The sequence below is a fragment of the Kitasatospora albolonga genome (assembly GCA_002082585.1).
GTDB classification, from domain to species: domain Bacteria; phylum Actinomycetota; class Actinomycetes; order Streptomycetales; family Streptomycetaceae; genus Streptomyces; species Streptomyces stephensoniae.
On the sequence record CP020563.1, the window covers coordinates 7117863 to 7175214 of the forward strand.

A 57352-nucleotide genomic window follows, 5' to 3' on the forward strand; every position below is an offset into this window, starting at 1 on the left:
TCGACCAGTTCGCCGTCTACAACATGCACGACGCCAAGGAGGCGACGATCGACGCGTACGGCTCCGAGATCATCCCCGCCCTGACCGGCTGAGGCCGCCCGGGATTCACACCGGTTTGACGCTGCGCCCCAGCAGAGCCGTCACATCCACTGTCTCGTCCGCCGACGGAGTCGTGTCCGGCACCGGCCGGTCGAAGCCGGAGAAGTCCACCGTCCCCTTCTCGTCCGGCCCGTCCGCCGTGATCCGCACCGGGTACGGCTCGCCCTCGGTGGCCACGTACACCGTCAGCCGCTCGTCGCCCTGCGCGCGGGTCACCGGGACGACCGGGGCGCCGTTCACCTCGGTCTCCGCGCCCTTCGTCAGCGTGCCCCGGTCGGCCGCGTCGGGGTTGTCCGCGAGCAGCTCGCGGAAGGTGTCGAGATCGCAGACCTCGGTCACCGTCAGCAGCCGGGGGTCGTCCGCCTTCGCCTTCATGTACCGGCCGTCGAGGATCGCGTCGAACGTGGAGCCGCCGATGGGGACATGGGTCTCCCAGAACGCCTTGTCCGGCTTCAGCCAGACGTCGTCGGCGCGCTTCACGATCTCCACGGACCCGTCCTCGCCCGTGTCGACCCCGCCCGCGCAGTTGCCCTCCCGGTCGAGCGTGAGATCGATGCTCATCCGCTCGCCGCTCCCGCCGACGCTTCCCCGCGCGCTCAGATGCAGAGAGGAGACCCCGAGCAGGGCCTCGCGCGAGCGGTCCGCGATCTGTTCGGCGCCGAGCGAGGCGATGTCGTCGTCGGCCTGCGCGACCGCGCCGCCCGTCACGGTGAGGGCGACGGCCGCCGCCCCCGCGGCGGCCCGTGCGGCCCAACGGTGTCCGCTCACGTCGTCGCCTCCTTGGCCAGGGCCGCTGTGCGGGCCCGCTCCGGGCATGCGATCCGGACCGTCCGTCCGTTCCTTTGAGCGTACGCCGGGGAGGCGGGCGGCGCCCGGTACGCCTACGCAGGGTCACGTACGGGCCGGGCTTCCGGTCACGGAGAGCCGCCGGACCCACAGCCGGACCCACCGCCGACCCCCGCCACCGGACGCGCCATCGGCTCCCGCCTCCGGTCACTCGCCGCACCGGAACGCTTGAGCGACCTCCCACTCCTCGTTACCCTCCAGTAAGTACCTGTGGGCGGCGGCCGGGACGACCGGGCGGCCCCACGGCCACGAGGGAGGCGGCACGCCCATGTCCTCAGCGGAGCCCACCGAGCAGACCGGTCCGGCCGTACGACCCCACTCCGAGCGCCCTTCGCCCTCCAGGCCCACCCCGGAGCCGATGCCCGGGCTGGCGGAGAGCGCGCGCCTGCTCGCCGCATCCGCCACCACCTCCACCGCGCTCGTCGCCGACGCCCTCGCCCGGATCGAGGCGAGCCGGACCACCCTCAACGCCTTCCGTCATCTGCGGGCCGAGGCCGCCCTCGCGGAGGCCGCGGAGGCCGACCGCAGGCTGGCGGCGGGGGAGCGGCTGCCGCTGCTGGGCGTCCCGGTCGCGGTCAAGGACGACACCGATGTGGCGGGCCTGCCCACGCACTTCGGCTGCGACGGCGAGCGGCCCCCGGCCACCGCCGACAGCGAGGCGGTCCGCAGGCTGCGCGCCGCCGGGGCCGTCGTCGTCGGCAAGACCAACTCCTGCGAACTGGGCCAGTGGCCGTTCACCGAGGGCCCCGCCTTCGGCGCCACCCGCAACCCCTGGAACACCGCCCACACCCCCGGCGGCTCCTCCGGCGGATCGGCCGCCGCCGTCGCCGCGGGCCTGGTCCCCGCCGCCCTCGGCTCGGACGGCGCCGGGTCCGTCCGCATCCCCGCAGCCTGGACGCACCTCGTCGGCATCAAGCCCCAGCGCGGCCGGGTCTCCGTCCACCCGCACCACGACGCCTTCCAGGGCCTCACCGTCAACGGCCCGCTCGCCCGTACGGTGGCCGACGCCGCGCTCCTGCTGGACGCGGCCTCCGGCGCGCACCCCGGCGACCTCCACCGCCCGCCCGCCGTCCGCGCCTCGGACGCCGCCCGCCGGGACCCCGGCCGCCTCCGCATCGCCCTCGCCTGGCGCCCCCCGCTCACCCTGACCGGCGCCGGACCGGACCCCGAGGTGCGCCGGGCCGTCGCCGCGCTGGCCGAGACCCTGGCCCGGCTCGGCCACCACGTCGAGGAGGCCCGCCCCCGCTACGGGCTGATCGGCCTCGCCTTCGTCCCCCGCGCCACCACCGGCATCGCCGAGTTCGCCGCCCGCCACCCCGAACCGGCCCTCCTCGACCCGCGCACCCGCAGCGCCCTGCGGACCGGGACGCGGCTCGGCGGCCGGGTGGTCCGGGCCGCCCGCGCCCGCGAGGTGCGCCAGCACCGCCGGATCGGTGCCCTCTTCGACACGTACGACGTCCTCCTCACCCCGACGACCGCCGCACCCCCGCCCCGTATCGGCACCTTCGACCGCCTCAGCGCCTGGCGCACCGACGTCACCATGGCCGCCGCCTGCCCCTACGCCTGGCCGTGGAACGTCCTCGGCTGGCCCGGCATCAGCGTCCCCGCCGGTTTCACCCGCTCCGGCCTCCCCGTCGGCGCCCAGCTGCTCGGCCCCTCCCGCGGCGAGGAGCGGCTGATCGCCCTGGCGGCCCAGCTTGAGGACGACCTGCGCTGGTACGAGCACCGGCCCCCGGCCCCGTAACCCGGAGGTACACCGAGCACACCGGAGCCCGTACGGACAGTAAAGCCGTGCGGGGGCCTTGTGGAGCCATGGGCGGCGACGAGATATCTTGATGTCAAGCAATGTTGCAGACGTGGAGCGGAGCACCCGGTGACTGACTCGACCATCATCTATACGCACACCGACGAGGCCCCTGCCCTGGCGACCTATTCCCTCCTGCCCGTGATCGAGGCGTACGCCTCGACCGCAGGCGTCACGGTGGAGCGCCGTGACATCTCCCTCGCGGGACGGATCATCGCCAGTTTCCCGGAGCACCTCAAGGCCGAGCAGCGTATCGATGACGCACTCGCCGAGCTCGGCGAGCTGGCCAGGACGCCCGGCGCGAACATCATCAAGCTGCCGAACATCTCGGCGTCGATCCCGCAGCTCAAGGCCGCGATCGCGGAGCTCCAGGGGCAGGGCTACGCGCTTCCGGACTACCCGGACGACCCGCGGACGGACGCGGACAAGGACGTGCGCGCCCGGTACGACAAGGTCAAGGGCAGCGCCGTGAACCCGGTGCTGCGCGAGGGCAACTCCGACCGCCGCGCCCCCGCCTCCGTCAAGAACTACGCCAAGGCCCACCCGCACCGCATGGGCGCCTGGACGGCCGACTCGAAGACGAACGTCGCCACCATGGGCGCCGACGACTTCCGCTCCACCGAGAAGTCCGCGGTCATCGCCGAGGACGGCTCGCTCCGGATCGAGCTGCACGGCGACGACGGCACCACCACCGTGCTCCGCGAGTCCGTACCCGTCCTCAAGGGCGAGGTCGTGGACGCGGCCGTCCTGCGCGTCGCCGCGCTGCGCGAGTTCTTCACCGCGCAGGTCGCCCGCGCCAAGGCCGAGGGCGTGCTCTTCTCCGTGCACCTCAAGGCCACCATGATGAAGGTCTCCGACCCGATCATCTTCGGCCACGCGGTCCGCGCCTTCTTCCCGAACACCTTCGCCAAGTACGGCGACCAGCTCGCCGCCGCCGGCCTCACCCCCAACGACGGCCTGGGCGGCATCCTCAAGGGCCTGGACTCCCTGCCGGGCGTCGGCGCCGAGATCCAGGCGTCCTTCGAGGCCGAGCTCGCCGAGGGCCCCGCCCTCGCGATGGTCGACTCCGACAAGGGCATCACCAACCTGCACGTCCCCAGCGACGTCATCGTGGACGCCTCCATGCCCGCCATGATCCGCACTTCGGGCCACATGTGGGGCCCGGACGGCAACGAGGCCGACACCATCGCCGTCCTCCCGGACAGCAGCTACGCCGGTGTCTACCAGGTCGTCATCGACGACTGCCGCGCCAACGGCGCCTTCGACCCCGCCACCATGGGCTCGGTGCCCAACGTCGGTCTGATGGCGCAGAAGGCCGAGGAGTACGGCAGCCACGACAAGACCTTCGAGATCGCCGCCACCGGCACCGTCCGCGTTGTCGACACGGACGGCAACGTCGTGCTGGAGCAGGCCGTCGGCGCCGGTGACATCTTCCGGATGTGCCAGACCAAGGACGCCCCGATCCAGGACTGGGTCAAGCTCGCCGTCACCCGCGCCCGCGCCACCGGCACCCCGGCCGTCTTCTGGCTGGACGAGGGCCGCGCGCACGACGCCAACCTGATCGCCAAGGTCACCACGTACCTCGCCGACCACGACACCGACGGCCTGGACATCTCGATCAAGACCCCGGAAGAGGCCACCGCCTTCTCCCTGGAGCGCATCCGCCGCGGCGAGGACACCATCTCCGTCACCGGCAACGTGCTCCGTGACTACCTGACGGACCTCTTCCCGATCCTGGAGCTGGGCACCAGCGCCAAGATGCTCTCCGTCGTCCCGCTGATGAACGGCGGCGGCCTCTTCGAGACCGGCGCGGGCGGCTCGGCCCCCAAGCACGTCCAGCAGCTCGTCAAGGAGAACTACCTCCGCTGGGACAGCCTGGGTGAGTTCCTGGCCCTCGCGGTCAGCTTCGAGCACCTGGCCACCACCACGGACAACGCGCGGGCCCAGGTCCTCGCCGACACCCTGGACCGCGCCACGGGCACCTTCCTCAACGAGGACAAGTCCCCGAGCCGCCGCCTCGGTGGCATCGACAACCGCGGCAGCCACTTCTACCTGGCCCTCTACTGGGCCCAGGAGCTGGCGCAGCAGACCGACGACACCAAGCTCGCCGAGGCGTTCGCGCCGCTCGCCAAGACCCTGGCCGAGCAGGAGGAGACCATCGTCGCCGAGCTGATCGCGGTGCAGGGCTCCCCGGCCGAGATCGGCGGCTACTACCAGCCCGACCCGGCCAAGGCCGAGGCGATCATGCGCCCGTCCGCCACGTTCAACAAGGCGATCGCGAGCCTCGCCTGAGGTGAGGGGCGGGGGAGACCCCGTCGCGCGACTCCGTTCCGCCCCGGCAGGCCCCGCGCCCGTCGGGGCGGTTCGCGTGTCGGCGCCCATGCCGTTCGGGTGAAGGGGCAATCCGCCCGCCCCACGGCTCCGAATGACGACCGTGAGGATCACACGCACAGCCCTGACCCGCGGCGCGCTCGCCGCCCTGAGCGGCCTGCTCGCCGGATTCGCCGCCCTGGCCACCGCCGAACTCGTCTCGGCGGCCGTCAGACCCGAGGCGAGCCCCGTGACGGCGGTCGGCGGGGCGGCCATCGACCGGACGCCTGCCGGGGTGAAGGACTGGGCGATCCGGACCTTCGGCGAGAACGACAAGTTCGTCCTCCAGCTCGGCATCGTCATCACGCTCGCCCTCCTCGCCCTCGCCGTCGGTGTGCTGGCGCTGCGCCACCGCCGTACGGGCTCCGCCGCCGTCCTGGCCTTCGGCGTGGTCGGCGCTGCCGCCGCCGTCAGCCGCCCCGACTCCACCGGCCTCGCCGACGGGCTCCCGTCGCTGGCCGGCGCGGTGGCCGGGGCGGTCCTGCTGTACGTCCTCGTCGGCAGGCTCACCGTCCCGCGCGCGTACTCACGGGACGAGGAGGGCGGCTGGGACCGGCGGGGCTTCCTGATCGCCGCCACCGCCGCTGCCGTCGCCTCCACGGCGGCGGGGGCGGTCGGCCGGACCCTCAACGGCCAAAGCGCCCAGGACGCCGTCGCCTCCCGCAACGCCGTGACGCTCCCCGCCCCGGCCTCGCCCGCCAAGCCGGTCCCGGCCGGGGCACGGCTGCGCGTCCCCGGCATCAGCCCCTTCACCACCCCCGCCGGTACGTTCTACCGCGTGGACACCGCCCTGGTGATCCCCAAGGTCGACGCGAACACCTGGCGGCTGCGCATCCACGGCAGGGGCGTACGCCGGGACCTGGAGCTCACCTACCGGGACCTGCTGAACCGCCCCCTGATCGAACGCGAGATCACCCTCTGCTGTGTCTCCAACGAGGTCGGTGGCCCCTACATCGGCCACGCCCGGTGGATCGGCGTCCGCCTGGCCGACCTGCTCAAGGAGGCGGGCGTCAGACCGCCTTCCCGGGGCGGGAAGGCGGACCAGATCATCGCCCGCTCGGTGGACGGCATGACCCTCGGCACCCCCGTCGAGGACGTCATGGACGGCCGGGACGCCATGCTCGCCGTCGGCATGAACGGCGAACCGCTCCCCTTCGTCCACGGCTTCCCCGTGCGCATGCTGGTGCCCGGACTGTACGGGTACGTCTCGGCCTGCAAGTGGATCGAGGAAATCGAGCTCACCACCTTCGCGGACCACGACGCGTACTGGGTGAAGCGCAAGTGGGCCCGCCGGGCCCCGGTCAAGACCCAGTCCCGGATCGACACCCCCAAGCCCTTCGGCCGCCCCGGGGCCGGGACGGTCATGGTCGCCGGGGTGGCCTGGGCCCAGCACCGGGGGATCGACAAGGTCGAGATCCGCGTCGACGACGGCCCGTGGCGCCCGGCCCAGCTCGCCGAGCGGACCAGCATTGACACCTGGCGCCAGTGGTCCTACCCCTGGAAGGCCACCCCCGGCGGCCACACCCTCACCGTCCGCGCCACCGACGGCACGGGCGAGGTCCAGACCGAGAAGCGCACCAAGACCGTCCCGGACGGGGCGAGCGGCTGGCACTCGGTCGTGGTCACGGTGGAATGACCGCGACGGCAGCCTTCACGGAGCGAAGACCTTTCCCAGCGCCTCCTTCAACGCCCCTACGGTGGGCGGCTGGAGACGGGCCGTCAGGCAGCCGTCCGGGCGTACGGCGAACGCCGCGCCCTCGTCCGCCCCGTACTGCTGCGCGAACTCGCCCCGGCTGTCGTGGTGATGGGGGATGCCCATCGGCTCGTGCGAGGCACCGGCGGGCAGGATGCGGTACGTCTCCATCCGGCCCCCGGTCACCTCCCGTGCCGCCGCGGCGAGATCGGCGGGCGTATCACCGGCCGGGTGGTCCCCGTACACCAGCAGGACGTGCCCGCGCCCGCGCAGCAGGTCGAACAGCCGCACCGGATACGCGGCGATGTCCCCGGTGAGACCGCCGCAGTCCGGGGCCCGGTCGCCGGGCCGGAGCGCGGCCCCGTCGGCCTCGGGCAGCGGAGTCACGACCGGGCTCTCCCGGTGGCCGACCAGGAGCTGGGCCTCGCGGAGCAGCAGCGTCCGCGGCTCCGTGGGGTCGGCCTGGACGCCCTCGGCGGCATGCCGGACCGTCCGGCCCACCACTTCCTCGCCCACCGGGTGCCGTTCCGCGTCGTAACTGGCCAACAGACGCGGGTGCGCCGCGCCGTCGAGGGCCAGGGCCAGCTTCCACGCCAGGTTTCCGGCGTCCTGGACCCCGGTGTTCATGCCCTGCGCGCCGGTCGGCGGATGGATGTGCGCCGCGTCCCCGGCGACGAACACCCGGCCCTCCCCGTACCGGTCCACCAGCCGGTGGCTGATCCGGAACACCGACGACCAGCGCAGCGCCGACGCGGTGACCGGCTCCGGGGCCAGCCGGTCCAGCACCTTCTGGATGTCGGAGAGGGCGGGGGCCGTGCCGCCTTCGAGGCCGTGCGCCACCCCGTCGCCGTCACCGGAAGACTCCCGGGCGGCTGACAGCTCCGGCGGCACCAGCATCGACATCCGGTAGCGGCCCTTCCCCGGCAGCGGGATGCAGACCAGCAGGTCGTCGACCGCGCCGTCCTCGCCCCGGTGCATCGACCGCACCCCGTACCCGGGCTCCAGCCCCCAGCCCACCTCCACATCGGCGAGCATGTACTCCTCGGGGAACGCACCGCCCTCGAAGGTGAGCCCGAGCCCCTTGCGGACCAGGCTGTGCGCCCCGTCGCACCCCACCAGGAACCGGGACCTGACCTCCTCCTCGGCCCCGGACGCCGTCCTCACCCGGCTCGTCACCCCGGCCGGGTCCTGGGCGAACGCCACCAGCTCGGTCGAGCGCTCGACGCCGGTGCCGTACCGCCCGAGGTGCTCCTCCAGGAGGCGTTCCGTCTCGTACTGCGGCAGCGCGGCGAAGCCGTACGGCACCTCGGGCGGCAGGACCAGGTCGACGCGGCCCAGCGCCACCCCGTTCTCGTACGTCAGCTGTCCGCGCATCGGGACCGCCGCGTCCAGCACGTCCCGCACCAGCCCCATCCGGTCGAAGAGCTCCAGGGTGCGCGGCTGGACACCCACCGCTCTGGCGTACGGCAGCCGGGCCGGGAGGCGGTCCACGATCCGGCAGGAGACACCGGAGCTCCGCAGCCCGGCGGCGAGCGTCAGGCCGACCGGACCGGCGCCCACCACGAGTACGCCGGTCGATGCGCTGCGTGCCATGGGGGTCTCCCGCCGTGAGCCCCCCTGCGTACGGTCCCTTCCATCGTCCTGCCATCGGCGGCCCCCGCCACCCGGGCGGTGCTCATACCTCCGCGGGCGGGGTCATCGCCCACCGGACGGTCCTGGTCAGGGCCTTCCCGGCGGGCCGTACGCAGACCTCCTCGACGCCCGGCACCCGGGGCAGCCGCAGCGGCTCCCGGGCCCATGGCGGCAGCGCGGACACGGCGTTGGCGGCGAGTACGGCGTACGGGGGACGGGCGGGCCAGGGCAGCGGTGGACGCAGCAGGATGAAGCGGGCCGCGTCCAGGGCCGCCTCGGTGGCGCGCAGCTCCGGGCGGTAGGCGGCGATGCGGGCGGCCAGCTCTCCCCGGTCGTGCGGCGGGTCGGGGACTCCGAGCGCGCGGGCCACGGTCGCCATGTCGTGGATGTAGCCGTCGCACCCGGCCCCGTCCAACGGCCGTGCCCCGTACCGCTGGTGGGCGCGGAGGAAGCTGTCCACCTCCGCGATGTGCACCCAGCACAGCAGATGCGGATCGGCCGCGTGGTACGGCTCCCCGGAGGGCGCGAGGCCCCGCACCCGCTCGTGCACGGCCCGTACGCGGTCCACCGCCTCCTGGGCGTGTTCGGCCGTCCCGAACGTGGTCACCGCCAGGAAGGTGCTGGTCCGCTGGAGCCGCCCCCACGGATCGCCCCGGAACCCCGAGTGGTCCGCGACGGCGGCCATCGCGAGGGGGTGCAGCGACTGGAGGAGCAGGGCGCGCAGCCCGCCGATGAACATGGACGCGTCCCCGTGCACCCGCCGCACCGGCCGGTCCGGGCCGAACCAGCGGGGGCCGGGCGTGCCGTGGATACGGGCCCGGTTCTCCGGCCCCGAAGGACCCGCCACCCGGGAGAACAGCGCCCTGCCGAGCCGTTCCCGCCCCCCGGAGCCCGACGCCGACCTGTCCATGCGTCCCAGTATGCGGGCCCGCGGGGAAGGACCTACGGCACCCGGGCCGTCCACTCCGGCGTCGCGAACTTCGTCCGTACGAGCTCCTCGGCGCGGGCCAGCTCGGCGGCCGTCACCCTCCCGGCGGACAGCCCGTGGCGCCTGCGGAACGAATCGATCATCCGCTCGATCACGGTCTCGCGGGGCAGCCCGGTCTGCCGCCGCAGCGGGTCGACGCGCTTCTTCGCCGACCGGGTGCCCTTGTCCGACAGCTTCTCCTTGCCGATGCGCAGGACCTCCAGCATCTTGTCCGCGTCGATGTCGTACGCCATCGTCACGTGGTGCAGCACGGCCCCCGGCCCGCCGTCGGGCCCCACCACCCGCTTCTGCGCCGCCCCGGCGATCTTGCCGACCTCGGTGGCGATGTCGTTGAGCGGCTGGTACCAGGCCCTGATGCCCATGTCCGCGAGGGCTTCGAGGACCCAGTCGTCCAGATAGGCGTAGCTGTCGGCGAAGGAGAGCCCGGAGACCAGCGCCTGCGGGACGGCCAGCGAGTACGTGATGGTCGAGCTGGGCTCCGCGAACATCGCGCCGCCGCCGGAGATCCGGCGTACGACGTCCACGCCGTGCCGCTCCGCACCCGCCGGGTCGACCTCGTTGCGCAGCGACTGGAAGCTGCCGATGATCACGGCGGGGGAGTCCCACTCCCAGACCCGCAGCGTCGGCGGCCGCACCCCCGCCGCCACCTCGGCCGTGATCACCTCGTCCAGCGCCATGTGCAGCGCGGGCGACTGGGGCGCGTCGTGGATCAGCTGCCAGTCGTAGTCGCTCCACTCCGTGGCCTGCGCCAGCGCCCGGCGTACGGCGGTGGCGACCCCCTCCGCGCTCAGCCCGAGCATCACCGTGGAGTCGGGCAGCGCCGCCTCGATCCGGGCCGCGAGCCCGGCGGTGTCCGTGTTGGCCGGGGCGCCCTCCAGCGCCGCGTCGATCGCGAGGATCGCCTCGTCCGGTTCGAGGAAGAAGTCCCCGGCGACGCGGACGTTCCGCAGCGCCCCGCCCTCCACCTCCAGGTCCACCACGACCAGCTTGCCGCCGGGAACCTTGTACTCACCGTGCACAGTGCCGCCTCCAGCCTTCTCCGCGGGGTCCGGCTCGATGGATGAGCCGGACACCACCGGATACAACGCGCATCACGGAGTGGATCATCCCTTTCGGCCGGGTTCAGCTCTCCGCGACCAGCCGGTCCAGCGCGCCCAGCGTCTCCGCCAGCCGGTCCGCCGGTGTGCCGCCGCCCTGGGCCACCTCGGCGGAGCCGCCGCCCCGGCCGTCCAGCAGCCGCTTCACCAGCTTCGCCGCGTGCAGCCCGCGCTGCCGGGCGGCGTCGTTGGTCGCCACGACGACCGCCGCGCCGCTGCCGGTCGCCGCGCCCACCGCCACGGTGCCGGGCCGTCCGGCCGGGAGCCGGTCCCGTACCGCCAGGGCCAGAGTGCGGGCCGCGTCCGCCCCGCCCTCGGCGGTCGCCGTCACCACGAGCACGCCGTCCGCGTCCACCGCTCCGGCGGCCAGCTCCGCCGCCCGGGCCGTTGTGGCGTGCTGCCGGAGCTGCTTGTTCTCGCGCTCGGCGGCCTTGAGCCGCTGGAGGAGACCGCCGATCCGCTCGGGCAGCTCGGTGCGCGGAGCCTGGACCTGCTCGGCGATCCGGGCCACCAGGTCCCGTTCCCGGGCGAGATAGCCGAACCCCTCGACGCCCACGGCGGCCTCCAGACGGCGGGTGCCCGCGCCCACCGAGGACTCCGCCGTCAGCGCGATCACCCCGACCTGCGAGGCGTGCTCCACATGGGTGCCGCCGCACAGCTCCCGCGACCAGGCCCCGCCGATCTCGACGACCCGGACCTTCTCCCCGTACGTCTCGTCGAACAGCGCCAGCGCCCCCAGCTCCTTCGCCTCCGGCAGGGTCATCCACCGCACCCCCACCGGCAGGTCCCGGCGCAGCGCCCGGTTGGCGGCCTCCTCCACCTCGCTGCGGGTCTCGGGGGAGAGCGCCCCGCGCCACGGGAAGTCCAGGCGGAGGTGGCCGGGACGGTTGTAGGAGCCGGACTGCAACGCGTTCGGGCCCAGCACCTCGCGGAGCGCCGCGTGCAGGACGTGTGTGCCGGAGTGCGCCTGGCGCGCGCCGAGCCGCCACTCCGGGTCCACGGCCGCCCGTACGGAGTCCCCGGCGGCCAGCTCGCCCGCCGTGACCCGCACCTGGTGGGCGATGAGGCCGGGCAGCGGGCGCTGGACGTCCAGGACCTCGGCGGAGAGGGAGGCGCCGGTCAGCTGCCCGGCGTCGCTCTCCTGGCCGCCGGACTCGGCGTAGAACGGTGAGCGGTCCAGGACGACGGTGACGATCTCCCCGGCCGACGCCACCGGCACCGGCCCCCGCGGACCGAGCACCGCCAGCACCCGGGAATCGGTGGTCAGCGTCTCCCAGGCCCGCCAGTCGGTCGGGCCCTCCGCGTCCAGGACCGTGCGCAGGGCGGCGGTGTCCGCGCCGCCGCCCGCCTTGTGGGCCCGGGCATCGGCGCGGGCCCGCTCGCGCTGGGCGGTCATCAGCGCGGTGAACCCCTCCCGGTCCACCTCCACGCCCTGCTCGGCGGCCATCTCCAGGGTGAGGTCGATGGGGAAGCCGTAGGTGTCGTGGAGCAGGAACGCCTGCGCCCCGGGCAGCGAACGGCTCCCGCTCCGCTTCACCTCGGCCACCGCCGTGTCCAGGACCGTCGTCCCCTGGCGCAGCGTGGCCCGGAACGCCTCCTCCTCACCACCCGCCCGATCCAGGATGCGGGGATACGACTCGGCCACCTCCGGATAGCTCGCCGCCATGCAGTCCCGGGCGACCGGCAGCAGTTCGGGCAGCGCCGGGTCGTGGAAGCCGAGCTGCCGCATCGAGCGGACCGCCCGGCGCAGGACGCGCCGCAGCACATAGCCGCCGCCCTCGTTGCCGGGGACCGTACCGTCGGCCAGCAGCATCAGAGCCGTACGCACATGGTCCGCGACGACCCGCAGCCGTACGTCGGACTCGGCGTCCGCCCCGTACCGCACCCCGGCCAGCTCGGCCGCCCGGTCCAGTACGGGGCGGGTCTCGTCGATCTCGTACAGGTTGTCGACCCCCTGGAGCAGGGTCGCCATCCGCTCCAGGCCCATGCCGGTGTCGATGTTGCGGCGGGGCAGCTCACCGAGGATCGGATAGCCGGTCTTCCCGGTGCCCTCGCCCCGCTCGTACTGCATGAAGACGAGGTTCCAGAACTCCATGTACCGGTCCTCGTCGACCTCGGGGCCGCCCTCGCGCCCCAGCGCCGGACCCCGGTCGTAGTACAGCTCCGAACACGGGCCGCACGGCCCCGGCACCCCCATCGACCAGAAGTTGTCCTCGTCGCCCCGGTCCACGATCCGGCGTTCCGGCAGCCCGGACACCTGCCGCCAGATGGCCCGCGCCTCGGCGTCGGTGTGGTGGACGGTCACCCAGATCCGGCCGGGGTCGAGCCCGAAGCCGCCGCCGGAGAGCGGGGTGGTCGACAGCTCCCAGGCGTGCTCGATCGCTTCCCGCTTGAAGTAGTCGCCGAACGAGAAGTTGCCGTTCATCTGGAAGAACGAACCGTGCCGGGTGGTGCGGCCGACCTCCTCGATGTCCAGCGTCCGCACACACTTCTGCACACTGGCCGCCCGGGGCCAGGGTGCGGCCAGCTCACCGGTCAGATAGGGCTTGAACGGCACCATGCCCGCGTTGACGAACAGCAGCGTCGGGTCGGGCGTGGGCAGCGGTGCGCTGGGCACGACGGTGTGGCCGCGCGCGGCGAAGTGGTCCAGGAACCGGCTGCGGATGTCGGCGGTGCGCACAGGGCTGCTCCGAGGGGTGAGAGGCCGACGGGCGGGGCGCTCTCAGTGAGCAGACCTGCCCTCCTTATGCAACTGCACATTATATGCAATAAGGAGGGCGGGCGGGATGTGCGCCGGGGAGGTCAGCCGGGTGTGTGCGCCGGGACCGGCCGCTGCTCGGGCCCGTTGTAGACGCCGAGCGGGCGGATCAGCGCGTTGTGTTCGAGCTGCTCGCTGATGTGCGCGGTCCACCCGGTGATCCGGCTCATCACGAAGATCGGCGTGAAGGCCGCGATGTCGAACCCCATCAGGTGGTACGCGAGCCCGGCGGGGTAGTCCAGATTGGGGTGGATGCCCTTGCGGCTGATCATGGCGTGGCGGAGCGCGGCGTGCAGGGTTGCCAGCCGGGTCACGTCCGGGTCGCCCGCCCGCGCCACCAGCCGGTCGGTGGCCTCCTGCATGATCGGTACGCGGGAGTCGCCGTGCCGGTAGACCCGGTGGCCGAACCCCATGATCTTCCGCTTGGCCGCCAGCGCCTCGTCGAGCCACGCCTCGGCCCGGTCCGGGTCGCCGATCTCGTTCAGCATGTGCATCACGGCCTCGTTGGCGCCGCCGTGCAGCGGGCCCTTCAGTGCGCCGATCGCCGCCGTCACCGCGCTGTAGAGGTCGGAGAGGGTGGAGGTGACGACCCGGGCGGTGAACGTCGAGGCGTTGAAGCTGTGTTCGGCGTAGAGGATCAGCGAGACCTCGAAGCAGTGCACCACCTCGGGGTCCGGCACGCTCCCGAAGCACATGTGGAAGAAGTTCTCCGCGTACCCGAGCGACGGGTCCGGCGGGATCGGGGCGAGCCCGTGCCGCCTGCGGTGATCGGCCGCGACGACGACCGGCAACCTGGCCAGCAGAGCGAGGGACTTGGCGTGGTGGGCGGCGACGCTGTCGTCCTCCTCGGTGGGGTCCTCGGAGCCGAAGAAGCTCACCGCCGTGCGCAGCACGTCCATCGGGTGGCAGGTCTCCGGCAGCCGGGCCAGCAACTCCGCCGTCGTACGGTCCAGCGGCCGGAGCGCGCGCTCACGGGCCTCGAAGGCGCGCAGCTCGGTGGCGTCGGGCAGCTCCCCGTACCAAAGCAGGTACGCGACCTCCTCGAAGGAGCGGCGGGCGGCCAGGTCCTGGACCGGATAGCCCCTATAGGTAAGGGAGTTGGTCTCCTGGATGACGGTGGAGATGGCGGTGGTGTCGACGGCCACCCCGGCGAGACCCCGGTGGATCTCGGGGGTGGCCGTGGCGGGTGCGGGTGCGGACATGGTGGACCTCCGGGCATGCGGAAGGGAGGGGTGGTGTGCGGGGTGGGCGCCCGGCCGGAGCGATGGCCGGCCGGGCGGATCAGGGTCCTGCGGGCGCGTCCCGGGCGCCGGGCTGTCCGGGCGGGTGTCTCAGGCGCCGGGCGGCAGCGTGAAGTCGAAGACCGCCGAGTCGAACGCGCCGTACTCCTCGTAACCGAGCACGTCGTAGAGCCGTGAGCGGGTCTGCATCCGGGGAAGCAGGGCCTGCTGGGTGCCGTCGGCCGCCAGCGTGCGCAGACCGTCCTCCACCGCGCCCATGGCGAGACGGAAGAGGGTGACGGGGTAGAGCGCGATGTTGTAGCCGAGGTTCTCCAGGGCCGCCGCGTCCAGCAGGGGGCCCTTGCCGAACTCGGTCATGTTGGCCAGCAGCGGTACGTCCACCGCCGCCCGGAACGCCTCGAACTCGCCCTCGTCCGCGAGCGCTTCGGGGAATACGGCATCGGCGCCCGCGTCCACGTACGCCTTCGCACGGTCGATCGCCTCCTTCAGCCCCTCGGGCCCCCGGGCGTCCGTACGGGCCATCAGCAGGAAGTCCGGATCGCGGCGGGCGTCCACGGCGGCCCGCACCTTGCGGACCATCTCCGCACGCCCCACGAGCGTCTTCCCGTCCAGATGGCCGCACCGCTTCGGGTTGACCTGGTCCTCCAGATGGAGCCCCGCGAGCCCCGCGTCCTCCATCAACTGCACGGTGCGCGCCGCGTTCATGGGCTCACCGAAACCGGTGTCCGCGTCGATCAGGGCGGGCAGATCCGTCACCCGCGCGATCTGCTGGGCCCGCGCGGCGATCTCGGTCGACGACGTCAACCCGATGTCGGGGAGGGCGAGTTCGGCGGCGAGGACCGCACCCGAGAGATACACCGCCTCGAACCCGGCCTCCTGGATCAGCCGTGCCGAGTACGGGTTGACCGCGCCCGGCATCCGCACCAGCCGCCCGGAGGCCAGCTGTTCGCGGAACGCGCGGCGCCGGGCGGCGGGCGTGGTCCGGGTGTGCAGCATCAGACGTGTGTGCGGCATCAGAACAGTCCCTTCGGGAGCCCCGCGTCGAAGGCCGCGACCGCCTCCGTGTCCACGGCCGGGAACAGCGCGTCGAGCCCCTCCGGCGGCAGCTCCGCGAGCCCCTCGGCCGCCGCCAGGAACCGGTCCTGGTCCCCGGCCGCCACGATGCCCTCCGCCAGCGTCCGGAACTTCGCCACATACCCCGGACGGTCGAACGGCCGGGCCCCCGCCGGATGCGCGTCGGCCACCGCGAGCTCGTCCTCGATCACCGTGCCGTCCACCAGCGTCACCACCGCCCGCCCGCCGAACGCCCGCCGCTCCGGGTCCGGGTCGTGGTAGCGGCGGGTCCACTCCGGGTCCTCCACCGTGGAGATTCGCTGCCACAGCTCCACCGTCCCCGGCCGCTGCGCCCGCTCGGGGGCGTAGGACCGCTCGTGGTGCCAGACCCCGTCCTCCAGCGCCACCGCGAAGATGTACGGCACCGAGTGGTCCAGCGTCTCGCGGCTCGCCGTCGGGTCGTACTTCTGCGGGTCGCCCGAACCCGAACCGATCACCTGGTGCGTGTGGTGGCTGGTGTGCAGCACGATCGAGCGGATCTTCTCCGTCGGACCCGTCCGCTCCCGCAGCCGCCGCGCCAGGTCGATGACCGCCTGCGCCTGGTACTCGGCGGAGTGCTCCTTCGTGTACGTGTCCAGGATCGCGCGCCGCGCCTCGCCCGGCTCCGGCAGCCCCACCGTGTACGCCGCGTCCGGCCCGTCCAGCATCCGCGCGAGGAACCCGTCCTCCCCCTCGTAGACGGGCGACGGCGACCCCTCGCCGCGCATCGCCCGGTCCACCGCCTCGATCGCCGCCTTGCCCGCGAACGCCGGGGCGAACGCCTTCCAGCTGGAGATCTCGCCCTTACGGGACTGCCGGGTCGCCGTCGTCGTGTGCACCGCCTGCTGGACCGCCTGGTACGTCGTCGCCGTGTCCAGCCCCAGCAGCGCGCCGAGCCCGCACGCGGTGGCGGCGCTCAGGTGGGCCACATGGTCGATGCGGTGCTCGTGCAGGCAGATGGCCCGCACCAGCGCCACATGGATCTCGTACGCGGCGACGATCCCGCGCAGCAGCTCCGCGCCGGTCCGCCCGGTGTGCTGGGCCACGGCGAGCAACGGCGGGATGTTGTCCCCGGGGTGCGAATAATCCGCCGCCAGGAACGTGTCGTGGAAGTCCAGCTCCCGTACGGCCGTGCCGTTCGCCCAAGCCGCCCACTCGGGGGAGACCCGCACCCCGGGGGCCGCGCCGAAGACGGCGGCGCCCGGGGTGGCGCGGTGGGCCAGGGCCTGGCCGCGGGCGACCGCGACCGGGCGGCGCAGCAGGGAGGCCACGGCGACGGAGGCGTTGTCGACGACCCGGTTGACGGCCATCGCGGCCGCCTGCGGGTCGAGTCCTGCGGCGTCCTGGGTGCCGGTGGCGACGGCCGCCAGCTTCCAGGCGAGCTGCTCCTCACGGGGCAGCCGGTCGGCGCTGGGGTGGACGCGGACGTGGTGGTCGATCACGGGGCTCCTCGCGGCGGTGGTGGTGCGGATCTGCGGTACGGGAAGAGCTTTCCCCGCCGATGCCCCCCGATGCGACCGGTCCACTGTGCACAATCCGTACATCGCTGAGCTGCGAATCTGCGAATCCTGCGAAAGATGCGGATGCTACTTTCGCAGAAAGCCTCGGAGCGGAGGCCGGGTGGGGGAGAGGAGGATCGACCGCATGGGACGGCCTGCCGGACGCAAGATCTACGCCCACGCCAAGCTGCGGCGGCTGCGCCGCGAGCGCGGGATGAACCAGGTGGAGCTGGCCCGCTCGCTCGGCCTCTCCACCAGCTACCTCAACCAGATCGAGCACAGCCGCCGCCCGCTGACCGCGCCCGTGCTGCTGCGGATCGCGGAGGTCTTCGGCGTCGACCCGGAGTTCTTCTCCGAGGCCGACGAGGAGCGCCTCGCCACCGATCTGCGCGCCGCCCTCGGCGACGAGGCGTGCGGGACCCGGGTCCCGCTGGAGGAGGCTGCCGACGTGGCCCGCGACCACCCGGAGGTGGCCCGCGCCCTGGTCGCCCTGCACCACCGCTACCGGGACGCCGCCGAACGCGTCGTCGCCCTCGCCCCGCCGCAGGACGGCGAGTCCCTCCTCACCGCCGAACCCCACGACGAGGTACGGGACTTCTTCTACGCCCACCACAACCACTTCGGCGCCCTCGACGCCGTCGCCGAACGCACCGCCACCGGCCTCGGCACCGGCTCGGCGGGCCGTACCGCCGACGCCCTGAAGGAACGCCTCGCCGCCCGCCACGGCATCACCGTCGTCACCACCGACCCCGAACGGGCCGCCGACGCCCGCCGGTTCGACCCCGGCAGCGGACTCCTCCTGCTCTCGCCCTGGCTCAGCGAGGCCCAGCGCGCCTTCCAGCTCGCCACCCAACTCGCCCTGCTGGAACACGGATCGCTGCTCGACACCCTGGTGGCGGGCGGCGAACTCGCCTCCGAACAGGCGGCGGGGCTGGCCCGGATCGGCCTCGCCAACTACTTCGCCGGTGCCCTGCTCATGCCGTACACCGCCTTCCACCGGGCCGCCGAGGAGCTGCGGTACGACATCGAGCTGCTCCAGGCCCGCTTCGGCGTCGGCTTCGAGACCGTCTGCCACCGCCTCAGCACCCTCCAGCGGACCGGCGACCGGGGCGTGCCGTTCTCGTTCCTGCGGGTCGACCGGGCGGGCAACATCTCCAAGCGGCAGTCCGCCAGCGACTTCCACTTCTCCCGGCTCGGCGGCACCTGCCCGCTCTGGACGGTGTACGAGGCGTTCTCCGCGCCCGGCCGCATCCTCACCCAGGTCGCCGAAATGCCGGACGGAAAACGGTACTTCTGGGTGGCCCGGACCGTGACGCGCGGCGGATTCGGGCACCGCGCGCCCCGGGCCGACTTCGCCGTGGCCCTCGGCTGCGAACTCCGCCACGCCCACCGCCTGGTCTACGCCGAGGGCCTGGCCCTGGACGATCCGCGCTCGGCGACCCCCATCGGGCTCGGCTGCCGGATCTGCGAACGGCAGGACTGCGCCCAGCGGGCCCGGCCCCCGGCCGGGGGCCGACTGGCCGTCGACCCCGACCGGCGCACGCATGTGCCGTACCCGGTGGAGGCCGACGGCCCGGGGGCCGACCTCGGCGGTGGGTGAACTCAGCGGTGGGTGAACTCCGCCGGCCGCTTCTCGGTGAACGCCTTCATGCCCTCCTTCTGGTCGGCCGTCGCGAACACCGCGTGGAACAGGCGGCGTTCGAAGCGGACGCCCTCGGCGAGGGTGGTCTCGAAGGCGCGGTTCACCGCCTCCTTCGCCATCATCGCGACGGGCGCCGACATACCGGCGACCGTGTCCGCGGCCTTGAGCGCCTCCGTCAGGAGATCCGCGTCCGGGACGATCCGGGACACCAGCCCGGCCCGTTCCGCCTCCTGGACGTCCATGTTCCGGCCGGTGAGACAGAGGTCCATCGCCTTGGCCTTGCCGACCGCCCGGGTCAGCCGCTGCGAGCCGCCGATGCCCGGGATCACCCCGAGCCGGATCTCCGGCTGCCCGAAGACGGCCGACTCCGAGGCGATCACCAGATCACAGAGCATCGCCAGCTCGCAGCCCCCGCCCAGGGCGTAGCCCCGTACGGCGGCGATCGTCGGCGTCCGCAGCTGGCCGAGCCGGTCCCAGGCGGTGAACCAGTCGCTGAGATACATGTCCATATAGCTCTGCGGCTGCATCTCCTTGATGTCCGCACCCGCCGCGAACGCCTTCTCGCCGCTGCCGGTGATGACGATGCAGCCGACGCCCGGGTCCCGGTCCAGCGCCTCGGTGGCCTCGACCGTCTCCCGCATGACCTCCAGGCTCAGCGCGTTGAGCGCCTTGGGGCGGTTCAGGGTGACCAGGGCGGTACGGCCCCGGCGCTCGACCAGGATCGTGCTGTACGGGCCGGGGGTGGACGCGGTGCCGTCGTGCTCGCTCATGCGGTGGTGCCTTCCTGCGTTGCGGTGGTGTTCGACGCCGCCCGGATGGCCCGGACGATCCCGGAGAAGTCCTGCTCCGCCCCCGCCCCTTCGGCGAACCGTGCGTACAACTCGGCGGCTCGCAAGCCCAGTTCGGCGTCGATACCGCCCGCGCGCAGGGCGTTGGCGGCCAGGCCCAGGTCCTTCGCCATCAGGGGCGCGGCGAACCCGGGGCGGTAGTCGCGGTTGGCCGGGCTCGTCGGGACCGGGCCGGGGACCGGGCAGTTGACGGTGAGCGCCCAGCACTGGCCGGAGGCCGCCGACGCCACGTCGTACAGCGCCTGGTCGGAGAGGCCGAGGCTCTCCGCGAGGACGAACGCCTCGCTGACGGCGATCATCGAGACGCCGAGGATCATGTTGTTGCAGATCTTCGCCGCCTGCCCGGCGCCGCCCGCACCGCAGTGCACCGCCTTCTTGCCCATCACGGAGAGCAGCGGCTCGGCCTCCGCGAACGCGGCCTCCTCGCCCCCGGCCATGAAGGTGAGGGTGCCCGCCTCGGCGCCCACCACCCCGCCGGAGACCGGGGCGTCCAGCGAGCGGTGCCCGGTCGCCGCCGCTGCCGCGTGGGCGGCCCGGGAGTCAGCCACGTCGATGGTCGAGCAGTCGACGAACAGCGTGCCGGGGCGGGCCGCTTCGAGCAGCCCCTCCGGCCCGTACAGCGAGAGGACATGGCGTCCGGCGGGCAGCATGGTGATCACCACATCGGCCACCGAGGCCGCCTCCGTGGCGGACTTCGCCCGCTCGACCCCGCTCTCCACGGCGGCGGCGAGACAGCTCTCCACCAGGTCGTGGCCGAGCACCCGGTACCCGGCCCGGACGAGGTTGGCGGCCATCGGGCCGCCCATGTGGCCGAGGCCGATGAACGCGACGGTCGTGGTGGTGGTCACCAGGGCACCTCCTGCGGTGAGTCGGCTGCGGCGAGGACGAGTTCCCCGTCGCCGGTCGGTGCGAAGTACCGGGCCACGTCCGCCTCCGTGACCTCCACGAGCGTCCCCGGGGTCCAGCGGGGGGAGCGGTCCTTGTCGATCACCTGGGCCCGGATGCCCTCCACCAGATCGGCGGAGGCGAGGGCCGCGTACGAGACGCGGTACTCCTGCTCCAGCACCCTTTCCAGCGGGCCGAGTTCACGCGCCCGCCGCAGCGAGGCGAGGGTGACCTTGAGGGCGACGGGCGAGCGGCCCAGGATCGTCTTCGCCGCCTCACCGGCCGCCGGGGCGTCCGAGGCGAGCAGCCGCTCCACGATCTCCTCGACCGTGTCGGCGGCGTAACAGTGGTCGATCCAGGGCCGGTCCGCCTCCAGGGTGCCGCCAGGCGCGTCCCGGACATGGCGGCGCAGCACCTCGGTGGGCGCCTCCGTCCGCAGCCCGGCGAGGAACGCGGGCAGCTCGGCCGCCGGTACGAAGTGGTCGGCCAGCCCGCACAGCAGCGCGTCCCGGGCCCCCACCACCGCACCGGTCAGGGCGAGATGGGTACCCAGCTCGCCGGGGGCCAGCGCTAGCAGATACGTACCGCCGACGTCCGGCACGAAGCCGATCCCGGTCTCCGGCATGGCCACCTTGGACCGCTCGGTGACGATCCGGACGCTGCCGTGCGCCGAGACGCCGACCCCGCCGCCCATCACGATGCCGTCCATGACCGCCACGTACGGCTTCGGATAGCGGGCGATCCGCGCGTTCAGCCGGTACTCGTCGCGCCAGAACGCGGCCGACGCCTTCCCGCCCGCCCGGGCGTCCTCGTAGATGGACCGGATGTCGCCGCCCGCGCACAGGCCGCGCTCCCCGGCCCCGGTGATCACGACGGTGGTCACCTCGGGGTCGTGCTCCCACCGGTCCAGGGCCGCCGCGATCGTCTCCACCATGCCGTGGGTGAGGGCGTTGAGCGCCTTGGGCCGGTTCAGGGTCACCACCCCCGTACGCCCCTCGGTGTGGACGAGCACGAGATCCTCGCTCATCGCAGGGCTCCCGTCAGGCTCCGGGCCACAATGACACGCATGATCTCGTTGGTCCCTTCCAGGATCTGGTGGACCCGCAGGTCCCGCACGATCTTCTCGATGCCGTACTCGGCCAGATAGCCGTAACCGCCGTGGAGTTGGAGCGCCCGGTCCGCGACCGCGTAGCCGGTGTCGGTGGCGAAGCGCTTGGCCATCGCGCACAACTCCGGTGCCCCGCCCGCCTTCCGGTCCAGCGCCTCGGCGGCCTGCCGCACCAGGGCCCGGGCGGCGGCCAGTTCGGTCGCCATGTCGGCCAGCCGGAACTGGAGCGCCTGCGCGTCCAGCAGCGGCTTGCCGAACGCCTCCCGGTCCGCGAGATGGGCCAGCGACCGGTCCAGCGCGCTCTGCGCACCGCCCAGCGAGCAGGCGGCGATCCCGAGCCGGCCGCCGTTCAGGCCGTTCATCGCGATCCGGAACCCCTCGCCCTCGGCGCCGAGCAGCCGGTCCGCCGGGATACGCACCCCGTCGAGCACGACCTGCCGGGTGGGCTGCGCGTTCCACCCCATCTTCTTCTCGTTGGCCCCGAACGAGAGCCCCTCGTCGTCCCGTTCGGCAAGGAACGCGGAGATCCCACCGGGCCCGTCGTCGCCGGTACGGGCCAGCACGATGTAGAGGTGCGAGGCGCCCGCCCCGGAAATGAACTGCTTGGTCCCCGTGAGGACGTAGTGGTCGCCGTCGCGCACCGCACGGGTGCGCAGCGCCGCCGCGTCGGAGCCCGCGCCCGGCTCGGTCAGGCAGTAACTGCCCAGCTGCTCCATGGTGCAGAGCGCCGGCAGATACCGGCCGCGCTGGGCCTCGGTGCCGTACTGGTCGACCATCCAGGCGACCATGTTGTGGATGGAGAGGTAGCCCGCGACCGACGGGCAGCCGGTGGCGAGGGCCTCGAAGACGAGAACCCCGTCGGAGCGGGACAGCCCGGAACCGCCGAGCTCCTCCCGTACGTACACACCTCCCAGGCCGAGCCCCGCCGCCTTCCGCAGGACGTCGACGGGGAAGTGCTTGTCCTGGTCCCAGGCCACGGCGTGCGGGGCCAGGTGCTCCTGGGCGAAGTCGAGTGTCGTCTCGACGACCGCGAGCTGGTCGTCGGTGAGCAGGGTGGTCACGGCGCTCATCCCATGGTCGGAATCGTGAAGCTCGCGCCGTCCCGGATACCGGAGGCGGGCCAGCGCGAAGTGACGGTCTTGGTACGGGTGTAGAAGCGGATGGCGTCCGGCCCGTGCTGGTTCAGGTCCCCGAAGCCGGACCGCTTCCAGCCGCCGAACGTGTGGTACGCCACCGGCACCGGGATCGGCACGTTCACGCCGACCATGCCCGTGTCGACCCGCCGGGTGAAGTCACGCGCGATGTCTCCGTCCCGGGTGAAGAGGGCGACGCCGTTGCCGTACACGTGCTCCGAGGGCAGCCGCAGCGCCTCCTCGTAGTCCGCCGCACGGACCACACACACCACCGGGCCGAAGATCTCCTCCTGGTAGATCCGCATCTCCGGGGTGACCCGGTCGAAGAGCGAGGCGCCCGCGAAGAACCCCTCCTCATGGCCTTCCAGGGTGAAGTCCCGCCCATCGACGACCAGTTCGGCGCCCTCCTCCACACCGAGGTCGACATAGCCGCGCACCCGGTCCACCGCGTCCCGGCCCACCAGCGGCCCGAAGTCGGCGTCCGGGTCGTCCGAGCGGCCGATCCGCAGCTCCGCGATCCGCTCGGTCAGCTTGGCGACCAGCGCGTCGGCGGTCTCCTCACCGACCGGCACGGCCACCGAGATCGCCATGCACCGCTCGCCCGCCGATCCGTACCCGGCGCCGATCAGCGCGTCCACCGCCTGGTCCAGATCGGCGTCCGGCATCACGATCATGTGGTTCTTCGCCCCGCCGAAGCACTGCGCCCGCTTCCCGTGGGCGGCGGCGGTGGCGTAGATGTGCGCGGCGATCGGCGTCGAGCCGACGAACCCGAGCGCCTTGACGCGCGGGTCCTCCAGCAGGGTGTCCACGGCCTCCTTGCCACCGTTGACGACGTTCAGGACCCCCGGCGGCAGCCCCGCCTCCAGGAAGAGTTCGGCGAGCCGCAGCGGCACCGACGGGTCCCGCTCCGACGGCTTGAGGATGAAGGCGTTGCCGCAGGCCAGAGCGGGTGCGGCCTTCCAGAGTGGGATCATCGCCGGGAAGTTGAACGGGGTGATGCCCGCGACCACGCCGAGCGGCCGGCGCAGCGAGTGGACATCGATCCCGGCGCCCGCGTTGTCGCTGAACTCGCCCTTCAGCAGATGCGGGACACCGGCCGCGAACTCCACCACGTCCAGACCGCGCGCGATGTCACCGTGCGCGTCGGCCACGGTCTTGCCGTGTTCGGAGGAGAGCAGCCGGGCCAGCGCGTCCTTCTCCTTCTCGACCAGCTGGAGGAAGCGCAGCAGGACCCGGGCGCGGCGCTGCGGGTTCCACTCGCCCCACTCGAGCTGCGCCTCGGCCGCGTCGGCGATGGCCGCCTCGGTCTCGGACCGGCCGGCCAGCGGCACCCGGGCCTGGACCTGTCCGGTGTTGGGGTCGTAGACATCGCCGTACGTGCCCGAGGTGCCGGGCGTGTGCTTGCCGCCGATGAAATGGGTGAGTTCGCGGACCATGGAAGCCTGCTCTCGTCGGTGAGATCGTCAGGAGAGATCCGGGGATGGCGCACGGCTGCCACCGGCCCGCGCACCGGTCGGGTGCGCGAGGACGCGGAAGGGCTGCCGCCGGGAGGGACGCGGAGGGCGGGGGCCGTCAGGGGGCGGGGAGAACCGCTCGCCGGGACGGGCCTGCGGGGCCGTGGGTGCGGACCGGTGCCATGCGTGTCTGCTCCATCCTCGTGGAAACACGGAACATCCCGGGGCCGGTATCCTGACTCCCGGATCAGCGCCCGCCCTCATGCCTTCCCGACGGCTGGTTCGCCGTCAGTGGCGTGTCCTGCGAGGACGAAACTCCCCGGTCACAGTGGCGGGACCGCGCCGGAATCGCACCGGCTTCCCTGACACCACGGGCCTTCGAGGCGACCGGCTCCGGGCCGGTCACCTCTCTGCTCACGAACATATAGTTGGACGTCCTAGTAAGTCCACCCCGCCTCGCTCCCGGCATGTTCGACGGCCCCGCCCCCGGCGAGCCCTTGGTGTCCCCGTCCGCCCCGCCCCCTGCGAGCTCCCGGTGTGACCCGTCCGTCCCGCCCCCCGCCAGGATCGCCCGCCCCCGCCCTGGCATGATCGGCCGATATGAGCGACGCACCGCCACGCCACATCCTCGTCATCGGCATGGGAGCCGGTGACCCCGACCATCTGACCCTCGCCGCGATCAAGGCCATGCGCAGGGCCCAGGTCTTCTTCGTGCTCGGCAAGGGCCGGGAGAAGGACTCCCTGACCCGGCTGCGGCGGGACATCCTGGCCGAGCACCTCACCGGCCCCTACCGGGTCGTGGAGGCCGAGGACCCCTGGCGGGACCGCACCCAGGACGACCGGGGGCGCTACACGACGGCGGTGCACGACTGGCGCCACCGCCGCGCCGACATCTGCGAACGCCTGATCATCGAGGAGCTGGCACCGGGGGAGTGCGGAGCGTTCCTGGTGTGGGGCGATCCGTCCCTGTACGACAGCACCCTGGCGATCCTGGAGGACATCCGGGGACGGGGCACCGTGGCCTTCGGTCATGAGGTGGTCCCCGGCATCAGCAGCGTTTCCGCGCTCGCCGCCCGCCACCGCACCACCCTGAACCAGGTCGGCCGCCCGATCCACATCACCCCCGGCCGACGGCTGGCGGAGGGGTTCCCGGACGACGACGGCGACATCGTCGTGATGCTCGACGGCCACGAGAGCTTCACCCATCTGACGGGCCGGGGCCTGTGGATCTACTGGGGCGCCTATATCGGCACCCCGGACGAACTCCTCGTCTCCGGACCGCTCGACGAGGTCGCCGAGCGGATCAGCCGCGTACGCGCCGAGGCCCGGGAACGGCATGGCTGGATCATGGACACGTACCTGCTGCGGCAGGGACAGGGCCCGGGGACGCCGGGCGGCGCGGGGGCCTGAGGGCGCGGGCGCCTCGGGCGGCACGGGACCCGACGCGGCGCTGACGCCTGAGGCGGCACGGGCGGGGCTTGCGGCCTGAGGCGGCGCGGGCGCTGAGAACGGGCCGGCGCCTCGGGCGCCTCAGGTGGGCCGGGCGCTGCGGGTGCCTCGGGCCCCCGGAGGCGTGGGCGGCACCGGCCGCTGATGGGCCCCGGCCCGTGAGCGGGGGCCCGGACAAGGGGTGGCGGGCCGGGCGAGGCGCGGGCGGCCGCCGCACCTCGTCGTCGGACCCGGCCGGAGGTCAGCTCCGGGACTCGTGCGCCCGGATCACTCCGAGCCCGTGCCCGAGGCTCGGGCACTCGGCGCTCAGGTCGTTGCCCCGCACCAGATAGTTGTCCACGCGCCCGTCGGTGGCGCGCTCCACAGCCCGGTACTGCGTGCCGTTCACGGTGATCGTCCAGCCGTCGCCGTCCTGGGCCCAGCCGACTGTCTTCTTCATACAGCGCTCCCCTTCTCTCCTCGCCGCCGCCGGTCGGCGGCCGTGTATTGGCAAGAAGAACGGCCTGTGACGCTCTGTGGTTCCGGCTCGCCTACGCCATTCGGTTACATCTGGGTCACCGTGCCCGCACGAACTGACCAGGAGTCAGCGAACGGGCGAAGAGGAGCGGAACCCGCGCCACCCGTTCGGGGGCCGTGTCTCATATCACCGTCCGAAGTGTGAACAACGGTGTGCGCCCGGCGGCCGTCCCCTTAGGGTGGCCGGTGCAGCTGGTTCGCCCTGTCCGCCAGACGGGGTGTCGTAAGAGGGAACCCGGTGGGAATCCGGGACTGCCCCGCAGCGGTGAGTGGGAACGACCGCCGTCATACGCACTGGGTCCACGCAGGACCTGGGAAGCGACGGCCAGTAGGTGTCTGCCCCGGCAGACGTGCCCACGAGTCCGAAGACCTGCCCGTTGCCCGCACGCGACCGTTCGCGTGCGGAGTTCCCGGTGACCTCGTGGGCGGGTCGGCGTAACCGTCGGGTGGACGGACACGGTCAACGTGTCGCGTATCCGCCCGATTCGTCACCCCTTCGCGTCCGCGTCCCGTCCCCGGGATCAGCTGGAGACACGCTCGCGAAGGAGAGTCACGTGACAGCGAAGCCCGCAGCCGCGGCAGCACGGGCCACCGTGTACGGCTACCCCCGCCAGGGTCAGAACCGTGAACTGAAGAAGGCCATCGAGGGCTACTGGAAGGGCCGCGTCGACGCGGACACCCTCCGGCAGACCGCCGCCGAACTGCGCCGGGGCACCTGGCAGCAGCTCGCCGAGGCCGGCGTCCACGAAGTGCCGACCGGTGATTTCTCGTACTACGACCACGTCCTGGACACCAGTGTCATGGTCGGCGCTGTCCCCGAGCGGCACCGCGACGCGGTCGCCGCCGACGCCCTCGACGGCTACTTCGCCATGGCCCGTGGCACGCAGGACGTGGCGCCCCTCGAAATGACCAAGTGGTTCGACACCAACTACCACTACCTGGTGCCCGAGTTGGGCCCGGACACGGTGTTCACCGCCGACTCCGCCAAGCAGGTCGCCGAGCTGAAGGAGGCCCTCGCGCTGGGGCACACCCCGCGCCCGGTCCTCGTCGGCCCGGTCACCTACCTCCTGCTCGCCAAGGCGGCGCCCGGGGTGGCCGCCGACTTCGAGCCGCTGACCCTGCTGGACCGGCTCCTCCCCGTATACGCCGAGGTCCTCGCCGACCTCCGCGCGGCGGGCGCCGAATGGGTGCAGCTGGACGAGCCCGCCCTTGTCCAGGACCGCACCCCGGCCGAGCTGAACGCCGCCGCCCGCGCCTACCGCGAGCTGGGCGGTCTGGCCGACCGCTCCAAGCTGCTGGTCGCCTCCTACTTCGGACGGCTCGGCGAGGCCCTGCCGGTGCTCGCCAAGTCCCCGGTCGAGGGGCTCGCGCTGGACTTCACCGAGTCGGGCGCCGGGAACCTCGCGGACCTCGCGGCGGCCGGCGGACTGCCCGGCAAGCGGCTGGTCGCGGGCGTCGTCAACGGCCGCAACATCTGGATCAACGACTACGAGAAGTCGCTCGCCACCCTCGGCACGCTCCTCGGCCTCGCCGACCACGTCGACGTCTCCGCCTCCTGCTCCCTGCTGCACGTCCCGCTGGACGCCGGGGCCGAGCGGGACATCGACCCGCAGATCGCCCGCTGGCTCGCCTTCGCCAAGCAGAAGACCGAGGAGATCACCGTCCTGGCGCGCGGTCTGTCCGCCGGTACCGAGGCCATCACCGCCGAACTCGCCGCCAACCGGGCCGACCTGGCCTCCCGCGCCGGGGCCGCCCTCACCCACGACCCGGCCGTCCGGGCCCGTACGGCGGCCATCACCGACGCCGACGGCCGCCGCTCCCAGCCCTACGCCGAGCGGACCGTCGCCCAGCGGGCGCACCTCGGTCTGCCGCTGCTGCCGACCACCACCATCGGCTCGTTCCCGCAGACCACCGAACTGCGCACCGCCCGCGCCGACCTGCGGGCGGGCCGGATCGACGAGGCCGGGTACGAGGAGCGCATCAAGGACGAGATCCGCGAGGTCCTCTCCTTCCAGGAGAAGGCCGGGATCGACGTCCTGGTCCACGGCGAGCCCGAACGCAACGACATGGTGCAGTACTTCGCCGAGCAGCTCACCGGCTACCTCGCCACCCAGCACGGCTGGGTCCAGTCGTACGGCACCCGCTACGTCCGCCCGCCGGTCCTCGCCGGGGACATCTCGCGCCCCGAGCCGATGACGGTGCGCTGGACGGCGTACGCGCAGTCGCTCACCGAGCGCCCCGTCAAGGGCATGCTCACCGGGCCGGTCACCATGCTCGCCTGGTCCTTCGTCCGCGACGACCAGCCGCTCGGCGAGACCGCCCGCCAGGTCGCCCTCGCCCTGCGCGACGAGGTCAACGACCTTGAGGCGAACGGCACTTCGGTGATCCAGGTGGACGAGCCCGCCCTGCGCGAGACGCTTCCGCTGCGGGCCGCCGAGCACGCCGCGTACCTGGAGTGGGCGACGGAGTCCTTCCGCCTGGCGACCGCCGGGGTGCGGCCGGACACCCAGATCCACACCCACATGTGCTACGCGGAGTTCGGCGACATCGTCCAGGCCATCGACGACCTCGACGCCGACGTCATCAGCCTGGAGGCCGCCCGCTCCCACATGCAGGTCGCCCGCGAACTCGCCGCCCACGGCTACCCCCGTGAGGCCGGACCCGGCGTCTACGACATCCACTCCCCGCGCATCCCGAGCACCGAGGAAGCAGCGGCCCTGCTGCGCAAGGGACTTGAGGCCATCCCGGCCGAGCGCCTGTGGGTGAACCCCGACTGCGGCCTGAAGACCCGGGGGTGGCCCGAGACCCGGACCTCCCTGGAGAACCTGGTCGCCGCCGCGCGGGAGATCCGCGCGGAGCTGCCCACCGAAGCGGCGTGATCCGGCCCGGTACGGGAGCGGCCACCGCCGCTCCCGTACCGGGCACGCCTCCTGAGATCCTGCTGCCCCCGACTCCGGTCGGGGGCAGACCGGTTCGATGGGCGGGCCGAACACCCGGGCGACCGGAGCGCGTTCTTCCCAACGGTGGAGTTAGGTTAGCCTAACCAGCGAATCCCGGTTGTGGATCTTGCACTCCGATCGAAGGGCTTCGCCATGGAGCGTGCTCAGGGCCTGCTGTCCGCCGAACTCCCCCTGGAGCGTGCGGTGTGAGCGCCGGTACGGAGGGCCTCCTCGCGGGCGGCGTCCATGGCCCCGGCCATCTGCGTGCTCTGACCGCCACCGTCCTGGACACGTTGGAGACCGCCGCCCGCGCCCGGGGCGGACCGCTGCCCGCCGGGGGACCGGAAGCCGTGGCCCGGCGGACCCGCGCCCTGTGCGGCCCGGTACTGCCCGAGGAGGGCGTCGGCGCCGAGGCGGCCCTCACGGACCTCGTACGGGCGGTCGCCGAAGGGGCCGCCGACCCGGCCGACCCCGCGTGCGTCGCCCATCTGCACTGCCCGCCGCTCGCCGTGGCGGTCGCGGCGGAGCTGGCGGGAGCGGCACTCAACCCGTCGATGGACTCCTGGGACCAGGCGCCCGCCGCCGGAGTCATCGAGGAGCTGACCACGGCCGCACTGGCCCGCCTCATCCACCCGGCAGCCCTCGCACCGGACGCCCTCATCACCAGCGGCGGCACCGAGTCCAACTGCGTCGCCCTCCTCCTCGCCCGGGAACGGGCGGCCGCGGGACCGCACGACGGCCCCCTGCGGGTGGTGACCGGCGCCAACGCCCACCACAGCGTGCACCGCGCCGCCTGGATGCTCGGCCTGCCCGCCCCCGCCACCGTCCCCTGCCACGACGGCCGCATCGACCCCGCCGCCCTCGACCGCACCCTGGCCGGACTCGGCGGCGGGCCGGTCCTGGTCGTCGCCACCGCCGGGACCACCGACGAGGGCCGCATCGACCCGCTCCCCGAGATCGCCCGGATCGTCGGACGGTACGGAGCCGAGCTCCACGTCGACGCGGCGTACGGCGGGCCCCTGCTGTTCAGCGAGCGCCTGGCGCCCCGGCTCGCGGGGCTGGAGCACGCCGTCTCCGTAACGTTCGACCTGCACAAGCTCGGCTGGCAGCCGGTCGCCGCCGGGGTGCTGGCCGTCGCGGACACCGCCCTGCTCGCCCCGCTGTCCCTGCGCACCGACTACCTCAACGCCGACGACGACACCGAGGCCGGGCTCCCCGACCTGCTCGGCCGCTCGATCCGCACCACCCGGCGCCCCGACGCCCTGAAGATCGCGGCCACTTTCCGCGCGCTGGGCCGCCGGGGACTGAGCGAACTGGTCGAGCACTGCGTCAGTACGGCAGAGGAGTTCGGCCGGGCCGTCGACGCGCGACCCGCCCTGCGCCGCAGGCCCGGCGAGATCGGGATCAGCACCGTGCTGTTCCGGCCGGTCGTGGCCGACGCGCTGGAACCGGAAGCCGGAGACGCCGTCGTCGCCGAGGTCCGCCGCGCGCTGCTCATGGACGGCCGGGCCGTCCTCGGACGAGCGGTGGCGGAGGACGGCGACGGGCGGCACCGGCTCTGGCTCAAGGCCACCCTGCTGCACCCCGTCGCCGCGAGCGCCGACCTGCTGCCCCTGCTCGACCTCGTCACGGAGACGGCGGAACGGGCGGCGGCCGAAGAGGGCCGTGGCGGCGATGGAAGCGGCCGAGGTGGTGGGGGCGGCGGGGATACCGGCGCCCCGGTGACGGAAAGGCTGTCGCCATGACGTTGCCGACGCGCACGAACCCTGTTGGAGGAACCCGATGACGCCCGCACCGCGAACCCCGCCGCTCGATCTGCTGGGGGTGGGCGCAGGGCCCTTCAACCTCTCGCTCGCCGCACTCGCCGACGGCGTGCCCGGCCTGCGCAGCGCCTTCCACGAACAGCGGACCTCCTTCCACTGGCACCCCGGACTGCTCATCGAGGGAGCCACCCTCCAAGTCCCCTTCCTGGCCGACCTGGTGAGCCTGGTCGAGCCCACCAGCCCCTGGTGCTACCTCAATTACCTCAAGATCCGCCGCCGCCTCTTCCCGTTCTACTTCGCCGAGCGCTTCCACATCCACCGCTCCGAGTTCGACAACTACCTCCGCTGGGTGAGCACCGAACTGCCCTCCACCCACTTCGGCCACCGCGTCGACGCCCTCGCCTGGGACGCGGGGGAGGCCGCGTTCGCCGTGGAGTTCACCCGGCTCGGCCCGGACGGCGAGACCCTGGGGACCGGGCTCACCCATGCCCGTAACCTCGCCCTCGGTGTCGGCACCGCACCGTACGTCCCCGAGCCGCTGCGGGCCCTGGCCGCCGACCCGGCGACCCCGGTCCTGCACTCCGCCGACTACCTCGCCCAGCGGGACCGGCTGCTCGCCGCCCGGCACATCACCGTCGTCGGCTCGGGGCAGTCCGGCGCCGAAGTCCTGCTGGACCTGCTGCGCTCGCGGCCCGAGGGAGCGGAGGGGCTGACGTGGCTCGCCCGTACCCCGGCCTTCGCCCCCATGGAGTACAGCAAGATCGGCCTGGAGCAGTTCACCCCGGACTACACGCGCTACTTCCACGGCCTGCCGCAGGCCACCCGGGACCGGCTGCTGCCCAGTCAGTGGCAGCTCTACAAGGGGGTCAGCGGGGACACGCTCGGGGACATCCACGACGAGCTGTACCGGCGCAGCCTCGGCGGCGATTGGCCCGATGTCACCCTCACCCCCGGCATCGAGGTCACCGGAGCCGCCACCACGGACGGCGGTCGCATCGAACTGGCCGTCGAGCACGGCCAGCAGGAGGTCCGGGGCCGGCTCACCACGGACGCGGTGGTCCTCGCCACCGGATACCGGGAGCGCCCGGTCGACACGCTGCTCGCCGCCCTGGACCCGTACATCGTCCGCGACGACGTTGGACGGCCGCAGGTCGACGAGGCCCAACGGCTGGTCCTCGCCCCGGGGATCGACGGTTCGGTCTTCGTGCAGAACGCGGAACGGCACACGCACGGGGTCGGCGCCCCGGACCTGGGCCTGGCCGCCTGGCGCTCCGCCGTCATCATCAACGCGCTGACGGGCAAGGAGACTTACCCGCTGCCGGACCGTACCGCCTTCACCACGTTCGGACTCGGCGCGGAGGTGCGGGGCGCGGTGCCGGACCGCATAGCCGAAGAGCGGCGGTAACACGGCGCTGGGCCGCGCGGTGTGGTCACCGTGCGGCCCAGCGTTGTGGAAGGAGCAGGGGGTTCAGCCCTTGCGGTTGTTGATCTCTTCGGTGAGCTGGGGGACGACGGTGAAGAGGTCGCCGACGACGCCGTAGTCGACGAGGTCGAAGATCGGGGCTTCGGGGTCCTTGTTGACCGCGACGATGGTCTTGGAGGTCTGCATCCCGGCCCGGTGCTGGATCGCGCCGGAGATCCCGGAGGCGATGTAGAGCTGGGGGGAGACGGACTTGCCGGTCTGGCCGACCTGGGAGGTGTGCGGGTACCAGCCCGCGTCCACCGCCGCCCGCGACGCACCCACCGCAGCACCCAGGGAGTCGGCGAGGGCCTCGATCAGGGGGAAGTTCTCCGCCCCGTTCACCCCGCGCCCGCCCGAGACCACGATCGCGGCCTCGGTCAGCTCCGGGCGCCCCGTCGACTCACGCGGCGTACGCGCCGTCACCTTCGTCCCCGTGGCCGCCTCACTGAACGACACGCTCAGGGCCTCCACCGCACCCGCCGCAGGAGCCGCCTCGACGGGGGCGGAGTTCGGCTTGACCGTGATGACCGGAACACCCCGGGACACACGGGAGCGGGTGGTGTAGGAGGCGGCGAACACGGCCTGCGTGGCGACGGGTCCCTGGTCACCGGCCTCCAGATCGGTGGCATCGGTGATGATCCCCGACCCGATACGCAGGGCGAGGCGGGCGGCGATCTCCTTGCCCTCGGCCGAGGACACCACCAGCACCGCCACCGGCGACACCGCGTCATAGGCGGCCTGCAACGCGTCCACCTTGGGGACGACGAGGTAGTCCGCGAACTCGGGGGCATCAGCGGTCAGGACCCGTACCGCACCGTGCTCACCCAGCACACCCGCGGTCGCCTCCGCACCGGCACCCAGCGCGACGGCGACCGGGTCACCGATCCGGCGGGCCAGCGTCAGCAGCTCCAGGGTGGGCTTGCGGACCGCACCGTCCACGTGATCGACCAGAACAAGAACTTCAGCCATGACAACGCACTCCAGACGAGAGAAAGAAGGGGAGGGGCATACGGGCGTGCAGGGAAGGGGCCTAGATGAACTTCTGGCCCGCGAGGAACTCGGCGAGCTGCCTGCCGCCCTCGCCCTCGTCCTTCACGACCGTGCCCGCCGTCCGCGCCGGACGCTCGGTCGCCGAGTCGACGGCCGTCCACGCACCCGCCAGACCCACCTGGTCCGCGTCCAGGTCCAGATCGTCCAGATCCAGCGACTGCACCGGCTTCTTCTTCGCCGCCATGATCCCCTTGAACGAGGGGTAACGCGCCTCACCGGACTGGTCGGTCACCGACACCACCGCAGGCAGCGAGGCTTCCAGCTGCTCGGATGCGGTGTCGCCGTCACGGCGCCCGGTCACCACACCGTCCGCGACCGTCACCTCCGACAGCAGCGTCACCTGCGGCACACCCAGCCGCTCCGCCAGCAGCGCCGGGAGGACACCCATGACACCGTCGGTCGAGGCCATCCCGCAGATCACCAGGTCAAAGCCGGTCTTCTCGACCGCCTTCGCCAAAACCAGCGAGGTCCCGATCACGTCCGTGCCGTGCAGATCGTCGTCCTCGACATGGACCGCCTTGTCCGCACCCATCGACAGAGCCTTGCGCAACGCGTCCTTCGCGTCCTCCGGACCCACCGTCACCACCGTGATCTCCGCACCGTCCGCCGCATCCGCGATCTGCAACGCCTGCTCGACCGCGTACTCGTCCAGCTCCGACAACAGACCATCGACATCCTCACGGTCCACCGTCAGATCATCGGCGAACCCCCGGTCACCGGTCGCGTCGGGCACGTACTTCACACAGACAACGATCCTCAAGCTCACGCCGGCTCTCCTGCCTACCTCGGTGTGGCCCCTGCCGATCAGGCCCGGTTCCACCTGGGTGTGGTTTCGTAAGGGTGACCTTATGGCACTCAGTACCCTCTGTAAAGGTACCCAGTGCCAAAACCCTCCCTCCGATGCTACGTTTCGCCGCATGAGCGAGGCACGCGGACCCGAGAAGAAGGCGCCCATGCGGGAGGTGCTCGCGCAGGCGGCGTTCCAGCTCTTCCTGGAGCGGGGCTTCGAGCGGACGACGGTCGACGACATCGTGGCGCGGGCCGGGGTGGGGCGGCGGTCCTTCTTTCGGTACTTCCCCTCCAAGGAGGACGTGGTCTTCCCGGACCATGACCGCTGCCTCGCCGAGATGACCGAGTTCCTGGCCGCCGTGGACGACGGCGATCCGGTGGGCGCGGTCTGCGACGCGGCGAGGATCGTGCTGCGGATGTACGCGGCCGACCCCGAGTTCTCCGTACAGCGCTACCGGCTCACCCGTGAGGTGCCCGGACTGCGGACGTACGAGCTGTCGGTGGTGCGCCGCTACGAGCAGACGCTCGCCGGTCATCTGCGGGGCCGGTTCGGTGCGGACGGCGACGGGGCGCTGCGGGCCGAGGTGATCGCCGCCTCCGTGGTCGCCGCGCACAACAACGGGCTGCGGCTGTGGCTGCGTTCGGGCGGCGCGGGGGACCCCGAGGCGGCCGTGGACCATGCGCTCGACCTGGTGCGGGAGGTGTGGGAGCGGCCCGCCGAACCTTCGCCCGCGCTGGAGAAACCGGGGCCGGCCGGTGTCACCACCACCGGGTCCGGCGACAACGAGGTCATCGTCATGGTGGCCGCCAAAGGCACCCCCATGTGGCGCGTCGTGCAGCAGATCGAGGCGGCCGTCGGCGAGAGCTGAGCCGGGGCCGACGCATGGGCGAGGCGTGGCCGATACATGGCCGAGGCGTGGCCGATCCGAGGGGCCGGGCCCGGCCCGATCCGTACCGGCGGAGAAAACTCGGTAATAATCGGCACTCAGTGCCTTTACTCTCCGACACTCAGTGCCATATGGTGCGGACGCGCCGAACAGCCAGGTGCGGCGCGTCCGAGTCGAGCGCAGGGGGTCGATCCGTGTCTCAGGCAGGAATGGGCACCGTCCAGAAGGCGCACGAGGAGTGCGGCCTCTCCTACAACCGCTGCCGCTGGTGCGGTACCGCGTCCTTCCGGCGGCTGCTGTGCCCGGTGTGCGCGTCGAGCGAGCTGGAGCCGGAACGCACCACCGGCCACGGGGTGGTCGTACGGACCGCCGTGGTCCACCGCTACACCGAGGCGGCGCGCAACGAGTCCCTGGTCCGCTTCCCCGAGGGGTTCGTCTTCCGCTGTCAGGTCGTCGGCGCCGCACCGCAGATGGTGACGGTCGGCGCCCGGGTGAAGCCCCTCGCGGGCGATGAGCCGGAGTCGGGTGCGGTGGTCCTGGAACTCTGCGAGCCGCCCGTCCAGCGGGACTGGTGACGCCCGCGACCGGGTCACGGACCGGGGCGCGGGCGCCACGGACGCGTACCGGTCAGCCGATCCGCTTGAGCAGCTCCTCGGCCAACGGCTGTGCGGACGCCGGGTTCTGACCGGTCACCAGATTCCGGTCGGTGATCACGAACGGTGCCCAGGGCTCGCCCTCCTGGAAGTCCGCGCCGACCTCCACCAGCCGGTCCTGGAGCAGCCAGCGGGCCTTCTCCGCGAAGCCCGCCTGGGCCTCCTCGGCGTTGGTGAAGCCGGTCAGCCGGTATCCGGCGAACACGTTGGCGCCGTCGGGGCCCGTGGCGGCGAGCAGGGCCGCCGGGGCGTGGCAGACGACGCCCAGCGGCTTGCCCGACGCCAGGGCCCCGGCGAGCAGCCGCCCGGAGGCGGGGTCCACCGCGAGGTCCTCCATCGGGCCGTGGCCGCCGGGGTAGAAGACGGCGTCGTACGCGTCCAGGTCCACGTCCTCCAGCGTGACCGGCCGCCGCAGCTCCTCGAACGCCTCCAGCCCGGCCGCCACCCGGTCGGCGCCCTCCTGGCCCCCGTTGAACTCGGGCGCCAGGCTGCCCCGGTCCACGGTGGGGACGACCCCGCCCGGAGTGGCGACGACCACCTCGTGACCGGCCCCGGTGAACACCTGGTACGGGGCCACGGCCTCCTCGGCCCAGAAGCCCGTCGGGTGGGCCGTGCCGTCCGCCAGGGTCCAGTGGTCCGCACCGGTCACCACGAAAAGGATCTTTGCCATACGCGTACATCTCCGTCGGTCGGGGTGGGCTGACCAGGCCGACCGTAGGCCCGGTCCGGCCGGGATCGGCGTCCGGCCGACGTGTGCCGGAAGAGAGGGTTCCGACGGGTCGGCACCGATCGGCCGGACGGCGGATCGCCTGCCCGCCCCAGCCGGTCCGAATCATCCGCTCGAACCGTCCGCTAGAACCGTCCGGCCGAAACCCTCCGGCCGAACCGTCCGGAGGGCCCGTTCCCGATTCCGTACGGATACGGGGGCACACGCTCAGGAGGCGCCGCGCCGGGCCTCCCAGGCGGCCACCAGCGACTCGGTCTGCTCCACGAACCCGTTGAACAGGTCGGCGAGCGAGGCCAGCCGCTCCCGGGCCTCGCCGTGCGCCACGGGGATGCCGGAGGTCAGCGTCTCGGTGAACTTGCGCATATGGGCGTTGTTCACCAGCAGCAGATGCTGGAGGTCGCCCACCGCCTCGTAATCGATCCGCCTGCTGCCGGGCCGGGTGGAGCGCCGCACCAGGGTCCAGGCTTCCAACTGGCGTGCGGCCACGCTGAGTCCGCTCTTGGCCTGGCCGAGCTCACGGGTCATGGTGTCGAGGTCCACCGGCTTGTTGCGCAGCAGGAGGTAGCCGAAGAGGCGTCCGGTGGCCTGCGGAAGACCCCAGCGCTCCATCAGCGAACCCATCTCGCTGATGAAGGAGGCTTCCGCTTCGCTGAACCCGTCGGGGCCGGGGGCGGGGGAGAAGCCGTCGTCGGCGGTGCTTTCGTGATCAGTCATGGTCTCGCTGGGTTCTCGGGCCTTCAGGAAGGCAGCGGTCCTGGGTTCTCCGCCTTCGGGAAGGCGACGGTCGGCCGGTCGACCCCGTTCATCCGACCCCGGTCATCGGAATCAGATCAGAATAGTCTCCCCGCCGCGCCCGGGAACGGGGGACAGGGGACACGGGGACGGCCCGGCACCCCCGCCGGGGAGGTGCCGGGCCGTCCCGAGCCCGTGCGGGCGCCGGTTCAGGCGTTCTTGATGTCGCGCCGGTCCACGGCGTACGTACCGGCGGCGACGGCGGCCGCGGAGACGGCCGCCAGCAGCGCCACCCCGCCCCAGGGGATACCGCTGACGAGCGGGTCGCCGCCCAGCGCCCACTCCCAGGGGGAGAGGTTCGCCAGCGGTTCCAGGGCGTCGGACAGCGGCGCGATGGCGTGCAGCAGATACCCGACGACGAGCACGCCCGCCGCCACGCCCAGCGCGGGGCCCCGCCCGAGGCCGAACCCGACGACGGCGTACGCGATCCCCGCGTGCAGCACGGCCAGCAGGGCGACGGTCAGCGTCACCGCGGCCACCCCGCCCGTGGAGACGTCCATGTCGTACGCGAGGACCGAGCCGTACACCGACAGCCAGACCAGCACGCTGGTGAGGGCCAGGCCGAAGGCCACGCAGAGGAAGCGCACCAGGAAGACCCGGCGGCGGGCGACCGGCAGCGCCAGCAGCAGTTCGAGCCGCCCGGCCTCCTCGTCGCCGCCGGTCAGGGCGGTGGTGGCGGTCACGGCCATCAGGCCGAGGAGCAGCGGCAGCAGGACCGCGTACAGGTTCCCCTTGAGGTAGCCGCTCGCGCTGCTGATCTGGTCGATCCCGAGCGCCGAGGACACCTCGGGCGAGACGCCGGAGGCAAAGTCCTCCAGGGCGCCGGAGCTCTCCATGGAGGGCCAGGCGCCGACGACGGAGAGGGCGAGCACGACCAGCGCGGCCGACCAGGCCATCAGGGTGCGCCGCTGGATCTGTACCCCGCGCCGGAAGATCTCCGAGGTGGGCGATGACATGTGTTTCCCTTCCGGCCCGGGGGCGGCCTTGATCACTGGGACCCGTCACGGGTGGGGGAGAGGGGGCGGGGGCTCCGGCCGGCCGGGGCGTCCTGCTGGTAGTACTCGAGGAACGCCTCCTCCAGGTCCGGTTCCGGCGCGGTGAGCGTCGCGATCCGGTGGCCCGCCAGGAACCGCAGCAGAGCGTCCGGCGAACCGGTCCACGCCAGGGAGACCTCCTGGCTCTCCGGCCGCCGCCGCTCCACCGCCGACGCGCCCTCCAGGGCGGTCAGCGCGGCCAGCGGTACGTTCTCGCCCTCCGCGAACGTGATGTGGAAGCGCTGCGCGGCCTCCCGGCGCAGCTCGCGCGTCGGGCCGGAGGCGGCGAGCCTGCCGCCCTGGAGCACCGCGACCAGGTCGGCGACGCGCTCGACCTCGGAGAGGATGTGCGAGGAGAGCAGCACGCTCTGCCCGTCCGCCCGGGCCTCCTCGACGGTGGCGAGGAACACCTGCTGCATCAACGGGTCGAGCCCGTTGGTCGGTTCGTCCAGGATCAGCAGCTCCGGCCGGGCCATGAAGGCGCCCACCAGGCCGACCTTGCGGCGGTTGCCGGTCGAGAGCCCGCGCACCTGCCGGTCCGGGTCGACGCCGAACCGCCGGACCAGCTCGTCCCGGTAGGCGGTGTCGGTGAGCCCCCGCAGCCGCCCCCAGGAGGTCAGCGTCTGCCCGATGGTCAGCCGCTCGTCCAGCCGCAGTTCGCCGGGCAGATAGCCGATCCGCCGCCGCACCCCGGGGTCGGTCGGGTCCTGGCCCAGCACCCGGACCCGGCCCGAGGTCGGCCGGGAGAGGCCCATGAGCATCCGGATCGTGGTGCTCTTGCCCGCCCCGTTGGGGCCGAGGTAGCCGTAGACCACGCCCGGCGGGACGGTCAGGTTCAGTCGGCTCAGCGCGGTGAAGTCACCGAACTTCTTGCTGACGTCCGTACATTCGATGAGAGGGGTCACGTCTCTTCTGCTCTCTCCTCTTGCGTCCACTGCCCGTTCGCACGCCCCATCATTCACTGATTACTGAATCTAATCAACATGGTGGCCGGTGCGGGCTGCCGACGCCCACCCGAGGGGGCTGCGGCGGGCCGTGCTTAGCTGGAGCCATGATCGATGACTTCCTGTACGGGACCGCCGGGGACACCGGACCGCTGGCCGAGGTCGAAGAGGCGGTACGCGCCGCCGCGGCGGCCGAGATCCTGCCCCGCCACCGGAAGCTCGCCGCCCACGAGATCATCGAGAAGAACGGCCCGCACGACCTGGTCACCGCGGCGGACCGGCTGGCCGAGGAGCACCTCACCGCCGCCCTCACCAAGCTGCTGCCCGGCTCGGTCGTCGTCGGCGAGGAGGCCGTGCACGCCGATCCGGCGGTCTACGACGCCCTCGGCGGCGACGCCCCCGTCTGGATCGTCGACCCGGTCGACGGCACCCGCCAGTTCGTCCGGGGCGAGGCCGGGTTCTGCACCCTGGTCGCCCTCGCCCAGCACGGCGAGGTCCACGCCTCCTGGACGTACGCACCGGTCCTGGGCGAGATGGCCGTCGCCGTACGCGGCCGGGGCGCCACGCTCAACGGCGTGCCGATACGCGCCGGCGCACCCGCCCCCGGGGCCGTACTGACCGTGGCCACCTCGCACCCCGACTACACCACCGACGCCCAGAAGCGGGCCCTGCTCGGCCTGCTCACCGAGGGCATCGACCCCCGCCCCTGCGGCTCCGCCGGGCTGGAGTACCTCGCGGTCGCCCGGGGTGCCCTGGACGCCATTGCCTTCAACTGGGAGTACGCCTGGGACCACGCGGCGGGCCTGCTCCTGGTCGCCGAGGCGGGCGGCGCCCACGCCACCCTGTCCGGTGCCCCGTTCCGGATCGCGGGCGGCAACGACCTCCCGTTCACGGCGGCCCGCGACACGGCCACCGTCCAGCGCATCCTGGCCGCCCTGAGGACGGGCGGCTGACACGTCCGCCCTGGTCCCGTGTCCGCCCCGGTCTCGGGACCGGCGCCGCCCCGCCACCCGCCCCCGGTCCCCGCGTCCGTGCTGTCAGTACGCCCGAATATCCTGGGGCTCCGCCTGCCCGCCGACGAAGGAGTCCAAGGTGCCGATGCTCGACGCGGTCGTCGTGGGGGCCGGGCCCAACGGGCTGACCGCCGCGGCCGAACTGGCCCGCAGGGGCTTCGCCGTGGAGGTCCACGAGGCGCACGGCACCATCGGCGGGGGCGCCCGCACGGAGGAGCTGACGCTGCCGGGGTTCCGGCACGACCCCTGTTCCGCCGTGCACCCGCTCGGCATCGGCTCGCCCGCCTTCCGGGCGATGCCGCTGGCCCGGCACGGCCTGGAGTGGCTGCACCCCGAGGTCGACCTCGCCCACCCCTTCCCGGACGGCACCGCCGCCGCGCTCACCCGGTCCGTCGGCGAGAGCGCCATGACGCTCGGGCCCGCCGACGCCGGGGCCTACCGCCGCCTCCTCGCCCCCTTCGTCGGCCGCTGGGACACCCTGGCCGCCGACTTCCTGCGCACCCCCTGGGACGGGCTGCCCCGCGACCCGTACCGACTGGCCCGCTTCGGGCTCCTCGGCCTCCAGCCCGCCACCTGGGTCGCCCGGCGCTTCCAGGGTGAGAAGGCGCGCGGCCTGTTCGCCGGGCTCGCCGCCCACGCCATAGCTCCCACCAGCGGCTTCGCCACCTCGGCCATCGCCCTCGTCTTCGCGCTCGCCGCCCACGAGAACGGCTGGCCGGTCCCGCGCGGCGGCTCCCAGGCCATCGCGGACGCCCTCGCCTCCTACCTCCGCGAACAGGGCGGCACCCTCCGCACCGGCAGCGAGGTCAAGCGGCTGGACGAGCTCCCGCCCGCCCGCGCCTACGTCTTCGACACCTCGCCCTCCGCGCTCGCCCGGATCGCGGGCCTCGGCTCCGCCTACAGCCACTACCGCTACGGCGCCTCCGCCTTCAAGATCGACTACGCGCTCTCCGGCCCCGTCCCCTGGACCGCCGAGGCCGCCCGCCGCGCCGGTACCGTCCACATCGGCCCCACCGCCACCGCCATCGACGCGGCGCTGACCGCCGCCGTGGAGGGCCGCGACCCCAGCGTCCCCTTCCTCATCACCGCCCAGCCGAGCCTCACCGACCCCTCCCGGGCCCCCGAGGGGCGCCATGTCTTCTGGGTGTACGGGCATGTCCCGGCAGGCTGGGAGGGCGACGCCACCGACGTCATCGAACGCCAACTGGAGCGCTTCGCCCCCGGCTTCCGCGACCTGGTGCTCGCCCGCGCGGTCTCCGGGCCGCCCCAGCTCGCCGCCCGCAACGCCAATTACATCGGCGGCGACATCGCGTGCGGAGCCTTCTCCGGCCTCCAGACCCTCATCCGCCCCAAGCTCGCCCGCGTCCCGTACGCGACCGCGCACCCGGCGGTCTTCCTCTGCTCCTCGGCCACCCCGCCCGGACCCGGCGTGCACGGCATGTCCGGCCACCACGCCGCCAAGGCCGTATGGCGGCAGCTGCGCGCGTCCTGAATCAGCCGCTGAGGGAGGTGCGGGAGGCCGGGGCCCAACGCCGCTGCGCCGCGCCGCCGATGTGGTTCCCCAGGACGGTGCCCACGCCGATCGCGGCCGTGGTGACGAACGCCAGCACCGCGTAACCGGCCGCCCCCGGGACGTGCAGCCCGTACTGGAGCAGGCTCCGGTACACGTCCGGGCCGGGCAGCAGGGCCCCCGCGATACCGGGCACCACCAGCGACCGCGACGGGATGCGCAGGACCGGCGCCACCGCCCCGGCCGCCGCGCCCAGCACCGCCGCCGCCCCCAGGACCGCCAGCGGGGTGGGCTGCCCCAGCTCCTGGTGCAGCACCCCGTTGACCAGGCCCGCCAGCACGCCCGCCCCCATCGCCCACGGCAGCAGGCGGGGCGGCCCGCCCATGAAGACGGCGTTGCCGAGCGCCCCGACCGCCGAGGTCAGCAGGGAGAGCAGCAACGGCAGGGCGCGGAAAGCCGTGTTGCGGGCGTCCACATCGGCGTCCCGCAGCAGGAACCCCACCAGGGAGACCCCGCCGACCATCGCCGCCAGGAACATCCCCACGCTGATCAGCCGCCCGGCCGCCATCGCCCGGAACCCCGAGATGGCGTCCTCCGCGAGGCTCACCACCGACAGGATCGGCAGGAGCAGCACCATGTTGGCCGCCGCGACGCTCGCCGCCTCACCCCCGGTCAGGGCCTGCGCGTCGGCCAGGAGCATGGTCAGCCCGATGACGGCGGCGGTCTGGAGCCCGGTGACGTAGAACGAGGGCAGACCGCCGGTGGACAGCGCCCAGCCGAACCGGTTGCCCACCAGGAACACCACCGGCGCGACGACCGCCGCCTTCGGTGTCCCCGACGCGAGCACACAGAGCATGGCGGCCAGCAGCGCCCCGCCCAGCACCTTGGTCCACCACGGCCAGAAGCCCTTCAGCGAGATGATGCGGGTCAGTTCGCGCTCGGCGGCCAGCGGCGGCAGGCCCTCGTCCAGCACCCGGTGGGTCAGCGCGCCCAGATCGTCCAGCTGCCGCAGGTCGCGGCTGTCCTCCGAACCCGTCTCCGTCATCATCGTCAGCGGCCGGGCGCCCGGCGGCGCGTACTGGGCCTGGATCGTCCGCGAGGTCACGTCGACCGTCATATGGTCCATGCCCCAGCGTGCGGTGACCGCGACGATCGCCGACTCGATGGCCCGGGTCTCCGCCCCGGCGAGGAACAGCTCCCGCCCGTGGCGCAGCGCGAACCGCATACAGGCGACGGCGGTGAGCTCGTCCACGTCCCTCGGCTCGGGGAACGCGTACCCCTCGAACTCCGTTCCGTACAACCGGTCCAGCAGCGTCGACTCGTTGTCCCGCAACCGGGCGAGCTGCTCCCGCCGTGCCCGGCGCCTGGAGAGGAACGAGCCGCCGGACGTCCGGCCGGCCGTGGACGCATCGTCTGAGGACACGGACGAGCCCCTCCCCTGAGTAGCCACCGCCGACAGCGCGGAGAATGCCGAGAATGCCGAGAATGCCGATGTACCGGGACATTCTGCCCTTCGGGCGGGCGGTCGAGCGGCAACGGGGCACCGCGCGTCACCGCCCGGCGAACCGCCCGGCACCGCCCCGGCAACGTCTCGGCGGCGCCCCGGCGGGTTCCGCCGGACCGGTCCGCGCGACCGGGCGGCGCGGGTGCGCGGCGCGCGGCATGATGTGCGCATGAGCACCTCCGTTTCCCCCGCGGTCCGCCTGGTCCGCGGTGACATCACCGACCAGTCCGTCGACGTCATCGTCAACGCGGCGAACTCCTCGCTCCTCGGCGGCGGCGGGGTCGACGGCGCCATCCACCGGCGCGGCGGACCCGAGATCCTCGCCGCCTGCCGGGAGCTGCGCGCCTCGCAGTACGGGAAGGGCCTCGCCACCGGCCGGGCCGTCGCCACCACCGCCGGCCGGCTGGCCGCCCGCTGGGTGATCCACACGGTCGGCCCGGTCTTCTCCGGAGCCCAGGACCGCTCCGCGCTGCTCGCCTCCTGCTACCGCGAATCGCTGCACCTGGCAGCGGAGTTGGGCGCCAGGAGCATCGCGTTCCCGGCGATCTCGACGGGCATCTACGGCTGGCCGATGGACGACGGAGCGCGGATCGCCGTCCGCACGGTCCTCGCGGAGACCGTGGCCCCCGTGGAGGAGGTGCGGTTCGTGCTCTTCGACGCGCACGCGTACGTGGAGTTCGAGGAAGTCCTCGCGATGCGCGGCTGAACCCCCGGCGGCGAAGGGCCGGGTGGCAGAGGAAACCTGCGGCAGAGGGCCGGAGGCTGCGGGAGCCCGAGGTGCGTGCGGGAGCCCGAGGTGCTTGCGGGGCCCGGAGGTGCGTGTCGGATTTCCGCCAGCCAGGGCCCTGACCGGTGACCCATCCTGGAACCATGCACACCGACACCGAGGCTTGCGTGCGGGCCGTCCAGTCCAAGGACGCCCGCTTCGACGGCTGGTTCTTCACCGCGGTCCTCACCACCCGGATCTACTGCCGCCCCAGCTGCCCCGTCGTGCCGCCCAAGGTCCGCAACATGACCTTCTACCCGAGCGCCGCCGCCTGCCAGCAGGCCGGATTCCGCGCCTGCAAACGGTGCCGCCCCGACACCAGCCCCGGTTCCCCCGAGTGGAACGCCCGCGCCGACTCGGTGGCCCGCGCCATGCGGCTCATCCGGGACGGCGTCGTCGACCGCGAGGGCGTCCCCGGCCTCGCCGCCCGGCTCGGCTACTCCGCCCGCCAGATCGAACGCCAGCTCCTCGCCGAACTGGGCGCGGGCCCGCTGGCGCTGGCCCGCGCCCAACGCGCCCAGACCGCCCGCCTGCTCATCGAGACCACCGCCCTGCCCCTGGCGGAGGTGGCCTTCGCCGCCGGGTTCTCCTCCGTCCGCACCTTCAACGAGACCGTCCGCGAGGTCTTCGCCCTCACCCCCGGCGAACTCCGCACCCGCGCCGCCCGGCGCCCCCTGGCCCCCGCCGCCCCCGGCGTGATCGCGCTCCGCCTCCCGTACCGCACCCCGCTCAACCCCAGCAACCTCTTCGGCCACCTCGCCGCGACCGCCGTCCCCGGTGTCGAGGAGTGGCGGGACGGCGCCTACCGCCGCACGCTGACCCTCCCGTACGGCCACGGCACCGTCGCCCTCACCCCGCGGCCCGGCCACATCGCCGCCCGGCTCTCCCTCACCGACCCCCGCGACCTCACCCGGGCGATCAGCCGGTGCCGCTGGCTCCTGGACCTGGACGCGGACCCGGTCGCCGTCGACGACCGGCTGCGCACCGACCCGCTGCTCGCCCCGCTGGTGGACGCGGGGCCCGGCCGCCGGGTGCCGCGTACGGTGGACGGCGCCGAGTTCGCCGTACGCGCGGTCCTCGGCCAGCAGGTCTCCACCGCCGCCGCCCGCACCCATGCGGCCCGCCTGGTCACCGCGCACGGCGAACCCGTCGACGACCCCGAGGGCGGGCTCACCCACCTCTTCCCGACGCCCGAGGCCCTGGCCGGGCTCGACCCGGAGACCCTGGCCCTGCCCCGGACCCGCCGCACCACGCTCACCACCCTGGTCGCCGCCCTCGCCGACGGGATGCTCCGCCTGGGCCCCGACACCGACTGGGCCCGGGCCCGCGCCGAACTCTCCGCGCTGCCCGGTTTCGGCCCCTGGACCGTCGAATCCATCGCCATGCGGGCCCTGGGCGACCCCGACGCCTTCCTCCCCACCGACCTCGGCATCCGCCGGGCCGCCGAACGCCTCGGCCTGCCCGCCACCCCCGCCGCCCTCACCGCACGGGCCGCCGACTGGCGCCCGTGGCGCGCGTACGCCGTCCAGTACCTCTGGACCGTGGACGACCACCCCATCAACCACCTGCCCGCCTGACGGAGGAACCCCCTATGTCTGCCCAGCAGCACACGGTCGTCGACAGCCCCTACGGCCCGCTGACGCTCGTCGCCACCGACGGCGTCCTCTCCGCCCTGTACATGACCGACCAGCGCCACCGTCCGCCCGAGGAGACCTTCGGCGTCCCCGACCCGGAACCCTTCCCCGAGGTGATCCGCCAGCTCACGGCGTACTTCGCGGGCGAACTGACCGCCTTCGACGTGCCGCTCGCCCTGCACGGCACCCCGTTCCAGCGGAGCGTCTGGGCGGAGCTGCTGAAGATCCCGTACGGCGAGACGCGCACGTACGGCGAACTCGCCGAGGAGCTCGGCAAGCCGGGCGCCTCCCGGGCGGTCGGCCTGGCCAACGGCAAGAACCCGGTCTCCATCATCGTGCCGTGCCACCGGGTGATCGGCGCCTCCGGCAGCCTCACCGGTTACGGCGGCGGCCTGGACCGCAAGCAGCGGTTGCTGGCGTTCGAGAGCGGGGGCGCAGGGGAGGAACCGCAGGCGCTGTTCTGAACGGGAGAAGGGGAGAAGGGGCGTACCAGGCAGGTACGCCCCTTCGCCGTGACCAAGCCTGCCTCAGCCGGTGAAGATCTCCACCGCCGTCCAGATCGCCAGCCCCAGCATGCAGATCCCGCCGATGCGCTGCACGGTCTTCAGCGGTACGCGGCTGGCGATGAACTTCCCCGCGAGCAGCGCCAGGGCGGAGACGGACATCAGGGCGGCGGCCGAGCCGATCGCGGTGGACCAGGTGCCGTTGGAGGCGGCCAGGTTGGCGGTGGTGATCTGGGTCAGGTCGCCCCACTCGCTGATGAAGACCGCCATGAACGCGGTCGAGTAGACCGGCCAGAAGCCGGTCACGGTCTTCACCTCGGTCTCGTCATCGTCGTCCCCGCCGCTGCCGCGCAGCAGGATGAACGCGCCGAACGCGAAGAGCGAGGCCGAGACGAGCTTGACGGTCCAGTCGGGCAGCAGCCCGATCAGGCTGCCCGCGCCCACGGCGATGGCGACATGCACGATGAACGCGGACGACGTGCCGAACCACACGTAGAGCGGGCGCATCCGCGTGCCCATGGCCAGCGAAGCGAACATCGTCTTGTCGGGGAGCTCCGCGAGGAAGATCAGCCCGAAGGCGGTGATGATCGCCAGGGGGTCGAGGTGCATTCCGGGTGGCTTTCTGTGCGAGCCGGGCCCCGGATCTTCGCGAAGCGCCGCTCGGGCTGTTCGGAGGACCACTCGGCCCGGCATGACGGCAGCGCCCACAGGGCGTGGACGTGTCATACAGGACCGAAGGTCTCGCCCGCCCGCGAGAAACCCTGTCCAGGTCTCACGAGCCCGGCCACCGGGAACCCGAGGGCTCCAGTGTGTCGACGACCGGTTTGCGGGGCTACTCCCCTTCGCAGTCATCCACATTACCCCACCGGGAGGGAAAGGGGCGCGGGTGTTCGAGGCCGGGGCCCCTCGGTAGAGTCGCGGTGATCACCGGAACCCGTGGTGAACACCGCGACCTGTGGTGATCACCGGGAGACCCGTGGTGGTCACCCCCGACCCTCCGCCGACCGGAAGTGCCCGTATGAGCCGCCGCCCCCGCAAGGACGTGCCCGCCCAGGGCGTTCCCCGGCCCACCGTGAGCGTCTGCCGGGGCTGCTGCTGCGGTACGGAGAAGATCCCGGGCGTCGACCACGCCGCCCAGCTCACCCGGCTCCGCACCGGGCTGGAGGGCGCCGCCACCGTACGGGCCGTCGAGTGCCTGGACGCCTGTGAGCAGGGCAACGTGATCGTCGTCCAGCCGTCCGCCGAGGGTCGCCGTGCCGGGGGCCGCCCGGTCTGGCTCGGCCTGGTCAACGACGAACACGCGGAGCGGGACATCATCACCTGGGCGTCGGCCGGCGGCCCGGGGCTCGCGGACGCCCCGGACATCCTCGACCTGTACGTCTTCCAGCCCTCGCGCCGGGTCCGGGCGGGGCTGGAGACCCCGTAGCCGACGGGACCCGCTCAGGCCCGGGCGCCGCCCAGGGAGCGCAGCAGCCTCGGCAGCGCCGTACCGATCGGCTCCCGGACGACCTCCTCGGCGAGTGCGTCGTACGGGGTCGGCTCCGCGTTCACCACGATCAGCCGCGCCCCGTGCTCGGCCGCGATCCCGGCGAGCGAGGCGGCGGGCTGCACCTGGAGCGTCGAGCCGACCGCCACGAAGACCTCGCACGCCTTGGCGATCGTCATCGCGTCCGCCAGCACCCCCGGGTCCAGCGGCTCGCCGAACATCACGGTCGCCGCCTTGAGGATTCCGCCGCAGAGCCCGCACGCCGGGTCCGCCTCGCCCGCGTCGACGCGCTCCAGGGCCTCGGCCATCGAGGAGCGGGCACGGCAGCGGGTGCAGATCACCTCACGTGCCGTGCCGTGGAGTTCGAGGACCTTGCGGGCGGGCAGCCCGGCCAGCTGGTGGAGCCCGTCGATGTTCTGCGTGAGCACCCGGACCGGGGTGCCGGACCGCTCCAGCTCCGCCACCGCCCGGTGGGCCGCGTTCGGTTCGGGGTTCCGGGCGGCCATGGTGCGGCGCAGCAGCCAGGAGCGGCGGCGGATCTCCGGATCGGCCATGTAGAACGCGTACGTGACGAGCTTCTCGGCCTCCGGGTCCTTGCGCCACACCCCGCTCGGCCCCCGGTAGTCGGGGATGCCGGAGTCCGTGGAGATACCGGCACCGCTGAGGATCGCGACAAGGGTCATGCGCCGAGCGTAAGGATCTGCGAACACGGCCCGCGACCGTATTTCGCCGGGGTAGGGTCCGGCCATGGCCAAGGTGAGCGTCAGTCTGGACGCCGAACTCGTCGTCGAAGTCATGGTGCTCGCGGGCGTCGGCAACCCGCAGGACGCGGTGGAGCTGGTGGTGCGCGACTACATCGCGCGCGGCCACCGCACCGAGGCGCTGGTCGCCGAGCGCGAGGAGTCGGTGCGGGACGTCGATCCCAAGCCCCAGGCCCAGCAGGGCTGACGCCCGCCGCCGCGCTGCTTCTACGCCACCGGGTTCCCGTCCTCCAGCTCCACCGTGGAACCGCCGGACCCCAGCACGTCCAGCGCCGCCCGCACCCGCCTCTCCAGCGGCGCCAGCAGATAGCCGCCGAGATCGGCGGGGGCGACCGGCTTCCAGGAGAGCAGCTCCTCCTCCTGGAGCCGGATCGCCGCGAACTGCTCGGGGGTGAGCACCCCGCCGTCGTACAGGTACGCCACGATCGGCGGCCGCCCGTCGCCCCGCGCCCAGTCGATGGCGAGCAGCCGGCCGGGCGCCAGATCGAGCCCGATCTCCTCCACCGTCTCGCGCCGGGCCGCCTGCCGGGGCCCCTCGCCCGTCTCCGACTCGACCGTCCCGCCGGGCAGCGCCCAGCCCTTGCGGTAGTTCGGCTCGACGAGCAGGACCCGCCCCTCCGCGTCGCGGAAGAGGCACGCGGCGGCGGCGAGGACCCGGGGGAGCCCGGCGATGTACGTGGCGTAATCGGCGTTGTTCGTGGTCACGGCCGCCAGCGTAGTGGCGGGCCGTTCCGGACGGCCATGGGCAGATCAGGGGGCGTACGGATAGGGTCGGGGCGGCGCGACTCTGTTCGAAGGCAAGGGATGCAAGGTGACGGACGGAGCAGATGTGGAGACCGCCCGCGTGCTCGTCGCGGCGGACAAGTTCAAGGGCTCGCTCACGGCCGTACAGGTCGCGGAGCGGGTGACGGCCGGGCTGCGGCGCGTCGTCCCCGGCCTGGAGGTGGAGACCCTGCCGGTCGCGGACGGCGGCGACGGCACGGTCGCGGCGGCGGTGGCCGCCGGGTTCGAGCGCCGCGAGGCGCGGGTGACCGGGCCCCTCGGGGACCCGGTGACGGCGGCGTACGCGCTGCGCGGCACCACCGCCGTGGTGGAGATGGCCGAGGCTTCGGGCCTCCAGCACCTGCCGGACGGGGTGTTCGCCCCGCTCACGGCCACCACGTACGGCTCGGGCGAGCTGCTGGCCGCCGCCCTGGACGCCGGGGCGAGGTCCATCGTGTTCGGGGTCGGCGGCAGCGCCACCACGGACGGCGGCGCGGGGATGCTCGCCGCGCTCGGGGCCCGCTTCCTGGATGCGGACGGCAAGCCCGTCGGCCCCGGCGGCGGGGGACTGGCCGAGCTGGCCGAGGCCGACCTCTCCGGGCTCGACCCGCGCCTGAAGGACGTCGACCTGGTGCTGGCCAGCGATGTGGACAACCCGCTGACCGGGCCCAAGGGCGCCCCTGAGGTGTACGGGCGGCAGAAGGGCGCGAGCGAGGAGGACATCGCGGTCCTCGACGCGGCCCTGGCGCACTACGCCTCGGTCCTCGGCCCGGAGACGGCGGCCCTGCCGGGCGCCGGAGCGGCCGGAGGCATCGGGTACGGGGCGCTCGTCGCCCTCGGAGCCCGCTTCCGGCCGGGCATCGAGGTCATGCTCGACGTGCTGGGCTTCGCCCCCGCGCTCGCCCGCGCCACGCTGGTCATCACCGGCGAGGGCTCGCTCGACGAGCAGACCCTGCACGGCAAGGCCCCGGCGGGGGTCGCGGCGGCGGCCCGGGAGGCCGGGATCGAGGTCGTCGCGGTCTGCGGGCGGCTCGCCCTCTCCCCGGAGGCCCTGAGCGGGGCGGGCATCGCGCGCGCCTACGCCCTGGCCGAGCTGGAACCGGACCCGGCCGTCTCGATGGCCCAGGCCGGACCGCTGCTGGAACGGGCGGCCGAGTCGATCGCCCGGGACTTCCTGAGCTGAGCGCCGGGGGCTGAGCTGCCTGAGCTGATCTGCCTGAGCTGAGCTGGCGGAGCGGAGTGGGGCCGGGCGTACGGGGACGTACGCCCGGCCCTTTTTCCTGCCGCTGCCGGTACGGGGGTGGGCCGATGCCTCACATGCGCGCTCCGGCGGTGTACGGGTGCGGGCCGAACCCGTACGAGCGCCGACCGATGCCGTACGGGCGGGCGCCGACTCCGTACGAGCGTCGTCCGGACGCGTACGGGCGGCTGCCGGGAGCGTACGGCCGCAGCCCCCCGCCGTACGCCCGCAGCCCATGCCGTACGAGCCCATGCCGCCGCCGTACGAGTCCACGCTGTACGGGCCCTCGCCCCGGCGCCCCCCCGAACCCCTCAGCGGTTCACCCCCCGACCCCCCCGGACCCCCCGACCACCGCAGCGCCTCCAGGGCCAGGACCGTCTCCACCAGCTCGCACGGGTGCGACAGCGAGCGTGAGGTCAGCCGTTCCAGGCGGCGCAGCCGGTTGAACACCGTGTTCCGGTGGCACCGCAGCCGTACCGCCGCCCGGCCCACCGAGCCCCCGCACTCCAGCCACACGTCCAACGTCCCGACCAGCAGCGCCCGTTCCGCCGGGGCCAGCGCCAGCAGCGGGCCGAACACCTCCGTGAGCAGGCGCGTGGAGAGCTCCGGCGCGCTCGCCACCAGGACGGCCGGCCACCGGTCGTCCGCCGCCACGGTCTCCCGCGCCCCCGGGACCCCGGCCGCCTGCCGTTCCTCGGCGGGCCCCCGCCGCTCCCCGGCCCGCGTCTCCCGCCGCATCCCCGCCTCCGTCCGCCGGACCGGCGACCGGTCCCTCCCGCCCGCTGCCGGGACAGCCGACGGCACACCGCCACGGAGGCGGACACCGGGGCCGGTCTCCCGGTGACCGACGAGGATGCCACCGGCCGCGCGGGCGGGAGCCCGGCCGTCGCCGCCTCTGTGCACGTGCACAACGAGGCCCTTCGATCGCTGGTCATCCGCATCGAGTCCGCCCCGCGCCGTGGACGCACGCTCCGGCCGGTGCTGGTCTGTGGCACCACACGACGCCCCCCACGGATGAGCACCACCCACGAGAACGACGCGTGAACACGACCCACGAACACGACAAGGCGGAAGGAGGAGGACGCATGGCAACGCTGGAGATCCGCGGACTGTCCGTGGGATACGGACCGGTCCGGGCCCTGCGCGACATCTCCGTCGATGTGCCGGACGGCGCGATCACCGCCGTGCTCGGCGGCAACGGCGCGGGCAAGACCACGCTGCTGCGGGCCGTGTCGCGGACCCTCGGCTTCCACCGGGGCACGGGCACCGGCACCATCCGGTTCGACGGCCGTCCCCTGGAGGGGCTGCGGCCCGCCCAGGTGGTGGCCGCCGGAGTGGTCCAGGTACCGGAGGGCCGACAGGTCTTCGCCCGGATGACGGTGGCCGACAACCTGCGCGCGGGCGCGCTCGGGGCGCGCGGCGGGCGCACGGAGACGCGAGCCGCCCTGGCCCGGGTGCATGAACTCTTCCCGGTGCTGGCCGACCGCGCCCACCAGCGGGCCGGGCTCCTCTCCGGCGGCGAGCAGCAGATGCTGGCGATGGGCCGCGCCCTGATGGCCGGGCCCCGGCTGCTCCTGCTGGACGAGCCCTCGCTCGGCCTCGCCCCGCTGATGGCGGCCCGGATCGCGGAGACCGTGCAGGAGATCAACGCGAGCGGCACCTCCGTCATGCTGGTCGAGCAGAACGCGGCCATCGCGCTGCGCCTCGCCTCGACGGCGTACGTCCTCGACGTCGGGGAGGTCGCCCTGCACGGGCCCGCCGATGAACTCGCCGCCTCCGACGAGGTGCGCCGCCGCTATCTCGGTGTGGTCGACGAGGAGGCCGCCGCCGACGCCGATGTGGCCTCCCGCGACCGGCGCACCCTGAGCAGGTGGTCCGCGTGACCACCACGGCACCGGCCCCCGTGGACAGCACCACGGCCGCCCTCACCGTCACCGACGTGACCGTGCGCTTCGCCGGGCTCACCGCCCTCGACGCCGTCTCCTTCACCGTCGAACCCGGCAGCGTGCACGCCGTCATCGGACCCAACGGCGCGGGCAAGTCCACCTGCTTCAACGTCCTTTCCGGGGTCTACCGCGCCACCGCCGGGACCGTGCGCCTCGGCACCACCGAGCTGACCGGGCTCGCACCGCACGCGATCGCCGCCCTCGGGGTCGCCCGCACCTTCCAGAACCTGGCGCTCCCGCCGCACGCGACCGTCGCCGACAGCCTGCTGCTGGGCCGCCACCGGCTCACCCGCTCCGGCTTCCTCGCCACCGGCCTGCGGCTGCCGTCCGCCGCCCGCGAGGAGCGGCGCCACCTCGAACGGGTCCGGGAGATCGCCGAATTCATCGGTCTGGAAGGGGCGTTGGAGCGTCCGGCGGGCTCGCTCCCGTACGGGCAGCAGAAGCTCGTCGAGCTCGGCCGCGCGCTGTGCATGGAGCCGAAGGTCCTGCTCCTGGACGAGCCGATCGCGGGCATGACCGCCGACGAGCGTCGTCGTACCGCCGCCGTCGTGGCCGACGTACGCGACAGCCTCGGCATCTCCATCGTGCTGGTCGAGCACGACATGGGGGTGGTGATGAAGCTCGCGGACGCGGTGACCGTACTCGACTTCGGACGCAGGATCGCGGGCGGTACGCCCGCCGAGGTCCAGAACGACCCGGCCGTCGTCCGGGCCTACTTGGGAGCACCTGAATGACCACGTTCGTCGAACTCCTCCTCGGCGGCCTGTCGATCGGTTCGGTCTACGCGCTGATCGCCCTCGGTTTCGTCGTCATCTTCAAGGCCACCGAGGTCGTCAACTTCGCCCACGCCTCCCTGCTGCTGGCGGGCGGCTATGTCACCGCCGTGCTCCACGACGACATCGGGTTCTGGCCCGCGTTGCTCGTCGGGATCGCCGGGGCCGCGACCGTCGGGGCGGCCATCGAGTTCTTCGTGATGCGCCGCTACCGGGGCAGTGACCACAGCGTCCTGGCCATCGTCACCATCGGCGTCGACATCCTCCTCATCACCGAACTCACCCGCCGCATGGGCACGGACGTCCTCGCGCTCGGTGATCCGTGGGGCAACGAGGTGGTCCACATCGGCGGGGTCACCCTCGCCCAGACCCGGATCGCCGCGTTCCTGGCGGCCGGGCTGCTCATCACCGTGTTCCTGCTGGCCTTCCGCTTCACCTCGTGGGGTGTGTCGATGCGGGCCGCCGCCGAGAACCCGCAGACCGCCGCCCTCATGGGCATCAAGCTGGGCCGGGTCTCGCTCGCCGCCTGGGCCGTCGCCGGGGCGCTGGCCGCCGTCGCCGCGCTCTTCCTCACCGTCTTTCCGACCCCCGGACTGGAACGGGCCACCTCGCTCGCCGCGCTCAAGGCGTTCCCCGCCGCGATCCTCGGCGGCCTCGACTCCACCACCGGGGCGCTCGTCGGCGGACTCGTCGTCGGTGTCACCGAGGCGCTCGCCACCGGATATCAGAGCGACCTCGCCTTCCTGGGGCGGGGCATCGGGGATCTGGCGCCCTATCTGGTGATGGTCGCGGTCCTGCTGATCCGGCCGGCCGGACTCTTCGGCACGAAGGAGCTGGCCCGTGTCTGACACCACCGCCACCACGGAGACAGCAACTCCGCCCACCAGCAAAGCTGTTGGCGCACCCAGCTGCACCGAACGGCTGCGCCGGCCGCGTACGTACGCCGTCCTCATCGGCTCCCTGCTGCTCCTCGTCCTCCCCTTCTACCTGGACCGCTTCTGGCTCCAGGCCGGGCTGTTCGCCATGGCGGCGGCGATCGGTGCCATCGGGCTCAACATGCTCACCGGCGCCACCGGCCAACTCTCCATGGGGCACGCCTTCTTCCTCGCCGTGGGCGCGTACGGCTACTGCGTCCTGGCGGGTGAGTCCGGCACCGAGAACGGCCACACCCTGACCGGGCTCGGGCTGCCGACCTGGCTGGCCGCGATCCTCGCCGTGCTCCTCGCGGGGGCTGCCGGAGGGGCGTTCAGCCCGATCGCCGGGCGGCTGCGGGGCGCGTACCTCGGTATCGCCACCCTCGCGCTGATCTTCATCGGGCAGCACGTCCTGTTCAACGCGGGCTCTCTGACCGGTGGTTACAACGGGCGGTCCGTACCGCCGCTCTCCCTCTTCGGGTTCACCTTCGATGACACCGAACTCCTCGTCGCGGCCGTCCCGTTCGGCTCGTCGGAGAAGCTCTGGTACCTGGGCCTGGCCGCCCTCCTGCTCAGCGCCCTGTTCGCCCGGGGCGTGCTGCGGGGCAGGCCGGGCCGGGCGATGAACGCCATCCGCGACCACCGGATCGCGGCGGGCGTGATGGGCGTGCCGGTGGCCCGCTACCGGGCCGGGGTCTTCGTCCTGTCCTCGATGTACGCGGGCCTCGCGGGCGTCCTGCTCGCCCTGGTCTTCCAGCGGACCGTGCCCGAGTACTTCGGCATGATCCTGTCCCTCGAGTACCTCGCCATGATCGTCATCGGCGGGCTCGGCAGCGTCGCGGGAGCCGTCGTCGGCGCCTTCTTCGTCTCCCTGCTCCCGCAGGTGCTCACCCACTACAGCGACTCCCTCCCGCTGGTCTCCGCCCCCGGTACGGGCGGTCTGGCACCGGGGGAGGCGTCCCGCTATCTGTACGGCGCCGCGGTCGTCGCGGTGGTCCTGTTCCTGCCCGGCGGCCTCGCCCGCCTCGGCCTCGCACTTCCGCGCGTCACCCGTCCGAAGAGAACAGGCGTCACCCGTCCGAAGAAGACAGGGGAGAAGAAATGAAACTCAGAGCGCTCACGGCCGTGGTCGCGGCCCTCACCGTCACCCTCGTCGGGTGCAGCGGCAAGGCGACCGGAGGGAAGGACGGCGAGCAGGACGAGGCCGGGATCAGGACCGGCCCCGGGGTCACCTCCTCCACGATCTCGCTCGGTGTCCTCACCGACATGACCGGCGTGTACGCCTCGCTCGGCAAGAGCGTCACCCAGGCCCAGCAGCTCTGGGTGAACCAGATCAACGCCAAGGGCGGCATCTGCGACCGGAAGATCGAACTGACCGTACGGGACCACGGCTACGACCCGCAGAAGGCCGTCGCCGGTTACACCGAGCTGGAGCCGAAGGTGCTCGGCTTCGCCCAGTTCATCGGCTCCCCGTTCGTCGCCGCCGTCGAGCAGCGCATCGACGGCAAGGACAAGGGGCTCGTGCTGCCGCAGGCGTGGTCGGCGAACCTGCTCGGCTCCCCCTCCATCCGCGTCATCGGCGCCACGTACGACATCGAGACCATCAACCTGATCGACCACCTGCTCAAGGAGAAGCGGATCGCCGAGGGCGACAGGATCGGTCATGTGTACTTCGAGGGCGACTACGGCGAGAACGCCCTCACCGGCTCCAAGTACGCCGCGAAGGAAGCCGGGTTGACCGTCGTCGAGCAGAAGATCAAGCCGACCGACAACGACATGACGGCCCAGGTCGCCGCCCTCAAGCAGGCCGGGGTGAAGGCCGTCGTCATCAGCGCCGGCCCGCGCCAGGCGGCCTCGCTCGTCGGCGTCGCGGCGGCCACCGGCTTCAACGTCCCCGTCGTCGGCAACAACTCCGCCTACGCACCGCAGCTGTTGAAGACCCAGGCGGGCCCGGCCCTGCTCAAGGACTACTACATCGCGTCCTCGACCCTGCCCATCGGCGACCCGGGTGACGGCCCGTCACTCCTGCGCAAGGAGTACGCCTCGCAGTACCCGAACGACGTCCTGGACAACGGCGTCGTCGCGGGCTGGACAGCGGCCTCCGTCTTCGGCGAGGCGCTGGACAAGGCGTGTGACGACAAGGACCTCACCCGCGAGGGCATCGGCAGGGCGCTGCTCACGATCAAGGGGTACGGGACGGAGTTCGGGGTCACCCACGACTTCTCCGACCCCACGGCGCCGTCCACCCGGGAGAGCGTCATCATGAAGCCCGACGCCACGGCTCCCGGCGGACTGAAGGTCATCAGCCCGGCGGCGGTCGCCCCGGCGGCGGAGGCGTTCACCGTGAAGTGAGGTGCGTACGGAGGTGGGCGCGCGGCCCCGACCGGTCGCGCGCCCACCCCCGTACAGCCCCGGTACGGTTCCGCCGGTCACACCGGGACGCGGCGGCCCAGGACGGACAGTGCCGCGTGCGCGGCCCGTTCGGCGGCGGCGGGGGCGGTCTTGAACCCCGCCCCGGACCATCCCGCGGCGGCCACCAGACGGGGCGCGCCGGGCAGCGGCCCGAGCAGCGGTCCGTGCGCGCCGTAGAGGTCCACGCCCCACCGCCCGCCCAGCGCGGGGGCCGTGGCCAGCCAGGGCCACCGGCCCCGTACGCCCTTCCTGATGTACGCGATGTCCCGTTCGGCCAGCCGGTCGGCGCCGCCGGGCCGGACATCCCACTCCTGGACCGGGCGGCCGGTGAGGAAGCCGCCGCCGAAGGCCCCGTCCACCTGCGGCCTGCCCCACGCCCCGGTGACCAGGTCGCTGACGGTGGGGACCGGATGCCCGGCGCCGCCGAAGAAGGCGTACCGGATGGTCTTCGTCCGCGGTGGCCCGCCGGGGGGCACATATCCGGCGGGCAGCAGCGCGGGGGTGCCCGCCCCCGCCGCCAGGACGACCACGGCCGCGGTGACGGCCCCGGTGGCGGTGCGCACCACGACGCCGGACGGACCGGCCACCACGGCGCGGACCGCGCCGCCGGGCAGGACCACGGCCCCGTGGGCCAGGGCGGCCCGGCGCTTCACGGCGGCGAAGGCGCGCGGGTCGGCGTAGCCGCCGCCCGGCTCCCAGACCGCCCCGGCCAGGCCCGCCGGGTCGATCTCCGGGTGCAGCGAGCGCAGCCGGTCGAGGTCGAGCAGCTGGGCCGGGATACCGGCCTCGCCCAGTTCGGCGACTCCGGCCGCCGCCTCCGGCAGGTCGTCGGGGCCCAGCAGGACCAGTGAGCCGGTCCGGCGGAACCCCGCCGCCTGCCGTTCGTCGTCCGCCGCGCCCCACAGCAGCTGATGGCTGCGGACCGCCAACGCCC

The 57352-nt window shown here is 73.2% G+C and carries 50 protein-coding genes, 1 pseudogene and 2 riboswitches (2 of these 53 only partly in view); of the genes and pseudogenes, 25 read left to right on the plus strand and 26 right to left on the minus strand.

The genetic code is table 11. The features are described 5' to 3' along the window. Window positions 1-92 carry the final stretch of an LLM class F420-dependent oxidoreductase gene (locus B7C62_31290; GenBank protein ID ARF76265.1) on the plus strand. The gene continues 910 nt to the left of window position 1, outside the view, so the window shows 92 of its 1002 coding nt (coding positions 911-1002); its start codon lies off the left edge, out of view; the stop codon is at window positions 90-92. Window positions 93-105: 13 nt separating this feature from the next. Here the strand turns inward: B7C62_31290 and B7C62_31295 are convergent, their stop codons facing one another. Beyond that, a complete protein-coding gene (locus B7C62_31295) occupies window positions 106-867 on the minus strand; it encodes a hypothetical protein (GenBank protein ID ARF76266.1) in 762 nt (253 codons plus the stop codon). Between the two features lie 346 nt (window positions 868-1213). Between B7C62_31295 and B7C62_31300 the strand changes: the two genes are divergently transcribed. The 3 genes from B7C62_31300 to B7C62_31310 all read left to right on the plus strand — a co-directional run bounded on the left by B7C62_31300 (window position 1214) and on the right by B7C62_31310 (window position 6755). Continuing rightward, window positions 1214-2689 (plus strand): amidase, encoded by a 1476-nt coding sequence (locus tag B7C62_31300; GenBank protein ID ARF76267.1) that lies wholly within the window; start codon window positions 1214-1216, stop codon window positions 2687-2689. Between the two features lie 129 nt (window positions 2690-2818). Further along, entirely contained in the window at window positions 2819-5041 is a 2223-nt protein-coding gene (locus tag B7C62_31305) for an isocitrate dehydrogenase (NADP(+)) (protein ARF76268.1), read from the plus strand. Window positions 5042-5174: 133 nt separating this feature from the next. Continuing rightward, window positions 5175-6755: a molybdopterin-binding oxidoreductase gene (locus tag B7C62_31310; GenBank protein ID ARF76269.1), complete on the plus strand. Its 1581-nt coding sequence runs from the start codon at window positions 5175-5177 to the stop codon at window positions 6753-6755. A 15-nt stretch (window positions 6756-6770) separates the two neighbouring features. On the opposite strand, the gene B7C62_31315 is transcribed toward B7C62_31310, so the two are convergent. From B7C62_31315 to B7C62_31345, 7 genes are all read right to left on the minus strand, one after another. Further along, window positions 6771-8405 carry a pentachlorophenol monooxygenase gene (locus B7C62_31315; GenBank protein ID ARF76270.1) on the minus strand — a complete coding sequence of 545 codons (1635 nt, stop codon included), beginning with the start codon at window positions 8403-8405 and terminating at the stop codon, window positions 6771-6773. A gap of 82 nt (window positions 8406-8487) precedes the next feature. Further along, complete coding sequence (locus B7C62_31320) at window positions 8488-9354, minus strand: hypothetical protein (GenBank protein ARF77455.1); 867 nt, start codon at window positions 9352-9354, stop codon at window positions 8488-8490. Window positions 9355-9386: 32 nt separating this feature from the next. After that, window positions 9387-10451, minus strand: a complete 1065-nt coding sequence (locus tag B7C62_31325) for a lipoate--protein ligase (GenBank protein ARF76271.1) — start codon at window positions 10449-10451, stop codon at window positions 9387-9389. A gap of 103 nt (window positions 10452-10554) precedes the next feature. After that, window positions 10555-13209 carry an alanine--tRNA ligase gene (locus B7C62_31330; GenBank protein ARF76272.1) on the minus strand — a complete coding sequence of 885 codons (2655 nt, stop codon included), beginning with the start codon at window positions 13207-13209 and terminating at the stop codon, window positions 10555-10557. Window positions 13210-13331: 122 nt separating this feature from the next. Beyond that, window positions 13332-14489, minus strand: a complete 1158-nt coding sequence (locus B7C62_31335; GenBank protein ARF76273.1) for a 2-methylcitrate synthase — start codon at window positions 14487-14489, stop codon at window positions 13332-13334. A gap of 129 nt (window positions 14490-14618) precedes the next feature. Beyond that, window positions 14619-15524 carry a methylisocitrate lyase gene (locus tag B7C62_31340; GenBank protein ARF77456.1) on the minus strand — a complete coding sequence of 302 codons (906 nt, stop codon included), beginning with the start codon at window positions 15522-15524 and terminating at the stop codon, window positions 14619-14621. A gap of 17 nt (window positions 15525-15541) precedes the next feature. Continuing rightward, a complete protein-coding gene (locus B7C62_31345) occupies window positions 15542-17062 on the minus strand; it encodes a 2-methylcitrate dehydratase (GenBank protein ID ARF76274.1) in 1521 nt (506 codons plus the stop codon). 202 nt (window positions 17063-17264) lie between these two features. Between B7C62_31345 and B7C62_31350 the strand changes: the two genes are divergently transcribed. After that, window positions 17265-18719, plus strand: coding sequence for a Cro/Cl family transcriptional regulator (locus tag B7C62_31350; protein ID ARF76275.1), 1455 nt, complete (start codon window positions 17265-17267; stop codon window positions 18717-18719). A 2-nt stretch (window positions 18720-18721) separates the two neighbouring features. Here the strand turns inward: B7C62_31350 and B7C62_31355 are convergent, their stop codons facing one another. From B7C62_31355 to B7C62_31375, 5 genes are read right to left on the minus strand one after another with little or no spacing between them, the layout of a single operon-like run. Further along, window positions 18722-19531, minus strand: a complete 810-nt coding sequence (locus B7C62_31355; GenBank protein ID ARF76276.1) for an enoyl-CoA hydratase — start codon at window positions 19529-19531, stop codon at window positions 18722-18724. Continuing rightward, window positions 19528-20457, minus strand: a complete 930-nt coding sequence (locus B7C62_31360; GenBank protein ID ARF76277.1) for a 3-hydroxyisobutyrate dehydrogenase — start codon at window positions 20455-20457, stop codon at window positions 19528-19530. Before B7C62_31360 ends, B7C62_31355 begins: the two co-directional genes overlap by 4 nt. Continuing rightward, window positions 20454-21521 (minus strand): 3-hydroxyisobutyryl-CoA hydrolase, encoded by a 1068-nt coding sequence (locus tag B7C62_31365; protein ID ARF76278.1) that lies wholly within the window; start codon window positions 21519-21521, stop codon window positions 20454-20456. Before B7C62_31365 ends, B7C62_31360 begins: the two co-directional genes overlap by 4 nt. Then, window positions 21518-22672 (minus strand): acyl-CoA dehydrogenase, encoded by a 1155-nt coding sequence (locus tag B7C62_31370; protein ARF76279.1) that lies wholly within the window; start codon window positions 22670-22672, stop codon window positions 21518-21520. The genes B7C62_31365 and B7C62_31370 overlap by 4 nt, the downstream gene beginning before the upstream one ends. Next, complete coding sequence (locus B7C62_31375; protein ARF76280.1) at window positions 22669-24171, minus strand: methylmalonate-semialdehyde dehydrogenase (CoA acylating); 1503 nt, start codon at window positions 24169-24171, stop codon at window positions 22669-22671. The genes B7C62_31370 and B7C62_31375 overlap by 4 nt, the downstream gene beginning before the upstream one ends. A 225-nt stretch (window positions 24172-24396) precedes the next feature. Beyond that, a riboswitch (cobalamin riboswitch) is annotated at window positions 24397-24577 on the minus strand. A gap of 212 nt (window positions 24578-24789) precedes the next feature. Between B7C62_31375 and B7C62_31380 the strand changes: the two genes are divergently transcribed. Further along, complete coding sequence (locus tag B7C62_31380) at window positions 24790-25599, plus strand: precorrin-6A synthase (deacetylating) (protein ID ARF76281.1); 810 nt, start codon at window positions 24790-24792, stop codon at window positions 25597-25599. A 280-nt stretch (window positions 25600-25879) separates the two neighbouring features. Here the strand turns inward: B7C62_31380 and B7C62_31385 are convergent, their stop codons facing one another. After that, window positions 25880-26077 carry a hypothetical protein gene (locus B7C62_31385; GenBank protein ID ARF76282.1) on the minus strand — a complete coding sequence of 66 codons (198 nt, stop codon included), beginning with the start codon at window positions 26075-26077 and terminating at the stop codon, window positions 25880-25882. A gap of 253 nt (window positions 26078-26330) precedes the next feature. Then, window positions 26331-26547: riboswitch (cobalamin riboswitch) on the plus strand. A gap of 161 nt (window positions 26548-26708) precedes the next feature. Here B7C62_31385 and B7C62_31390 point away from each other — a divergent pair. From B7C62_31390 to B7C62_31400, 3 genes are all read left to right on the plus strand, one after another. Continuing rightward, complete coding sequence (locus B7C62_31390; protein ARF76283.1) at window positions 26709-29033, plus strand: 5-methyltetrahydropteroyltriglutamate--homocysteine S-methyltransferase; 2325 nt, start codon at window positions 26709-26711, stop codon at window positions 29031-29033. A 266-nt stretch (window positions 29034-29299) separates the two neighbouring features. Continuing rightward, window positions 29300-30838 carry an aspartate aminotransferase family protein gene (locus tag B7C62_31395; protein ID ARF76284.1) on the plus strand — a complete coding sequence of 513 codons (1539 nt, stop codon included), beginning with the start codon at window positions 29300-29302 and terminating at the stop codon, window positions 30836-30838. Window positions 30839-30875: 37 nt separating this feature from the next. Continuing rightward, window positions 30876-32261, plus strand: coding sequence for a lysine 6-monooxygenase (locus B7C62_31400; protein ID ARF76285.1), 1386 nt, complete (start codon window positions 30876-30878; stop codon window positions 32259-32261). Window positions 32262-32324: 63 nt separating this feature from the next. Here B7C62_31400 and B7C62_31405 read toward each other — a convergent pair whose 3' ends face one another. Both B7C62_31405 and B7C62_31410 read right to left on the minus strand, forming a co-directional pair. Beyond that, window positions 32325-33287 carry an electron transfer flavoprotein subunit alpha gene (locus B7C62_31405; GenBank protein ID ARF76286.1) on the minus strand — a complete coding sequence of 321 codons (963 nt, stop codon included), beginning with the start codon at window positions 33285-33287 and terminating at the stop codon, window positions 32325-32327. 61 nt (window positions 33288-33348) lie between these two features. Next, a complete protein-coding gene (locus tag B7C62_31410; protein ID ARF76287.1) occupies window positions 33349-34134 on the minus strand; it encodes an electron transfer flavoprotein subunit beta in 786 nt (261 codons plus the stop codon). Window positions 34135-34321: 187 nt separating this feature from the next. Between B7C62_31410 and B7C62_31415 the strand changes: the two genes are divergently transcribed. Together B7C62_31415 and B7C62_31420 are read left to right on the plus strand one after the other, a co-directional pair. Next, window positions 34322-35026 (plus strand): TetR family transcriptional regulator, encoded by a 705-nt coding sequence (locus B7C62_31415; GenBank protein ID ARF76288.1) that lies wholly within the window; start codon window positions 34322-34324, stop codon window positions 35024-35026. 227 nt (window positions 35027-35253) lie between these two features. Further along, window positions 35254-35619, plus strand: coding sequence for a hypothetical protein (locus B7C62_31420; protein ARF76289.1), 366 nt, complete (start codon window positions 35254-35256; stop codon window positions 35617-35619). A gap of 52 nt (window positions 35620-35671) precedes the next feature. Here the strand turns inward: B7C62_31420 and B7C62_31425 are convergent, their stop codons facing one another. The 4 genes from B7C62_31425 to B7C62_31440 all read right to left on the minus strand — a co-directional run bounded on the left by B7C62_31425 (window position 35672) and on the right by B7C62_31440 (window position 39155). Next, entirely contained in the window at window positions 35672-36367 is a 696-nt protein-coding gene (locus B7C62_31425; GenBank protein ID ARF76290.1) for a type 1 glutamine amidotransferase domain-containing protein, read from the minus strand. Between the two features lie 264 nt (window positions 36368-36631). Beyond that, the gene (locus B7C62_31430; GenBank protein ID ARF76291.1) at window positions 36632-37138 is read right to left on the minus strand and encodes an ArsR family transcriptional regulator; all 507 of its coding nucleotides are present in this window, start codon (window positions 37136-37138) and stop codon (window positions 36632-36634) included. Window positions 37139-37365: 227 nt separating this feature from the next. Beyond that, window positions 37366-38172 (minus strand): ABC transporter permease, encoded by an 807-nt coding sequence (locus B7C62_31435; GenBank protein ID ARF76292.1) that lies wholly within the window; start codon window positions 38170-38172, stop codon window positions 37366-37368. Window positions 38173-38204: 32 nt separating this feature from the next. Continuing rightward, a complete protein-coding gene (locus B7C62_31440; GenBank protein ID ARF76293.1) occupies window positions 38205-39155 on the minus strand; it encodes an ABC transporter ATP-binding protein in 951 nt (316 codons plus the stop codon). A gap of 146 nt (window positions 39156-39301) precedes the next feature. Here B7C62_31440 and B7C62_31445 point away from each other — a divergent pair, with 146 nt between their 5' ends. Continuing rightward, window positions 39302-40147: an inositol monophosphatase gene (locus tag B7C62_31445; protein ARF76294.1), complete on the plus strand. Its 846-nt coding sequence runs from the start codon at window positions 39302-39304 to the stop codon at window positions 40145-40147. Between the two features lie 139 nt (window positions 40148-40286). After that, window positions 40287-41699: a hypothetical protein gene (locus B7C62_31450; GenBank protein ARF76295.1), complete on the plus strand. Its 1413-nt coding sequence runs from the start codon at window positions 40287-40289 to the stop codon at window positions 41697-41699. Between the two features lies 1 nt (window position 41700). Here the strand turns inward: B7C62_31450 and B7C62_31455 are convergent, their stop codons facing one another. After that, complete coding sequence (locus tag B7C62_31455; protein ID ARF76296.1) at window positions 41701-43140, minus strand: hypothetical protein; 1440 nt, start codon at window positions 43138-43140, stop codon at window positions 41701-41703. A gap of 250 nt (window positions 43141-43390) precedes the next feature. Here B7C62_31455 and B7C62_31460 point away from each other — a divergent pair, with 250 nt between their 5' ends. From B7C62_31460 to B7C62_31470, 3 genes are all read left to right on the plus strand, one after another. Continuing rightward, entirely contained in the window at window positions 43391-43927 is a 537-nt protein-coding gene (locus B7C62_31460; protein ARF76297.1) for an O-acetyl-ADP-ribose deacetylase, read from the plus strand. A gap of 164 nt (window positions 43928-44091) precedes the next feature. Continuing rightward, window positions 44092-45564 carry a DNA-3-methyladenine glycosylase gene (locus B7C62_31465; protein ARF76298.1) on the plus strand — a complete coding sequence of 491 codons (1473 nt, stop codon included), beginning with the start codon at window positions 44092-44094 and terminating at the stop codon, window positions 45562-45564. A gap of 14 nt (window positions 45565-45578) precedes the next feature. Beyond that, window positions 45579-46085 (plus strand): cysteine methyltransferase, encoded by a 507-nt coding sequence (locus B7C62_31470; protein ID ARF76299.1) that lies wholly within the window; start codon window positions 45579-45581, stop codon window positions 46083-46085. Window positions 46086-46148: 63 nt separating this feature from the next. Here the strand turns inward: B7C62_31470 and B7C62_31475 are convergent, their stop codons facing one another. Beyond that, window positions 46149-46733 carry a hypothetical protein gene (locus B7C62_31475; protein ARF76300.1) on the minus strand — a complete coding sequence of 195 codons (585 nt, stop codon included), beginning with the start codon at window positions 46731-46733 and terminating at the stop codon, window positions 46149-46151. Window positions 46734-47142: 409 nt separating this feature from the next. Between B7C62_31475 and B7C62_31480 the strand changes: the two genes are divergently transcribed. Beyond that, window positions 47143-47550, plus strand: coding sequence for a hypothetical protein (locus B7C62_31480; protein ID ARF76301.1), 408 nt, complete (start codon window positions 47143-47145; stop codon window positions 47548-47550). A 14-nt stretch (window positions 47551-47564) separates the two neighbouring features. On the opposite strand, the gene B7C62_31485 is transcribed toward B7C62_31480, so the two are convergent. Beyond that, window positions 47565-48293 (minus strand): NAD-dependent deacetylase, encoded by a 729-nt coding sequence (locus tag B7C62_31485; protein ARF76302.1) that lies wholly within the window; start codon window positions 48291-48293, stop codon window positions 47565-47567. A 64-nt stretch (window positions 48294-48357) separates the two neighbouring features. Between B7C62_31485 and B7C62_31490 the strand changes: the two genes are divergently transcribed. Continuing rightward, window positions 48358-48558: a DUF2191 domain-containing protein gene (locus B7C62_31490; GenBank protein ARF76303.1), complete on the plus strand. Its 201-nt coding sequence runs from the start codon at window positions 48358-48360 to the stop codon at window positions 48556-48558. A 20-nt stretch (window positions 48559-48578) separates the two neighbouring features. Here the strand turns inward: B7C62_31490 and B7C62_31495 are convergent, their stop codons facing one another. Beyond that, window positions 48579-49076 carry an NUDIX hydrolase gene (locus B7C62_31495; protein ARF76304.1) on the minus strand — a complete coding sequence of 166 codons (498 nt, stop codon included), beginning with the start codon at window positions 49074-49076 and terminating at the stop codon, window positions 48579-48581. 124 nt (window positions 49077-49200) lie between these two features. Here B7C62_31495 and B7C62_31500 point away from each other — a divergent pair, with 124 nt between their 5' ends. After that, window positions 49201-50316, plus strand: coding sequence for a glycerate kinase (locus B7C62_31500; protein ARF76305.1), 1116 nt, complete (start codon window positions 49201-49203; stop codon window positions 50314-50316). Window positions 50317-50718: 402 nt separating this feature from the next. Here the strand turns inward: B7C62_31500 and B7C62_31505 are convergent. Further along, window positions 50719-51111, minus strand: a pseudogene (locus B7C62_31505) (hypothetical protein). A gap of 102 nt (window positions 51112-51213) precedes the next feature. Here B7C62_31505 and B7C62_31510 point away from each other — a divergent pair. The 6 genes from B7C62_31510 to B7C62_31535 are packed head-to-tail and all read left to right on the plus strand — an operon-like array spanning window position 51214 to window position 56358. After that, window positions 51214-51417: a hypothetical protein gene (locus B7C62_31510; protein ARF76306.1), complete on the plus strand. Its 204-nt coding sequence runs from the start codon at window positions 51214-51216 to the stop codon at window positions 51415-51417. Between the two features lie 41 nt (window positions 51418-51458). Continuing rightward, window positions 51459-52256, plus strand: a complete 798-nt coding sequence (locus B7C62_31515) for an ABC transporter ATP-binding protein (protein ARF76307.1) — start codon at window positions 51459-51461, stop codon at window positions 52254-52256. After that, window positions 52253-53053, plus strand: coding sequence for an ABC transporter ATP-binding protein (locus B7C62_31520; GenBank protein ID ARF77457.1), 801 nt, complete (start codon window positions 52253-52255; stop codon window positions 53051-53053). The genes B7C62_31515 and B7C62_31520 overlap by 4 nt, the downstream gene beginning before the upstream one ends. Then, window positions 53050-53940 (plus strand): branched-chain amino acid ABC transporter permease, encoded by an 891-nt coding sequence (locus tag B7C62_31525; protein ID ARF76308.1) that lies wholly within the window; start codon window positions 53050-53052, stop codon window positions 53938-53940. The genes B7C62_31520 and B7C62_31525 overlap by 4 nt, the downstream gene beginning before the upstream one ends. Then, the gene (locus B7C62_31530; protein ARF76309.1) at window positions 53933-55111 is read left to right on the plus strand and encodes a branched-chain amino acid ABC transporter permease; all 1179 of its coding nucleotides are present in this window, start codon (window positions 53933-53935) and stop codon (window positions 55109-55111) included. Before B7C62_31525 ends, B7C62_31530 begins: the two co-directional genes overlap by 8 nt. After that, window positions 55108-56358: an ABC transporter gene (locus B7C62_31535; GenBank protein ID ARF76310.1), complete on the plus strand. Its 1251-nt coding sequence runs from the start codon at window positions 55108-55110 to the stop codon at window positions 56356-56358. Before B7C62_31530 ends, B7C62_31535 begins: the two co-directional genes overlap by 4 nt. 77 nt (window positions 56359-56435) lie before the next feature. Here the strand turns inward: B7C62_31535 and B7C62_31540 are convergent, their stop codons facing one another. Next, window positions 56436-57352, minus strand: the end of a protein-coding gene (locus tag B7C62_31540; GenBank protein ARF76311.1) for a hypothetical protein. It continues 1438 nt past the right edge of the window; only the last 917 of its 2355 coding nucleotides appear in the window; its start codon lies beyond the right edge, outside the window; it ends in the stop codon at window positions 56436-56438.

Excerpts from the sequence above, each read along its gene's own strand:
- B7C62_31435 (ARF76292.1), bottom strand. The coding sequence starts at position 38,172 with ATGTCATCGCCCACCTCGGAGATCTTCCGGCGCGGGGTACAGATCCAG.
- B7C62_31535 (ARF76310.1), top strand. The coding sequence starts at position 55,108 with ATGAAACTCAGAGCGCTCACGGCCGTGGTCGCGGCCCTCACCGTCACC.
- B7C62_31320 (ARF77455.1), bottom strand. The coding sequence starts at position 9,354 with ATGGACAGGTCGGCGTCGGGCTCCGGGGGGCGGGAACGGCTCGGCAGG.
- B7C62_31375 (ARF76280.1), bottom strand. The coding sequence starts at position 24,171 with ATGGTCCGCGAACTCACCCATTTCATCGGCGGCAAGCACACGCCCGGC.
- B7C62_31340 (ARF77456.1), bottom strand. The coding sequence starts at position 15,524 with ATGCTGCACACCCGGACCACGCCCGCCGCCCGGCGCCGCGCGTTCCGC.
- B7C62_31515 (ARF76307.1), top strand. The coding sequence starts at position 51,459 with ATGGCAACGCTGGAGATCCGCGGACTGTCCGTGGGATACGGACCGGTC.
- B7C62_31525 (ARF76308.1), top strand. The coding sequence starts at position 53,050 with ATGACCACGTTCGTCGAACTCCTCCTCGGCGGCCTGTCGATCGGTTCG.
- B7C62_31485 (ARF76302.1), bottom strand. The coding sequence starts at position 48,293 with ATGACCCTTGTCGCGATCCTCAGCGGTGCCGGTATCTCCACGGACTCC.
- B7C62_31365 (ARF76278.1), bottom strand. The coding sequence starts at position 21,521 with ATGAGCGAGGATCTCGTGCTCGTCCACACCGAGGGGCGTACGGGGGTG.
- B7C62_31420 (ARF76289.1), top strand. The coding sequence starts at position 35,254 with ATGGGCACCGTCCAGAAGGCGCACGAGGAGTGCGGCCTCTCCTACAAC.
- B7C62_31350 (ARF76275.1), top strand. The coding sequence starts at position 17,265 with ATGGGACGGCCTGCCGGACGCAAGATCTACGCCCACGCCAAGCTGCGG.
- B7C62_31415 (ARF76288.1), top strand. The coding sequence starts at position 34,322 with ATGCGGGAGGTGCTCGCGCAGGCGGCGTTCCAGCTCTTCCTGGAGCGG.
- B7C62_31370 (ARF76279.1), bottom strand. The coding sequence starts at position 22,672 with ATGAGCGCCGTGACCACCCTGCTCACCGACGACCAGCTCGCGGTCGTC.
- B7C62_31380 (ARF76281.1), top strand. The coding sequence starts at position 24,790 with ATGAGCGACGCACCGCCACGCCACATCCTCGTCATCGGCATGGGAGCC.
- B7C62_31445 (ARF76294.1), top strand. The coding sequence starts at position 39,302 with ATGATCGATGACTTCCTGTACGGGACCGCCGGGGACACCGGACCGCTG.
- B7C62_31405 (ARF76286.1), bottom strand. The coding sequence starts at position 33,287 with ATGGCTGAAGTTCTTGTTCTGGTCGATCACGTGGACGGTGCGGTCCGC.
- B7C62_31310 (ARF76269.1), top strand. The coding sequence starts at position 5,175 with ATGACGACCGTGAGGATCACACGCACAGCCCTGACCCGCGGCGCGCTC.
- B7C62_31355 (ARF76276.1), bottom strand. The coding sequence starts at position 19,531 with ATGAGCGAGCACGACGGCACCGCGTCCACCCCCGGCCCGTACAGCACG.
- B7C62_31490 (ARF76303.1), top strand. The coding sequence starts at position 48,358 with ATGGCCAAGGTGAGCGTCAGTCTGGACGCCGAACTCGTCGTCGAAGTC.
- B7C62_31300 (ARF76267.1), top strand. The coding sequence starts at position 1,214 with ATGTCCTCAGCGGAGCCCACCGAGCAGACCGGTCCGGCCGTACGACCC.
- B7C62_31315 (ARF76270.1), bottom strand. The coding sequence starts at position 8,405 with ATGGCACGCAGCGCATCGACCGGCGTACTCGTGGTGGGCGCCGGTCCG.
- B7C62_31465 (ARF76298.1), top strand. The coding sequence starts at position 44,092 with ATGCACACCGACACCGAGGCTTGCGTGCGGGCCGTCCAGTCCAAGGAC.
- B7C62_31460 (ARF76297.1), top strand. The coding sequence starts at position 43,391 with ATGAGCACCTCCGTTTCCCCCGCGGTCCGCCTGGTCCGCGGTGACATC.
- B7C62_31400 (ARF76285.1), top strand. The coding sequence starts at position 30,876 with ATGACGCCCGCACCGCGAACCCCGCCGCTCGATCTGCTGGGGGTGGGC.
- B7C62_31470 (ARF76299.1), top strand. The coding sequence starts at position 45,579 with ATGTCTGCCCAGCAGCACACGGTCGTCGACAGCCCCTACGGCCCGCTG.
- B7C62_31475 (ARF76300.1), bottom strand. The coding sequence starts at position 46,733 with ATGCACCTCGACCCCCTGGCGATCATCACCGCCTTCGGGCTGATCTTC.
- B7C62_31480 (ARF76301.1), top strand. The coding sequence starts at position 47,143 with ATGAGCCGCCGCCCCCGCAAGGACGTGCCCGCCCAGGGCGTTCCCCGG.
- B7C62_31425 (ARF76290.1), bottom strand. The coding sequence starts at position 36,367 with ATGGCAAAGATCCTTTTCGTGGTGACCGGTGCGGACCACTGGACCCTG.
- B7C62_31335 (ARF76273.1), bottom strand. The coding sequence starts at position 14,489 with ATGTCCGCACCCGCACCCGCCACGGCCACCCCCGAGATCCACCGGGGT.
- B7C62_31430 (ARF76291.1), bottom strand. The coding sequence starts at position 37,138 with ATGACTGATCACGAAAGCACCGCCGACGACGGCTTCTCCCCCGCCCCC.
- B7C62_31385 (ARF76282.1), bottom strand. The coding sequence starts at position 26,077 with ATGAAGAAGACAGTCGGCTGGGCCCAGGACGGCGACGGCTGGACGATC.